Source organism: Arthrobacter sp. B0427-1-12, from assembly GCF_059092905.1.
In genome coordinates this window covers 1-55,876 of the sequence record NZ_JBNHIC010000007.1, presented here as the reverse complement: position 1 = coordinate 55,876, position 55,876 = coordinate 1, and the positions used below count along the sequence as shown (strand labels likewise).

Below are 55,876 nucleotides of genomic sequence, written 5' to 3'. Positions count from 1 at the left end.
CGGGCTGGCCGGCACGCCGGCTTCGGCGCGGGAAGCGGCGATCAGCTGGGCGGTACGCACCGCGGTCCCGGAGGGGGCGTCCACCTTGTTGGGATGGTGCAGTTCCACGATTTCCACGGATTCGAAGTACTTGGCGGCCTTGGCGGCGAAGGCGGACGCCAGGACGGATCCCACCGCGAAATTCGGTGCAATCAACACCCCCACTTCAGGGTGGCCGGCGAGCAGTGCGCGCAGGCTCTCCAGCCGGTCCGCATCCCAGCCGGTGGTGCCCACCACGGCGTGCATCCCGTGTTCGACGGCGAAGCGAACGTTGGTTTCGGTGCTGTCCGGCACGGTCAGATCCACAACAACCTCGGCCCCGGCGTCGACCAGCGTCTGAAGGGAATCCTGCCGGCCCAGCGCCGCCACGAGCTTCAGATCCCCGGCGGCTTCGATGGCCTTGACGGCCTCGGCCCCCATCCGTCCGCCGGCACCCAGTACCGCTACCGCAAGTTGTTGTTCAGTCATGGATTCAAGCCTACCGGCGAACGGACTACTCCCCCGCCCCGACCCACTCCACGCGGCCGTCCGCGAAGAACTGCTCCTTCCAGATCGGCACGCGCGCCTTGACCTCGTCGACCAGCTCCGCGCAGGCCGCGAACGCCTCGCCGCGGTGCGCCGCGGCCGCGGCGGCAACGAGGGCCGCATCACCGATGGCCAGCGGGCCGACGCGGTGGGCCGCCCACAGCCGCACGCCGTCGTGCCTGGCGGCGACCTCCGCTGCCACTTCCTCGATCACCCGCTGCGCGCTCGGATGCGCGCTGTAGGTGAGCGCGTCAACGTCCTTGCCGGCGTCGTGGTTGCGCACGACGCCGCTGAACGTCACCACGGCACCGCAGTCGGCGGATTCGACGGCGGCCATCGCCGCCTTCACGCTCAGCGGTGCCTCGGCGACGGTGGCGTTCAGTACGACGCTAGTGTTCATTGCGTCCCTCCAGTTGTCCGCAGATATGGTCGATGATCGGTTCCAGCACGGCCAGGCCGTCCCGGACTCCGCCGGGCGACCCGGGCAGGTTGACCACGAAGGTGGTGCCGACTGTCCCCGCGACGCCGCGGCTCAGCGCAGCCGCCGGGGTCTTGTCCGCGCCGGCCCGGCGGATGGCTTCCATGATCCCCGGCAGCTGGCGTTCCAGGTACGGTTCGGTCATCTCCGGGGTCCGGTCGTCCTCGCTCAGTCCGGTCCCGCCGCTGGTGATAATGACGCCGGCCCGGGCCGCGATCAGCTCCTTCAGCGCGCGCCGCACGGGTTCCCCGTCCTTGACCACGCGCACCGCCGCGACGTCGAAGCCGCGGCCGCGCAGCCACTGCTCGATCAGCGGTGCGCATTCGTCCAGGTACAGGCCTGCCGCGGCGCGGGTGGAGGCGATAATGATGCCCGCGGTCCTCACTGCGGTTCCTCCGGCAGGCGCCACGCGCCGCTCTTGCCGCCGCTCTTGGCCAGCACCTTGATATCCGTGACCACCGCATGCTTGTCCACGGCCTTGATCATGTCGTACAGGGTCAGTGCGGCCACGGAGGCTGCCGTCAGGGCTTCCATTTCGACGCCGGTGACGGACTTGGTCTTCACGGTGGCGGTGATTGTCACAGACGTTTCGGCCGGTGCAAAGTCCACCGTGATCTTGGTCAGCGGCAGTGGGTGGCACAGCGGAATCAGGGTCGAGGTCTGCTTGGCCGCCATGATGCCTGCCACCCGGGACACTGCGAGCGCGTCGCCCTTGGGCAGGTCCCCGGCCGAGATCAGTCCAATGACTTCCGCGGTGGTGTGGAGCACCGCCTGGGCCGTGGCTTCGCGGGAGGTTTCCGCCTTGGCGGACACATCGACCATGTGGGCGCTGCCGTCCTCGCGCACATGGGTGAGCCGCGGTTCCGGAAGCTGGCCTGGCGGTGGTACGGGATTCGTCATAGCAGCCATATTCTCACCTCGTCGCCCGCACGCAGTTCCGTAACGCCGGCCGGGATGTGGACCAGGGCATTGGATTCGGCGAGCGCGTGGACCAGGTGGGAGCCGGGGCCCCCGACCAAGGCGACAGTGCCGCGGTCGCCCGTGCCGCCGTCGCCAGTGCCGCCGTCGTACGTGCCGCTGCGCTCCGCCGGGTACCGGCCGCGCCGCACCTGGTGCTTGCCCGCCGGGCTGGACATATCCTCCCCAAGCCTGGCTACCACCTCGCAGCGCGGCGCCGGCGTGCCCAGGATCCGGCTCAGGGCCGGCCGCAGGAACATCTCGAAGGACACCAGCGTGCTGACCGGATTGCCCGGGAACCCCAGGAACGGCACGCGCTTCCCGGCGGCACCGATGGTGCCGATCCCCTGCGGTCCGCCCGGCTGCATGGCCACGGAGAGGAACTCGACGTCATGTTCAGCAAGCGCCTGGCGCACGACCTCATACGCGCCCTTGCTGATGCCGCCGGTGCTCAGGACCAGGTCGGGAACCGTCCTCAGTTCGTCGGCCAGGCTAGTGCGGAACCCGTCCACCGAGTCCGCCAGCAGCCGCATCCGCCGCACGTCGACGCCGGCCTCCAGCAGCGCGGCGTGCAGCATAGTGCTGTTCGCGTCGTAGATCTGGCCCGGTGCCAGCGGCGTCCCAGGTTCGGCGACTTCGTCGCCGGTGGTCAGCAGCAGCACCTCGGGCCGGCGCCGCACGGTGACCTCAGTGACGCCGAGGGCGGCCAGCAACCCCAGCTGGGCGGGTCCGAGGACGGTTCCGGCGCGCAAGGCCATGGATCCGGCGGCGATGTCGCTGCCTGCGGTGCGCACGAACTGACCTGCGGGTACGCCCGCGGGCAGGCCCACGGTTGCGTCCGGGGTGCCGGGCGGAAAGAACGACGGCGGTTCGGCCGCCTCGATCGGCACGACCGCATCCGCTCCGGCCGGCATCATCGCCCCGGTCATGATCGGCGCGGCGGTGCCCGGCTTCAGCGGGGGCGGTTCGATACCGGCCGGGATCGGTGCGGCGACTTCGAGGCGGATGTGCCCGCCGGGCGCCCCGGCTGCCGGCGCCGCCGAATCCGTAGCAGCCGGGTCCGGCGCGGCAGGCTTCAGCGCAGCCGAGTGCACTGCGTAACCGTCCATCTGTGAGTTGTCGAAACCGGGCAGGCTGCGCGGCGCGGCGACATCCCGGGCCAGGATCCGCCCGCGTGCCTGCAGCAGCGGAACGGTCCCGGTCCGGGCCGGCGCGGTGCCGTCGCCGGTATCGTCCCGGCCATCGTCGCCGGAGCCGGCCCAGTGGCCGATCAGGTCAATGACCGCCTGCTGGTGCTCCGCCACTGATCTGGACGCTCTTGGCCTGGCCGCTCTTGATTGGGGCGCTCTTGTTTGGGGCACACTCATCCTCACGGTCGGTTCGCTGCCGGGCTGCTGTGTCGGGTAGCTCCCGCTCAGGCAGCCCTCACAGTGATTGTATGCAGCCCGGTGGCGCCGTCGGGTGCCGGCGGCCGGCGTTCCTCCACCTGGGTGCGCCCGGCGGTGTCGATGGCGCGGACGGCTATGGTGTGCGTGCCGGCGGCAAGCTCGATCGGCAGCGACCACTGGCACCAGGTGTCGGCGGAAATCGCGTTGGCCAGCCGCGCATCCTGCCAGCGGCCGTCGTCGAGCCGGACCTGGACGCCACTGATCCCGGTGTGCTGCGCCCAGGCCATCCCGGCGACCGTCAGCGGTCCGGCGGACACGCTGCGTCCCGGACGCGGAACATCGATCCGCGACGACAGCTTGATGGGCCCCCGCTCGGACCAGCCGCGGGTGCTCCAGTAGGCGAGGTCGTCTTCGAACCGGGTGAGCTTGAGCTCGGTGACCCATTTGGTGGCGGACACGTACCCGTACAGTCCCGGCACCACCAGGCGCACCGGGAAGCCGTGTTCCAGCGGGAGCGGTTCGCCGTTCATGCCCACGGCCAGCAGCGCGTCGCGGCCATCGGTGAGCACTTCCAGCGGCGTGCCGGCGGTCCAGCCGTCGGTGCTGGTGGACAGCACCATGTCCGCCTCCGGCCGGACCCCGGCCTCCGCCAGCAGTTCGCGCACCGGCCAGCCCAGCCAGAGGGCATTGTCGATCAGGTCCCCGCCCACCTGGTTGGACACACAGGCCAGGGTCACGTAGGACTCCTGCAGCGACTTGGCCAGCAACTGGTCGAAGGTCAGGGTGACGTCGCGGTCCACCAGGCCGGTCACACGCAGCCGCCAGTCGGCCGGATCGAGCACGGGGACGGCGAGCGCGGTGTCGATCCGGTAGAAGTCGTCATTGGCGGTGACGACCGGCGGCAGTCCGGGGATCCGCAGGTCCGCGCCGGCCGGGAGGGGCGGGGCCGGGCGCGCCGCGGCGGGAAGCCGCACCTGTCCGCGCGCGTCGGTGATGCCGGCCTGGCCCAACCGGGTGGTGGCGGCCAGGCCCCCGCCCACGGCGGCGACGGCCGCCCCGCCGCCGAGCGCCCGCAGGAAATTGCGGCGCTGCAGCGCGGCCGGCGGCTCGCCGGCTGTGCTGCGGGGATCGCCGGTCCCGGTGACCGTCCCGGGGCCGGTGCCCAGCCAGCGCCGCAGCTTTGAAATCAGCGCGCGGAGGATCACCACGGTCAGCAGCGCGGCCAGCACCGGCGCCGCGAAGGCCCGCAGCCCGGAGGACGTTCCGGCGACCGCCGCCAGGCCGACCACCCCGAACAGGATGACGACGGCGGTCCCTGCGTGCCGCTTCCGGCTCTCCAGCACGCCGGCTGCGGCAGCCAGCGCAGCGATGACCAGGCAAATGCCGATGACGAGGACCAGTTTGTCCGCGGTGCCGAAGACGGAAATGACCCATTCGGCCACTGCGGGCGGAACGAGGTCGATCACTGCCGACCCCACGGCGGAAACAGGCGAAACCGAGGGGCTGAGCAGTGCGGCAGTCAGCTCCCCTGCGGCCGTTCCCAGCACGGCGGCGGTGACCCCCGAGGCGGCCGCCCAGCCGGTTCCCTGCTTCATGGCTCCTCCAGCGTCAGGCCCTACTGGTCTAACGCGCGGCCGGTGCACGGGGTTCATCCCGCATCGTCACCTCGGCAGCAGCCGCCCTACCCCGAATCTCGCCATCAGGAGGATGACCAGGTACAGCGCAATAAGGATCAGGCAGATGCCCAGGGCTGCCTCCGGCTGGTTGGAGTTCAGGCTCAGTTCGATCTGCAGCGGCAGGGTACGGGTGCGGCCGGCGACGCTGCCGGCGAAGGTGATCGTTGCGCCGTACTCCCCCAGCGACCGGGCAAAGGCCAGCAGGACACCGACGACGATGCCGGGCATGGCCAGAGGCAGCGTGATGTAGCGCAGGATGGCCGTGGGGCCGGCACCTGAGGTTGCTGCGGCCATTTCCAGTTCCGGCTCCACGGCCTGCAGGCTGCTCAGCGCCGCCACGACGAAGAACGGCAGAGACACGAACACCTGCACCAGGACCACGGCCACCGGCGAGAAGCCGACGCCGAATCCCAGCTGGTCCAGCAGTCCGCCGACCGCGCCTTGCCGGCCCCAGAAATAGAGCAGCGCGATGCCGGAGACCACGGGCGACAGCACCAGCGGAATCAGCAGCACGCCGCGGAGGAACTGCATCCACGGGCCGGTCAGCTTGCTGAACAGCACGGCCAGCGGCAGTCCCAGCAGCACGCAGATGGCGGTGGAAACGAGTGCCGTGGCCAGGGACAGTCCAAGGGAAGTGAGAGCCGCCGGGGTGGTCAGCAGCGAACCGAGGCTGGCATACGGGACATTGGCCAGCAGCGCGGCCACCGGCCCCGCGCACAGCAGCAGCGCCATCGTCGCCGGGATCCACAGCCAGCCGGCAGTGGTGGCATGCACCCATCTGCGCTGGCTCACGGGGTTCCTGTTCCATCGCCGCCGGCACCGCCGAATCCGGCGCCGCGCAGGATCTCGGCCGCCTCCGCTCCTTCCAGCCAGGCGGCAAAACCGCGGGCCGGCGCGCCGGCGTCGCGCGCGGTCAGCAGCGGATAGCGGTTCGGGGCCGTCCCGGGCAGCTCGAGTGCGGTGACCCCCTGGCCGGCAGCCGCCAGCGCGTCCGTGCGGTAGACGAATCCGGCGTCGACCTGGCCGGCGGACACTTTGGTCAGCACCGCACGGACATTGTCCTCTTCGGTGACGGCCGCCAATTCGATACCGGCGCTCGCCAGCACCGCCCGTGCCGAGCGGCCGCACGGCACGCCGGCGGCGCACAGCGCTACCGCCGTGCCGGCCTCCAGATCCTGCAGCGCGGCAATGCCCGCCGGGTTGCCCGGCGCCAGCGCCAGGACCAGGGCGTTGGTGGCCAGGATCCGCGTTTCCGGTTCGAAGAGTTCCCGATCCGCCAAAGAGCCGACCGCCTGTTCATCCGCGGTGATCAGGATGTCGGCCGGCTCCCCTGAATTGATCTGCTGCACCAGCTGGGCGCTGGAGCCGGAATTGAGGGTGAAGCGGGTTCCGGGCCGCTGCGCCGAATAGGCCGCGGTCAGCTCACCCATCACGTCCGTCAGCGAGGACGCGGCAAAAACAACGACGTCGTCCTCCGATCGCAGGGGGGAACAGCCCGTGGTCGCCAGGCCCACGGCAGCCAACGTTGCAATCAGGATCCGGAATCGCCGCATGAATAGAGCCTATGTGCTCGATGCCGTACCTTGGATGCATGAGAACTTCGCTGGGGATGCCTCTGCCGCGCGCCGGCGGGCCCAGTACGGCCGCGCCCAGCACCGTCGCGACAGTTACGGCACCTACCGCCGGCCTATCCGGCGCCGCCGGGCTTGTGGACCGCTATGGCCGCGTCGCCACGGACATGCGGCTCTCCCTGACGGACAAGTGCAACCTGCGCTGCACCTACTGCATGCCCGCCGAGGGACTCGACTGGCTCAGCAAGCAGCAGGTCCTGACCGCCGGCGAAATCGTCCGCCTCGTGGACATCGGCGTGGTCATGCTGGGAATCCGCGAGCTGCGGCTGACCGGCGGCGAACCGCTGGTGCGCGCGGACCTGGTGGACATCATCGCCGCCATCCGGGACCGCCATCCGGACCTGCCGGTCTCCCTGACCACCAATGGCCTGGGCCTGGACAAGAAGGCGCGGGCGCTCAAGGACGCGGGCCTGACCCGGATCAATGTCTCCCTCGATTCACTGCATCCACAGACCTTCGCCCAGCTGACCAGGCGGCCGTTCCTGGACCGGGTGCTGGCCGGGATCGAGGAGGCTGACCGGGTTGGACTCGGACTGGTCAAGCTCAACGCCGTGCTCATGCGCGGCATCAACGACCACGAGGCTCCGTACCTGCTGGACTGGGCGGTGCGCCGCGGATTCGAGCTGCGGTTCATCGAGCAGATGCCGCTGGACGCGGACCATGGCTGGACGCGTGAGGGCATGGTCACCGCTGCTCAGATCCGCGGGCTGCTGGAGGAGGACTTTGTCCTGTCTCCGGATCCGCGGTCGCGCGACGGTGCGCCGGCCCAGCGCTGGGAAGTGCGACGCCGGCTGCCCGGCGGAGCGCCGGAGGACACGGTGGCAGGCACCGTAGGGATCATCGCCTCGGTCACCGAGCCATTCTGTGCCGACTGCCGCCGCACCCGGATCACGGCCGAGGGCAAGGTGCGCAGCTGCCTCTTTTCACACGAGGAAACGGACCTGCGCGATCTGCTCCGCTCCGGTGCGGACGACGACGCCATCGCCCGCCGCTGGCAGGAGGCAATGTGGGCCAAGCCGAAGGCCCACGGCATGGACCATGTGGGGCTGGATGCGCCGGACTTCCGGCAACCGGAACGCACGATGAGCGCGATCGGCGGTTAGCTTGCTGAACAGAGCTGCCGCCGCGAACAGAGGGGATGGGGAATGCTGATCCGCTACTTCGGCGCCGCCAAGGCGGCCGCCGGCGTCGAACAGGAAACGCTGGACTTCGGTAACGGCGCCACGCTGGCCGACGTGATCGGACGCCTCGCCGAGCTGTATCCCGAACCGGCCGTGAGCCACGCGCCGGCGCTGGCCACGGTCATCGGCAAGAGCAGCTTCCTGCGCAACGAAGTGGCGCTGCGGGACTTCCATGTGCCGCTGGAATCCACCGACGTGATCGACATCCTGCCGCCCTTCGCCGGCGGGTAGGCCGGCGACGGGACGGGTATCAGAGGCCGAAGGTTTCGGTTTCCTCGAACGGGCCGACGACGGTGATGGTGCGCGGCGCCGACGCCAGTTCGGCAGCCAGCTCACGGACCTGTTCGGCCGTCACTGCCTTGATCCGCTCCAGCGACTCGTCGAGGTCGAAGAATTCGCCCGACACGAGTTCCGCCCGGCCCAGGCGGGACATCCTGGAACCGGAATCCTCCAGCGCCAGGACGATGCCGCCGGACAGCTGGCCGACGGCGCGGCGCAGTTCGTCCGCGCTGATGCCGTCTGCGGCCAGGCGGTCCAGTTCCGCGCCGAGCAGCTCGATGACCTGTCCGGTCTTGGCCGGCGAGCACCCCGCATACATGCCGAAGTACCCCGCGTCCGCATAGGCCGCGGAGAAGGAATAGGTAGCGTAGGCGAGCCCGCGCTTTTCGCGGATCTCCTGGAACAGCCGTGACGACATGCCGCCGCCGAGCACGGCGTTGAGGACGCTCATGACGAAGCGGCGCTCGTCCGTGGCCGTGAGCGCCGGGCAGCCCATCACGATATTGGCCTGCTCGACGGCGCGCTTGTACACGTGGACGCCGGCAGTGCCGGCGATGACGGCACGGTCGGTGGCGCGGCGGGACACCGGGGCAGCGCCGTCCGCCAGTTCCCAGCCCGCGCTGTGGAGGGCGTCGAGCACCAGCCGGCAGACGGCGTCGTGCTCCAGGCCTCCCGCTGCGGTGACCACCAATTCATCCGGGCGGTAGTAGCGCCGGTAGTGGTCCCACACCGATTCCCGGGAGACGGCCCGGATCGCCTCCGGGAAGCCGCCGATGGGGCGGGCCAGCGGATGGCCGCCCAGCACCGCCTCGACGAACTTCTCGTGGGCGACGTCCGCCGGATCGTCACTGTCCATGGCGATCTCTTCGAGGATGACGTCCCGTTCCTGCTCCAGGTCGTTCGGATCCAGGACAGCGGAGGTGACCATGTCCGAGATGACGTCGATAGCCATCGGCAGGTCGCTGTCCAGGACACGCGCGTAGTAGCAGGTGTTTTCCTTAGCGGTGGCCGCATTGGACTCCCCGCCCACCTCGTCGAAGGCCGAGGCGATTTCCAGCGCCGTACGGCGCTTGGTGCCCTTGAACAGCAGATGCTCAAGGAAATGGGTCGAACCGTGCTGGCCCTCGGCTTCATCCCGGGAGCCAACAGCGATCCAGAACCCGATGCTCGCCGACCGCTGGCCGGGCATGGCCTCGGTCAGCACCCGCACACCGCCGGGCAGGACGGAACGGCGCACCAGGGCGCCGCCCGCCTCCCCGTAGATGATGGTCGGATCGCCCTCAAGCCCGACGGCAGCCGGACCCGCGCCGGCGGTCCCCGCGGTGCGGGGCTCCGCCGGCGTGTGGGCGGTCAGCGGCAAACGAACGACGGCCATGCCTAGCTGGCGTCGCCTTCAGCAGCGGACTCGGCGTGCACCCGGGGAACATCGGCGCCGTTGTCGCCGTTGCCCTCCGCCGGGGACTCCGAGTGCTCGCGGGGAGCGTCCGCCTCGGCGACGACCGGAGCCAGGGACAGCTTGCCGCGGTCGTCGATCTTGGTGATCTCCACCTGGACCCTCTGGCCCACGGAGACGACGTCCTCGACGGTGTCCACGCGCTTGCCGCCGGCCAGCTTGCGCAGCTCGGAGATGTGCAGCAGGCCGTCCTTGCCCGGGGTGAGCGAGACGAAGGCACCGAAGGTGGTGGTCTTCACGACCGTGCCCAGGTAGCGCTCGCCGACCTCGGGGACCTGCGGGTTGGCGATTGCGTTGATCGCCGACCGGGCCGCCTCGGCCGATGAGCCCTCGGTGGCGCCGATCAGCACGGTGCCGTCGTCCTCGATGGAGATGTCCGCGCCGGTGTCCTCCTGGATCTGGTTGATCATCTTGCCCTTCGGGCCGATGACCTCGCCGATCTTGTCCACCGGGATCTTGATGGCGATGATCCGCGGTGCGAATTCGCTCATCTCATCCGGACCCTCGATGGCTGCATTCATGACGCCGAGGATGTGCAGGCGGGCTTCGCGGGCCTGCTTCAGGGCCGCAGCCAGCACGGAGGCCGGGATGCCGTCCAGCTTGGTGTCCAGCTGGATCGCGGTGACGAAGTCGGAGGTGCCGGCCACCTTGAAGTCCATGTCGCCGAAGGCGTCTTCGGCACCCAGGATGTCGGTCAGCGCCGCGTAGCGGGTCTGACCGTCGACCTCGTCGGAGACCAGGCCCATGGCGATGCCCGCCACCGGAGCCTTCAGCGGCACACCGGCGTTGAGCAGGGACAGCGTCGAAGCGCAGACCGAGCCCATCGAGGTGGAACCGTTGGAGCTCAGTGCCTCGGAAACCTGGCGGATGGCGTACGGGAACTCCTCGCGCGAAGGCAGCACCGGAACCAGTGCGCGCTCGGCCAGGGCGCCGTGGCCGATCTCGCGGCGCTTCGGGGAACCGACGCGGCCGGTCTCACCGGTGGAGTACGGCGGGAAGTTGTAATTGTGCATGTAGCGCTTGGTCTTCTCCGGCGACAGGGAGTCGATCTGCTGCTCCATCTTGAGCATGTTCAGCGTGGTGACGCCCATGATCTGGGTTTCCCCGCGCTCGAAGATGGCCGAGCCGTGCACGCGCGGCAGGACCTCGACCTCGGCGGTGAGCGTGCGGATATCCGTCAGACCGCGGCCGTCGATGCGGACCTGGTCGCGCAGGATGCGCTGGCGTACGACCTTCTTGGTGACCGACTGGAACGCTGCGGCGATTTCCTTCTCGCGGCCGGCGAATTCGGCTTCCTCGGATCCGGCCAGCCGGGCGATGACCTCGGCGCGGAATTCGTCAGCGGCGCTGTTGCGCTCCTGCTTGTCCGCGATCGCGAAAATCTCGGTCAGGCGGCTTCCGGCGGCGGATTCGACGGCGGCGAAGACGTCGTCCTCGTAGTCGCGGAAGACCGGGAATTCGATCTCCGGCTTGGCGGCGCGGGACGCCAGGTCGCTCTGGGCCTCGCACAGGGCGCGGATGAACGGCTTGGCAGCCTCCAGACCCTCGGCCACGACCTCCTCGGTGGGAGCGGGGGCGCCGTCTTCCTTGATCAGCTTCCAGGAGTTGTCCGTCGCCTCAGCCTCGACCATCATGATCGCGACGTCGTCGCCTGCGATGCGGCCGGCCACGACCATGTCGAAGACGGCGTTCTCGAGCTGCGAGTGCTTCGGGAAGGCAACCCACTGCGGCTCGCCCTGCTTGTCATCGACCAGGGCAACGCGCACGCCGCCGATCGGGCCGGAGAACGGCAGGCCGGACAGCTGGGTGGACATGGAGGACGCGTTGATGGCAACCACGTCGTACAGCTCGTCCGGGTTGATGGCCAGCACCGTGACGACGACCTGGACCTCGTTGCGCAGGCCCTTGACGAAGGCCGGGCGCAGCGGACGGTCGATCAGGCGGCAGGCCAGGATCGCGTCGGTGGACGGACGGCCTTCGCGGCGGAAGAACGAGCCGGGAATGCGGCCGGCCGCGTACATGCGCTCTTCGACGTCGACGGTCAGCGGGAAGAAGTCGAAGCCCTCGCGCGGGCTCTTGCCGGCGGAGGTGGCGGACAGCAGTGCGGTGTCCTCGTCGATGTAGACCATGGCCGAACCCGCAGCCTGCTGGGCAAGGCGGCCGGTCTCGAAGCGAACGGTGCGTGAACCGAAGCGGCCATTGTCAATGACCGCCTCTGCGAATTGAATCTCGGGACCCTCCATGAGAGTCACCTCCGTTTCTTGTATGCGGAGGCAACCGGCATCAGCCCAGTTCCATTGCGGGACCGGCTGGCGATGCCAGCCCGGCCCGGGACCTGTACGACACCCGGTCTTCGATCGAGACCCACGGGCCCGCCGCTGCTTCAGCGCGGATCCCGGAGATCACTACCGAGGACCGCGAATGCGCGATGCTGGTCGGCTCCTGTTCAGTTGTGGATTATTCAGTTATACAGCTGTAAGGCGGCGCCCCGCGGGAGGGGTGCCGCCTTACAGTCTAGCTATCGGCGCAGGCCGAGGCGCTCAATGAGCGAACGGTAGCGTGCGATATCAGTCTTCTGCAGGTAGGTCAGCATACGGCGACGGCGACCAACCAAGGCCATCAGGCCGCGGCGGGTGTGGTGGTCGTGCTTGTGCATCTTCAGGTGCTCGGTCAGATCGGAGATGCGCCGTGACAGCACAGCGATCTGGACCTCGGGCGAACCGGTGTCACCCTCGGTCAGAGCGTATTCCTTGATGATTTCCTGCTTGATGGCGGCGTCAAGTGCCACGTGTAACTCCTGGAAGATTGTGCCGTGCAGGCCCGGATCAGCACTTCGCTGCCGGGGACACCAGACCCTTCCGGCGCTGGGCCGGGGGATGGCGGGATTCAGCAACCACGGACCGCAGCCAAATCCTTGACAAGTTTACCCGCTGGCGCTCCGGAATGTCGAAAGAGCCGCTCAGCGCCGGCCCGCCGCGTCGGAAACTGCGGTTTCGGCGGACAGCAGATCGTGCGTCTGCTTCACGTCCAGGCGCATCTGGTCGATCAGGGCCTCCGGCCCGGTGTAGGCCACCATGCCGCGCAGCCGCGCGACGAATTCGACGACGACGGTCTGCCCGTACAGGTCAAAATCCTCCAGCGGCTCCTCCGGCCGGTCAATTACATGCGCCTCGACCTGGCGGCTGACGTTGTCGAAGGTCGGGTTGGAGCCCACGGAGATGGCCGCGGGCCAGCGGCGGCCGGCCTCATCGCGCAGCCAACCGGCGTACACACCGTCCGCCGGAATGAACCCGGTGGAGGCAAAAGAGAGATTGGCCGTGGGAAAACCGAGTTCGCGTCCCCGCGCGGCACCGTGCACCACTTCCCCGCGCATCCGGTGGGGCCGGCCCAGGACGACGGCGGCGGTCTCCACGTTCCCTTCACGCAGCGCCTCGCGCACCCAGGTCGACGAGCAGCGGCGCTCATCCGGCTGCTTCAGGTCGGAGGGATGGGTCTCCGTGGGGTGGGAGGTGAAGGAGGCGTACTCGTCTACCACCTGCACGGTGAAACCGAACTTCCTGCCGAGTTCCACCATGGTGTCCACATCCCCGCTGTTGCCGCGGCCGAACCGGGTGTCATGCCCGATCACCACGCCCGTGGCGCTGAGGGTCTCGACGAACACGGTACGGACAAAATCCTCCGCCGTCAGCTGGGCCAGGTCAAGGGTGTAATGCATCACCAGGACCGCATCGAGGCCGGCAGCTCCCATCAGTTCGAGCCGGTCGTCCAGGCCCATGATCAGCTGCGGTGCCTGGTCGGGCCGGTGCACCTGGGCCGGGTGCGGATCGAACGTCACCGCCACGGCCCGGGCGGATTGCTCATGGGCGGCCTGCACCAACCGGCCCAGGACCTGCTGGTGGCCGCGGTGCACGCCGTCGAAATTACCAACGGTCACCACCGATGGACCGAAGCCGGAAGGTACGTCGGCCAGGTCTTTCCAGTAGTACACGAAGGCTCCTCTATGCGTCTCGACAAGCTGGTCCCCGCCGCGCGGCGCCTCCTGTGGCGCGGGCGACTTTTCCATTATGCGCGATCGATGCCCTTATACCGGCACCGGCCACAGTCCCTACACGCGATCGACGCCCGGATACTGGCACGCCAGCGGGACCGCGGCGTCATCCCAGGGCTGCTGCGGTCGACGCGGATCGTGCTTGGCCAGCGTCAGGACCCAGCCGTCGGCGGGGGTCCCACGGTCGTCCAGCAGGCCCCGCACTGTCCCTTCCAGCCGGAACCCCAGTTTCCAGGCCAGTTTCCGGCTGGGCCAATTGGGCACCATGGCTTCCCATGCCACGATCTGCAGATTCAGCTGGTCGAAGGCATAATCCAGCAGCAGCCGGCAGGCTTCCTCCGCCGCACCGGTCCCCCGCGCCCCGGGGCCGATGTTGATCCCCACCTTGGCGGCGCCCGGCCGGATGCCGTGCAGGTCGATGGTGCCGAGCAGCGCATCGGTGCCGGCATCGGCCACGGCGAAGGTCAGGATGCGTCCGTCCGTCCAGCCCTGCGGCACCTGCTCATGGACGAAGGCACGGGCGTCGCGCTCCGAATACTCCCGGGGCACCGTGGTCCAGCGGACAGCTTCCGGATCCCGGCAGTACGCCGCCAGACGGCCGACGTCGCCATCGACCAGCGCGCGCAGCGCCACCGCGTGGCCGCGCAGCACCGGGACGTGGGGTACGACGTCGAGAGGGTCACCTTCGCGGCCGGCCACGGCTTCCCCGGCCTCAGGACGCCCGCGGACGGTTGCGGTACAGCCAGGCCAAACCGACCAGCGGCAGCACCAGCGGCACGTACCCGTAGCCACGGCCGAAACCGGACCACACCGTGTCATCGGGCAGGGCGGCCGGGTCCAGTATCCCCAGCAGGCCAACGGCCAGCACGCCGAGCAGCTCGATGCTTACCGCTGCGACCGAAATCCAGTACCAGCGCAGCCCGGATCTCGCCAGCGCGACGGTGGCCAGGATGTAGACCGCGGCGGCGAAGGCGGAGAGCAGGTAGGCCAGCGGCGCCTCGGCGAATTTGGTGGCGATCTGGAAGCCCGCCCGCGCCGAGGAGGCGGCGGCGAAGATGGCATAGACCGCGACTATCAGGCGGCCCGGGCCCACGGCGCGCGAGGAAGCGGCAGCTGCGGTGCGCGGCGGCGCTGCGCCTGTTGTCGCCGTCGTACGCTTTTCAGTGTTCCTGCTCATTGTGTCCTTTTGTTCCTTCAGTGGGATCCCGGTCGGTGGGATTCCGGTCATGCCGCGACGGGACCATACCAGAGCTGGTTCATCCGGGCCATCATGATGAAGACGACGATTCCCGGCGCCGCGAGCACGTAGTTGCTCCAGAACGACCGCTCCAGCAGGGACCAGTACACCGCGCCAACCGGCAGGATCAGCGCCGTGAGCACGTAGCCCCAGAATTCGATGGCCGGGCCGGCCGGGCCGGCGCCGGTCACCGAGCCGATGATGGAGCCGACCAGGTAGACCAGCAGCACCAGTTCGACGGCGGCCACCGACAGGATGGTGACGTCGTTGGGCCCCAGCCTGCGCACCGCAGCGACGACGCAGATCACGGTCGAGGCCAGGCCGACGATCAGCGACGCGTAGAAGTATCCGTCCAGCGGCATCAGTTCCGACCTGCTTCCGTACCCGGCCCGGATTCCGTACTGGGGGCGAACACCAGCAGCGGCTTGGCCGTCTCCCCCTTGTCCTCCAGCAGCGCCACCAGCCTGCCGTCCGGCGCGAACGCCGCCATGGGACCGTCGGCGGCACTCCCGGGACCGGTGGCCGGGATCCGGCGGCCGAAGGACAGATTGTCCGCCTCCTCGGCGCTCAGGTCGCGGCAGGTGAACAGAGCGCGGGCGGCGTCGTCGAGATCCAGCATCGCGAGATCGGCAGCGAGCTGCTCGAGCGTTCGGGCCTGGCCGATCGTGTAGGGACCGACCTGGGTACGGCGCAGTGCAGTCAGATGGCCGCCGACCCCCAGCGCCTCACCCAGGTCCCGCGCCAGTGCACGGATATACGTGCCGGAGGAGCATTGGACGGTCACATCGACGTCCAGGACCTTGCCGCCGCGGGCGCGGCGGATGCCGTGGATCTCGAAGCGGTGGACCGTCACGGGACGCGCCGCCAGCTTCACTTCCTCACCCGAGCGGACGCGCTTGTAGGAGCGCTCGCCGTTGACCTTGATGGCGGAGACGCTGCTGGGCACCTGCTCGATGGCCCCGGTCAGGCCGGACACCGCGGCGCGGATGGCCTCCTCGGTGACAGCGGCGGCGATCACCTCGCGGGTGACTTCTCCCTCCGCATCATCTGTGATGGTGGACTGGCCCAGGCGGATGGTGGCCGTGTAGGTCTTGGAGGTGCCGACGATGTAGGTCAGCAGCCGGGTTGCCTTGTTGATGCCTACGATCAGCACGCCGGTGGCCATGGGGTCGAGTGTGCCGGCGTGGCCCACCTTCCGTGTGCCGGCCAGGCGCCGCATGCGTCCGACGACGTCGTGGCTGGTCCAGCCCTGCGGTTTGTCAACGATGATCAGTCCGGAACGGACCGGCTGGCTGTCGTTTCCCATCAATGTCAGCGCTTCTCGTCCTCGAAGCCCTCTTCGTCGATCCCGCCGTGGCCGGCGTCGGCGTCGTCCGGCGCGTCCTCATCGATCTCTTCGTCGCGCTTGTACGGATCCGGATCTCCTGCGAACTCGGCACCATGTGCCAGTGCAGCAACCTCGGCGTCCCGCGCCTTCGCCGTGCGCAGCAACTCCTCCAGGTGGCTGGCATTGACCGGGATCTCGTCCGGTACGAATTCCAGGGTGGGGGTCAGGCGTGCGGTGATGTTCCGGCCCACCTCGGAGCGCAGGATGCCCTTGGCCGATTCAAGCGCCTTGCGGGTCCCTTCCTGCTCTTCGGCGGAACCAAACACGGTGTAGTAGACGGTCGCATGCTGCAGATCGTTGGTTACCCGCGCGTCCGTAATGGTCACGAAACCCAGCCGCGGATCCTTCACCCTCCGCTCCAGCGCCCTGGCAATAACAACCTTGATCCGGTCAGCCAACTTCGCAGCCCGTGCTGGATCAGCCATAACCCCTCCTAAAAAACATGGGTCGTACGACGCCGGCAAGCACCGGCGTCGTACTGAAACGTTACGTGCCACCCACTTAAGCGAGTCTACGACGAAAGCCGGGGACCCGACTGCCGTCGAATTGATCGGCGGCCCGGGAGTGGCATCGGGCCTGTCGGAGCGCGACGGCCCAGGACAGAATGTCCTGAGCCGTCGCGTGAAGGGGCGGAGCCGCCGAAAAATCCGGCGGCCCCGCAATGCAAAACCTAGACGCGCGGCTTCTCGCGCATCTCGAAGGTCTCGATCATGTCGCCTTCCTTGATGTCGTTGAACGACCCCAGACCGATACCACACTCGAAGTCCGTCCGGACCTCCGTAGCATCGTCCTTGAAGCGCCGCAGCGACTCGACCGTGAGGTTGTCCCCCACCACCACACCGTCGCGCACCAGGCGTGCCTTGGTGTTACGGCGGATGACGCCCGAGCGGACGATCGAACCGGCAATGTTGCCGAACTTGGAGGAACGGAACACCTCGCGGACCTCGGCCGTGCCCAGCTGGGCTTCCTCGAACTCCGGCTTGAGCATGCCCTTGAGGGCCATCTCGATGTCCTCGATCGCCGCGTAGATGACCGAGTAGAACCGCATGTCCACGCCTTCCTTGTCGGCCAGGTCCGCCACGCGTTCCGCGGGACGAACGTTGAAGCCGATGATGATGGCGTTGTCAACGGTGGCCAGGTTGACGTCGTTCTGCGTGACGGCACCCACACCGCGGTGGATGACGCGCAGCTGGACTTCCTCGCCGACGTCGATCTTGAGCAGCGAGTCCTCCAGGGCTTCAACGGCACCGGACACGTCACCCTTGAGGATGAGGTTGAGGGTGTCGACCTTGCCCTCGGCAACGGCCTTGTCGAAGTCCTCCAGGCTGATGCGCTTGCGGCGCTTGGCCAGGGCTGCGTTGCGGTCGGCTGCCTCGCGCTTCTCGGCGATCTGGCGGGCAGTCCGCTCGTCGTCGGTCACCAGGAAGGTGTCGCCGGCGCGCGGCACCGAAGACAGACCCAGCACCTGGACCGGACGGGACGGGGTTGCGGCCTCGACCGCATCGCCGTTCTCGTCGAACATGGCGCGGACGCGGCCGTGGGCCGTACCGGCCACAATCGTGTCACCGACATGCAGCGTACCGGACTGGACCAGCACGGTAGCCACCGCACCGCGGCCCTTGTCCAGGTTCGCTTCGATGGCAATACCGCGGGCGTCCTTGTTCGGGTTGGCCCGCAGGTCCAACGCAGCGTCGGCGGTCAGCAGGACAGCCGCGAGCAGGTCGTCGATGTGCAGGTTCTGGCGCGCGGAAACGTCCACGAACATGGTGTCGCCGCCGTATTCTTCGGGAACCAGGCCGTATTCGGTCAGCTGGCCGCGGATTTTCTCCGGGTTGGCGCCTTCCTTATCGATCTTGTTCACCGCAACGACGATCGGCACGCCGGCCGCCTGCGCATGGTTGAGTGCTTCCACCGTCTGCGGCATGACGCCGTCATCGGCTGCGACCACCAGGATTGCGATGTCGGTGACCTTCGCACCGCGGGCACGCATGGCGGTAAACGCCTCGTGGCCCGGGGTATCGATGAAGGTGATCCGGCGTTCCCTGTCGTCGTGCTGGAAGCCGATCTGGTAGGCACCGATGTGCTGGGTAATGCCGCCGTGCTCACCCTCAACAACCTTGGTGTTGCGGATGGCGTCGAGCAGGCGGGTCTTACCGTGGTCGACGTGACCCATGACGGTGACGACAGCCGGACGCTTCTCCAGGTCCTCGTCGCCTTCGGCCTCGAGTTCAGCCTCCAGGTCGATGTCGAAGGAGTCGAGCAGCTCGCGCTCCTCGTCCTCCGGCGAAACAACCTGGATCTTGTAGCCAAGCTCGGTGCCGAGAACGTCGAAGGTTTCCTCGTCCAGGGACTGCGTGGCGGTCGCCATTTCACCGAGGTGGAACAGCACCGTGACCAGCGCTGCCGGGTTCGCCTCGATCTTGTCGGCGAAGTCGGTAATGGAGGAACCACGGCGCAGACGGATCACCGTCTCGCCATTGCCGCGGGGTACGCTCACGCCACCCAGCGACGGAGCACTCATCTGCTCCAGTTCCTGCCGCTTTGCCCGCTTCGACTTGCGCTGCTTGCCGCGGCCGGCGCCTCCCTTGCCGAAGGCACCCTGGGTACCGCCACGTCCGCGGCCGCCCTTGCCGAAGCCACCACCGGCGGGTGCACCGCCGCCGGCACCGGGAGCACCGCCCGGAGCACCACCGGGGCGGCCGGGTCCAGCCGGACGTCCGCGGCCGGCACCGGCCGGAGCCGGACGTTCGGTGCGGTTAGGCATCATGCCCGGGGTCGGACGCTGGCCGCCGGGAGCGCCCGGACGGGGCGCACCCGGACGGGGTGCACCGGGGCGCGGGGCACCGGGGCGCGGCGCCCCGGGACGCGGAGCGGCCGGACGGGGACCGCCCTGGCCGGGAGCCGGACGGGGACCGCCCTGACCCGGAGCCGGACGCGGACCTGCGGCACCGCCGTCGCCGCGTCCACCCGGACGGGGCATGCCCTGCGAAGTAGCAAACGGATTGTTGCCCGGACGGGGAGCGCCGGAGCGGTCACCGCGCTCACCGCCGCCGGGGCGACCGCCGGAACGCGGCATGCCCTGGGACGTGGCAAACGGGTTGTTGCCCGGACGCGGAGCGCCGGGACGGGGTGCGCCGCCGGGGCGCGGCGCCGAAGGAGCCGGCTTGGACTCGGCCTGGGCCGAGGAAGCTGCCGCTGCCGGACGCGGTGCAGGCCGGGCGCCGGGCTTGGGCCCTGCGACGTCCTGCTTCGGGCCCGGGGCGGGAGCCGCGGGGGCGGGCTTGAACTGCACTGCCGGGGCGGGAGCCTGGGCAGGTGCCACAGCGGCAGCCGCGGGCTTGGGGGCGCCCTCCTGCTTCGGTGCCGGAGCCGCCGGAGCAGCGGGTGCTGCCGGTGCAGCTGCAGCCGGGGCGGCCGGCCTGGCTGCCCTGGGGGCGGCCTTGGGCGCAGCGTCGGACTTGCCGGCGCCGGCTGCCGGGAAGGCATCCCGCAGCTTCCTGACAACGGGAGCCTCAATCGTCGATGAGGCGGAGCGAACGAACTCGCCCAGTTCCTGCAGCTTTGCTACTGCATCTTTAGAGGTGATACCGAGTTCTTTTGCGAGCTCGTGTACGCGGACCTTGGCCACATTTCTCCTGTCTCGGTCCGCACCGAGCCAGGTACGAACCGTCTATTTCCTACTGCAGCCCCCGGCCGCGAACGCAGCTGAAAGGGCTTTTGCAGAGCACAATGAAGTACTCATCACAAGGCACTCATCGGGTTTCCATCAGTTTTCTGACCCGCTTTCAGGTTGGACGGTATTTTTGGACGCGCTCCGGGCAGGAGCCTGCCCCAGTGCGTGGAACCAGCTTTCCACTGCCTGCGTATCGACCGCCCCTTTGAAGGAACGGTTGAACGCCCGCCGTTTCAAGGCTAACGCCATGCAAGCCGGGCTTCGGTGCATCCAGGCACCGCGGCCGGGCAGTCGGCGGTGTTCATCGACGACAGCGGCACGTACGCCGCCGGCATCGGCAAGCGCCAGCCGCAACAGAACAGCCTGGTCATCCTGACGCCTGCAACCGATGCAGGTCCGTTGCGGCACATGTTTGTGCTGTACAACGTCATGATTTTCAGCGTCGATTGACCCGGCCTCATCCATTCTAGCCCCTACCACCGCCGGACCACGAACCCGGCGCTTACTGCACTCCTGTACCGCTGTTCCGGAGCTAGCCCGCATGGGCGGCATCGGAGGCGATATCGATGCGCCAACCGGTCAGTTTGGCCGCCAGCCGGGCGTTCTGGCCCTCCTTGCCGATGGCCAGCGACAGCTGGTAGTCCGGCACCACGACGCGGGCCGAACGGGTGGCCGCATCCGTGATGGTCACCGAAGAAACGCGCGACGGCGACAGCGCGTTCGCGATGAAAGTCGCAGGATCGTCGCTGTAGTCGACGATGTCGATCTTCTCGTCGTTCAGTTCCGTCATGACGGCGCGGACCCGCGACCCCATTTCACCGATACAGGCTCCCTTGGCGTTGATGCCCGGGGTGTTCGCCTTCACCGCGATCTTGGTCCGGTGCCCGGCTTCACGGGCCAGGGCCACGATCTCGACCGACTTGTCCGCGATTTCGGGGACTTCGAGTTCGAACAGCTTGCGTACCAGCCCGGGGTGGGAGCGGGAAAGCGTAATCGAGGGGCCCTTCATCCCGCGGTGCACATCAAGCACGAACGCGCGCAGGCGCGCCCCATGGGGGTAGGACTCGCCCGGAACCTGCTCCGGCGGCGGCAGCAGGGCTTCGACTGCGCCCAGGTTGACCTGGATCATGTGCGGATTGTTGCCCTGCTGGATCTGGCCGGCGACAAGCTCGCCTTCCTTGCCCTTGAACTCGCCCAGGATGTTGTTGTCCTCGGCGTCACGCAGCCGCTGCAGGATAACCTGGCGGGCCGTGCTGGCGGCGATGCGGCCGAAGCCTGTCGGCGTGTCGTCGAACTCGCCGACCGCGGTGCCGTCGTCGTCCACTTCTGTGGCCCAGATGGTGACGTGCCCGGACTTGCGGTCCAGCTCCGCCCGGGCATGCTGCTGGGCGCCCGGGGTCTTGTGGTAGGCAATCAGCAGGGCCTGCTCGATAGTGGGAATCAGCAGGTCCAGCGGGATGTCCCGCTCACGCTCCAGCAGCCTCAGTGCGCTCATGTCGATGTCCAAGTCAGGCCTCCTCAGCCGTGGTGTTTCTCAGCGGTTCCGACGTCGTCGCCGTCGTCAAAGTCTTCTGCAGGTCCGGGGTCTTCCCCTGGCCGGGCGAACTCGATCTCAACCGTTCCCCGGCGGATCTTCTCGAACGGCAGGTGGACCGGCTCCCCGTGCTTGGGCTTCATGCCCTTCTTCACCGGCAGCTCCGGCCGGACCGTCACGCCGTCCCCGGCCACTTCCAGCAGCCGGCCGGTCACATCATCACCGTGGATGACCTTGATCTTGATCATGCGTCCCAGCGCGCGGCGCCAGTGCCGCGGTTCGGTCAGCGGCCGGGTGGCCCCGGGCGATGACACTTCAAGGTCGTACGGATGCCGATACTCATACGGGTCCGCATCGAGTACGGCGGAAAGGTCGCGGGACACTTCGGAAATCAGGTCCAGCCCCACGCCGCCGGTCTCCGTTTCCGGCAGGTCCACGACGACGTGGACGGTCCGGTGGCTGCCGTGGACACGGATATCGACATCTTCGAGGTACAGGTTGTGGCGGATGACGGTCGGTTCGAGAAGTCCACGGATGCGTCCGGCTTCGGCATGGTTTGCCGGATTGGCTGCGGTTTTGGCTGTCGTTCTGCCTGATGCCTTTTTCGGGGATTCGTTATCTGGCCGAACCGCCATGGCTGCCTCCCACTTGATGATGTTGTAGGCACTAGCGTAGCGACTTTCCAGACGACTCGGTGCATCGGCCGCCGGGAAGGGGCGCCGGACATGGCATCATCAACTGTTGTGAAAGATTCGGCCGGAAAGAACGACGGCGGCCCGCGGCAGGGCAGCTCGGCCTCCGTTGGCAGGGTCGCGGGCAGGGGCCTCCTCCTCCTGCTCATCGCCTGCATCGTGGTCGGCCTGGGGACAATGGTGATGGGCGAACCCTCCGAGCCGGAGCCGCCCAGCGCCACCGAAGTTGCCAGACTGGAAGCGGAGCGCGGCGCGCTCGAACTGGCGCAGGACGCTGCAGCACTTGGTGCTGCCGCGGCAGCTGCTCCCGCCGGGGGCGCCCTGCTGGAATCGGCGGAGCTGCTGCGCCGGCAGGCGGCGGCCCTGAGCCTTGATGGATCGGGCCTTGATGGAACGGGCCCGGCCCTAACTTCAGCCAAAACCACAGCCCCAACGGCCTCCGGGACAGCGTCAGCTTCCCGCGGAACGGATGCACCGCCGTCGTTCCCCGGACTGGTCGACGCCCTGGCCGAATCCTCCCGCACCAACCTTGCCCGGGCCGCGGAGGTCGAGCCCGGGATGGCGCGGCTGTTGGCCTCCGTTGGAACCGGCCAGTGGCTGCAGGCGGTCCGGCTGGCGGAAGCTACCGGACTGCCGGCTCCCGCACCGGTCCCCGATCCAGGGGCTCCCGCTCCCGGGGCCGCCGATCCCGGAGCAACCGCGGCCGCTTCCGCTTCCCCGGGCACCTCTGCTTCACCTGCCCCATCGGCTTCGCCGACATCATGCCCCAGCGGTTCCGCGACCGCGGCCCAAGCCGCAGACCAAGCCTCAGACCAGGGCGCAAATCCGGCCGCCGGGGACGGCACTGATAGCCTGGCCGCGGCCCTGGAGGCCGAGCGCCGCACAGTCTATGCCTACGAGGTCGCCGCCGCCCGTCTCCCCGCCCCCGGGGCCGGCGCGGCGGCAGCCCTTTTGGAGGCCCACCGGGCGGCTGCCGGCGAGGCCGCGCAGCTGGCGGAAGATTCCTGCCGGACGCTGCCCGGGCCGGAGCCGGGCTACCGGCTTCCGGCCGACTTCATGGCGGCACCGGCCGCAGGGTTGGCTGCGGTCGAAGATGACCTCGCAAGCCTCTATGCGGACCTCGTTGGATTGAGCGGCGGCGATGACCGGAGGTGGGCCATCGGACGGCTGCTGGAAACGTCGGCCCAGCGGCTCGCCTGGACGGAGGATCCTGAGCCGCTGCCTGGAATGGACCTGCCGGAAACAGAGGTACCGGGCACCGGCCCGGCACCGCAAACCTCCGTCACGGACGCCGGGGCGTGATGGCCTACAGGGATGTGGCAGGCGCCAGATTCTCCACCCACACGTCGTAACCGAGCTTGACGATCAGCGCAGCCACGACCGCCAGGAACACGATCCGGATGAATCCGCTGCCCTGTTTGACGGCCATCCGGGCGCCCAGATAGCCGCCGGCCATATTGGCCAGCCCCAGCACCAGTCCCAGGCCCCAGAGCACAGAGCCGTGCGGCAGGAAAAACAGCAGGGCGCCCAGGTTGGTGGCCATGTTGACGATCTTGGCCTTCGCGCTGGCGGCCAGGAAGTTATAGCCCAGCAGCGCCACCAGCGCGATGATCAGGAAGGACCCTGTACCCGGTCCGATCAGCCCGTCGTAGAAGCCGATGACAGCGCCGACGACGGCTGCGGTGCCGTAATGCCGCGCACCCCGGTAGCGCAGCGCGGTGAGCGTGCCGACCGTCGGCCGCAGCGCGGTGAAGACCGCAACCGCGATCAGGGCCGCCACGATAATCGGCTTGAAGACCGACGCCGGCAGCGACGCCGCCAGCACCGCTCCGCCGAAACTGCCGGCCAGGGAGACCGCGGCCATGGGCAGGGCAGTCTTCAGGTCCGGATGCGCCCGCCGGAAATACGTGACGGCGCTGGTGGTGGTGCCGAAGATGGACCCCATCTTGTTGGTCGCCAGGGCCTGTACCGGGCTGATGCCGGGGACCAGCAGCAGCGCCGGCAGCTGGATCAGGCCCCCACCGCCGACGACGGCGTCAACCCAGCCGGCGGCGAAACCAGCCGCCACCACCAGCAGGATGGTGGCGAGCTGGACCTCCTCCAGGCCGGAAACCACGGCAGGACGCGCTCAGCCAACCAGATTCCGGAGATACGCGACGGCGTCCGCCAGCGCGACATTCTCCGCTACGCCGGTGGCCCGGTCCTTGATTTCGACGACGCCGTCCGCCAGGCCGCGGCCGACCACCAGGATGGTGGGGACCCCGATAAGCTCGGCATCGCCGAACTTCACGCCCGGGGACACTTTGGGGCGGTCGTCGTAAATGACCTCCAAGTCGGCCGCTTCCAGGTCCGCGGCCAGCTTTTCCGCTGCTTCGAATACCTCGGCGCCCTTGCCGGTGGCCACGATGTGCACGTCCGCCGGGGCCACCTGGCGCGGCCAGACCAGGCCCTTGGCGTCGTGGTTGGACTCCGCCAGGGCAGCCACGGCCCGGGTCACGCCGACACCGTAGGAGCCCATGGTCACCGTGGTGAGCTTGCCGTTCTGGTCCAGCACCTGCAGGCCCAGCGCCTGGGCGTATTTGCGGCCCAGCTGGAAGATGTGCCCCATCTCGATGCCGCGGGCCGCTTCCAGCGGACCGGAACCGTCCGGCGCTTCGTCGCCCTCGCGGACCTCGACGGCCTCGATCGTCCCGTCCCAGCCGAAGTCCCGGCCGGCAACCAGGTCGTAGACGTGCTTGCCGGGCTCGTTTGCACCGGTGATCCAGCGGGTGCCCGGGACGATGCGCGGATCGACCAGGTAGAGCAGCTTAGTGGAGCCTTCCAGGCCCAGCACCGGAGCGTCCGTGCTCAGGCCCGGACCGATGTAGCCCTTGACCAGGCCCGGGTTCTTCTTCAGGTCCTCATCGGAGGCGGCTTCGACCGCCAGTTCACCGCCGATGGGCAGGTGGGCGCCGATGTTGGCCTCCACCCGTTTCAGGTCCACGGCGCGGTCGCCGGGAACGCCGATGACCACGATCTGCCGTTCGCCGGTCGGCAGGGAAACGGCGAGCACGACGTTCTTCAGCGTGTCGGCGGCGGTCCACTTGCCGCCGTCGAGCGGGAACAGTTCATTGGAAACGTCCACCAGAGTCTCGATGGTAGGCGTATCGGGGGTGTCCTCGACGTGGGCGGCGGGAGCGTCGGTGTAGTCGATCTCCGCCGGCACTACGGTGGTCACGGCCTCGACGTTCGCCGCGTAGCCGCCCGGGGACCGGACGTAGGTGTCCTCGCCGACCTCGGTGGGGTGCAGGAATTCCTCACTCTTCGAGCCTCCCATGGCACCGGAGACGGCGGATACGGCCACAACTTCCAGGCCCAGCCGTTCGAAGATGCGCACGTAGGCACGTCGGTGCGCCTGGTAGCTCTCCTCCAGTCCGGCGTCGTCGATGTCGAAGGAGTAGGAGTCCTTCATGATGAACTCGCGGCCACGCAGCAGGCCGGCCCGCGGGCGGGCCTCATCGCGGTACTTGTTCTGGATCTGGTACAAGCTGACCGGCAGGTCCTTGTAGGAACTGTAGAGATCCTTGACCAGCAGCGTGAACATTTCCTCGTGCGTGGGGGCCAGCAGGTAGTCCGCGTCCTTGCGGTCCTTCAGCCGGAACAGGTTTTCGCCGTATTCAGTCCACCGGTTGGTGGCTTCGTACGGCTCGCGCGGCAGCAGCGCCGGGAAGTGGACTTCCTGGGCGCCGATAGCGGCCATCTCCTCGCGGATGATCTGCTCCACCTTGCCCAGCACCCGCAGGCCCAGGGGCAGCCAGCTGTAGATGCCGGGAGCCGCGCGGCGGATGTACCCGGCGCGGACCAGCAGCCGGTGGCTGGCGACCTCGGCGTCGGCAGGGTCTTCGCGCAGAGTGCGCAGGAACAGGGTGGAAAGGCGAAGGACCACGCTTGAAAATCCGTTTCTTAAGACAGGCGGCAGGGCCGCAGCCGCGACCCGGATAAACACTGTCTACTAATCTAGCGGTTCCGCGCCCCGGTTCGTGAACGGCGCCGGCCCTGCCGCCTGCGTGCCGCCGCTGCGGGCCCGTCAGTCGGTGTTGCGGTTTCCGGAGTCCCCGTCTGTCCGCCGCCGGTTTCGGCCTCATCCTTGGCGAATACCTCATCCACCAGGTCCTCGAGCCCCTGCTGTTCCTGGTCCCCCAGCTCCGCTCCGGTCTTCGTGGCCACGACCAGCAAAGACCCCTGCGCGGCCGAAACCTGCATCAGCATCTGCGTATTGTCGCCGTCGCGGGTGCTGACGGTAGCGAACGTTTCGTCGCCCTCGGTCTGGGCCTGTAGCTCCTCGCCGCTCACGTTGTACCGCTGTCCTGCCACCTCGAGGGTGCAGGAGACCATCAGCACACTTAGTTTCTGCGGATACTCCGGCAACTGATGCGGGTACAGGGAACCTCCGCTAAAACAGGACCGTCGCGAAGGTGCCGATCTGTTCGAACCCGACGGCCCTATAGGTGGCCAGGGCGCGGGCGTTGTAGTCGTTGACATAGAGGCTGGTTACCGGTGCCACCTGGCGGGCAGCGTTTACCATGGACGCCATGTAGCCGGCGCTCAGCCCCTGGCCGCGGTACGCCGGATTCATCCAGACGCCCTGAATCTGCGTGGCGCTGCTGGATACGGTTCCCAGTTCGGCCTTGAAAATGACCTGTCCCGCCGCATCCACGTCGATGAACGAGTGCCGGCGCTGGATGAAGCCGCGCACGCGGTGGCGGTAGTAGTTGTCGCCGCCGGAGGTCGGGGAATAGCCGACTTCCTCTTCGAACATCGCCACACAGGCCGGAAGCAGGATGTCCAGCTCGCTGGCCTGGGTGGTCCGCAGGCCGGCGTTGGCGGCGACTTTCGGCGCGGTACGGATTTCCAGCAACGGCTGGTTCGGCCGAACATCGAAAGGCCGCGGGGTGGCCCACTGGAGGCGGGACCAGATCGCCAGCACGCCTTCCGCCGGCCCGAAAATCGAGGAGAACCGGCGGCCGGATTCGCCCAGGTACTGCCCGAAAGCCGGTCCGGTTTCCGCCGTGACAGCTACCGGAACCACATTGACACCGGCCCAGCAGGCACTGACCATTGTGCCGGCGTCGAAATAGCCCAGCATCCGCGCTCCGGTGGACGTGGAGGCGGCGGTGCCGGACACTTCAAGATGCGAGGCCACGAAAATGTTCGCCACCGGGTCCTGGTTGACCAGGGTCCATAGGACGTCCGTGTCCCCGTCGTCAAGGACACGGACCTCCCCGTCCGGACACGGACCCTCAAGGGAGGATTGCCCGGGAACTTCGAGGGGGCGTCCCTCAGCTCCCGTGGTCAGCACATCCGAGGGCGGGAGCTGCGGAGAATCAGCTGACCGTAACCACGGGGCCACCCGGGACAGCATCCTCGCCATCGCTTCCACCCATCTCTTCGGCAATTCTCATCGCTTCATCAATGAGTGTCTCAACAATCTGGTCCTCAGGAACAGTCTTGATGACCTCACCCTTCACGAAAATCTGGCCTTTTCCGTTGCCGGAGGCCACGCCAAGGTCGGCTTCGCGCGCTTCGCCCGGACCGTTGACCACACAGCCCATGACGGCGACCCGCAGCGGAACCTCCATTCCCTCCAGTCCTGCGGTGACCTGGTCCGCGAGGGTGTAGACGTCCACCTGGGCGCGGCCGCAGGAGGGGCAGGAGACAATTTCCAGCTTGCGCGGCCGCAGGTTCAGGGACTGCAGGATCTGGTTGCCGACCTTGATTTCCTCGACCGGCGGTGCGGAGAGGGAGACGCGGATTGTATCCCCGATGCCCTTGGACAGCAGGGCGCCGAAGGCGGTGGCGGACTTGATGGTGCCCTGGAACGCCGGCCCGGCCTCTGTCACGCCCAGGTGCAGCGGCCAGTCGCCGCGTTCGGCCAGGAGCTCGTAGGCCCGGACCATGACCACGGGGTCGTTGTGCTTGACGGAAATCTTGAAGTCGTGGAAGTCATGTTCTTCGAACAGGGAGGCTTCCCAGATGGCGGATTCGACCAGTGCTTCGGGGGTTGCCTTCCCGTATTTCTGCAGCAGCCGGGGGTCCAGCGAACCCGCATTCACGCCGATGCGCAGGGAGGTGCCGGCGTCCTTGGCAGCCTGGGCGATTTCCTTGACCTGGTCGTCGAACTTGCGGATGTTGCCGGGGTTGACGCGCACCCCGGCGCAGCCGGCGTCGATCGCGGCAAAGACATATTTGGGCTGGAAATGAATGTCCGCGATAACCGGAATCTGGGACTTCTTCGCGATGATCGGCAGCGCCGCGGCGTCGTCCGCGCTGGGGCAGGCCACACGCACAATGTCGCAGCCCGCGGCGGTGAGTTCGGCGATCTGCTGCAGCGTCGCGTTGATGTCCGTCGTGGGGGTGGTCGTCATGGACTGGACGCTGATGGGCGATTCGGATCCGACTCCCACGGCGCCGACCTTGATCTGCCGTGTCTTGCGACGGGGTGCAAGTACGGGCGGTGGTGCAGCGGGCATTCCGAGATTGACCGAGGTCAAGGGTCCTCCATTGTGCCTGGATGGCAGTTAACGATTACGCCGGGCCGGCGTCTTACTAATTATGCGCTCTGAAGCTGACAATGCTGGCTAGGCAGCGGTTCAGCCCTGGTTGGCAAGCAGGCCGATGACCGGATTCCACTCGGTGGTCTTCATGCCGGAAATCACGCCGACGGAAGCGAACGGATCCTGCTTCAGGGTCTCGTTGAGTTCGTCCTCATCGGCTGCGGTGAAGATGAGCAGGGCGCCGCTGCCGTCAACGAAGGGACCCGAGGTCAGCAGGCGCCCGGCTTGCAGCAGCTCGGCAAGCCAGGCGCGGTGGGCGGGGCGGTGCTCCGTGATCAGGTCGGTCGCTTCAGCGTCATAAACGTATTCCACAGCAAAAACACTCATGGGCAAAAGCCTACCTGCCGAGGGCCCGCGTGGCGCGACAGGCTTCGCGGGCGGCAGGTGACCGCTCCCCTGCTCCGGGTAGGTGGCGGCCGAGGTCAGCCGAACAGGTTGACCGGCTTGACGATGTCCGCGTAGATCAGCAGCGCTCCCATGCCCATGAGCAGCGCGGCGACAACGTAGGTCAGCGGGAGCAGTTTGGCGATATCGAACGGACCCGGATCGGGACGCTTGAACAAGCGGGCAGCTCCCCGCTTCAGCCCTTCCCACAGCGCACCGGCGACATGGCCGCCGTCGAGCGGCAGCAGCGGCACCAGGTTGAAGACGAACAAGGCCAGATTGACGCCGCCGAGCAGTCCGATCAGAGTGGCGACGCGAGACTGGAGCGGCACTTCCTCCATGGCGGAGATTTCGCCGGCGATGCGCCCCACGCCGACGACGCTGATCGGCCCGTTCGGATCCCGGGGTTCGCTGGAAAACGCCGCCTCCGCGACGTCGGCCACCCGCTGCGGCAGGTTGAGCACGACGCCGGTGACGTTGGCGATGTTCTCGCCGACGGCCGGCAGCACCTCGGTGGCCGGCTGAGGCACCAGTTCGGTACGCGAACCGACGCCGATGAACCCGACTTCCTCCATGACCGGCTGGTTGTCCGGCCCCATCAGCGGGCGGCCATCGATATCCGGAACCGGACGCTCGGTGAGCAGCGGGGTGATGGTCGACTCCACTTCCTGCCCGTCATGCAGGTAGCTGATCGGCACTTCCCGGCCGGCAGCGTCCCGGATCCAGGAAGACATTTCCTCCCAGCTGGTCACGGCCCTGCCGTCAAACTCGGTGATGGTGTCCCCCGGCTGCAGGCCGGCCGCGAACGCCGGAGCCACCGGATCCGTGTCCGTGCAGTCGGTCTGCCCGGTCGCCGCCTGCTGGCTCGCGGGGACGACGCACCGGTAGACGTCGCTGACGGTCGTTGTTGCCTGCGGCGAGCCGAAGCCCATGATCAGGACGGCAAACAGGACCACGCCGATGACCAGGTTCATGGCCGGTCCGCCGAGCATGATGATGATGCGCTTCCAGATCGGCAGCTTGTAGAAAACGCGGTTCTCGTCCCCGGGCCCTATCTGCTCCGCTGCGACCTGGCGGGCGTCGGCCGCCAGCTGCTGGAACATTCCGGTGCTGGACTTGCGGACGGATTGGCCGTCGTCGCCCTTGGCTGGCGGAAACATACCGATCATCGACACATAGCCGCCCAACGGAACGGCCTTGACGCCGTACTCGGTTTCACCTCTCCGGCGGGACCAGAGCGTGGGGCCGAAACCGATCATGTACTGCGTTACACGGACCTTGAACAGCTTGGCTGGCACCAGGTGGCCGACCTCATGGAGTGCGATCGAAACGGCGATGCCCACCGCCACGAACAACACACCAAGGATGAAAAGAAGAACGGTCAACGGATTTCCTTCGGGTATTCCTTCACGTGCGGTCGGCTGGATGCAGGGTCGTCACAGCGGCGCCCCCAACCCTAAACGTTCGCGGGCCCTGAAGCGTGCCCAGCTTTCGGCCGCCAGCACGGATTCCAGGCTCAGCTCCGAGGATCCCTCATGCTCTGCCACGACGGCAGCGACTGTATCCACGATGTCCAGGAACCCGATCCGGCCGTCATGGAAGGCGTTGACGGCTTCCTCATTGGCCGCGTTGAAGACAGCCATGCAGGTACTGCCCTCCGCGGCCGCTTCCTTGGCCAGCCGGACCGCGGCGAATGCTTCTTCATCGAGCGGTTCGAAGGTCCAGGTTGCCGCCTTGGTCCAGTCGCACGCCGGCGCCGCTCCCGGCACCCGGGCCGGCCAACCCAGGCCCAAGGCGATCGGAAGCCGCATGTCCGGCGGGGAGCATTGGGCGATGGTGGAACCGTCCGTGAACTGGACCATCGAATGCACCACGGACTGCGGGTGGACCACCACGTCGATGCGGTCCAGCGGGATATCGAACAGCAGGTGGGCTTCGATCACCTCAAGGGCCTTGTTGACCAGGGTCGCCGAATTCGTCGTCACCATCCGGCCCATGTCCCAGGTGGGATGGGCCAGCGCCTCCTGCGGGGTCACGCCGGCCAGTTCGGCGCGCTTCCGCCCCCGGAATGGGCCGCCAGATGCCGTCACGACCAGCCGGTCGATCTCCGCGCCGGTCCCGGAACGCAGCGCCTGGGCCAGGGCCGAATGTTCCGAATCCACTGGCACAATCTGTCCGGGTCCCGCAGCATTCCGCACCAATTCGCCGCCGACGATCAGCGATTCCTTATTAGCGAGCGCCAGGAGGTGGCCGGCCCGGAGCGCGGCGAGTGTCGGGGCGAGGCCGATGGAACCGGTAATGCCGTTAAGTACGACGTCGGCCGCCGGCCAGGCGGCGATGGTTGCCGCTGCGTCCGGGCCGGCGAACAGCTGCGGCTCATAGCCGGACCGGCCTGCCGCACGGGCCGCCGCCTCGATCGCTTCCTTCAGCCGGCCCGCGTCGCCGTCGGCAATGCCGACGGCTTCAGCCTGGGTGTGGACGGCCTGGCGCGCGATCAGGCCGAGGTTGTTCCCGCCGGCCGCGAGCGCGACGACCCGGAAACGGTCCGGGGCGGCGTCCACAACGTCGATGGCCTGGGTTCCGATGGACCCCGTCGAGCCGAGGAGGACCACATTGCGCCGCGGCGGAACTTTCCCGTCCGCCGGGAACGTAAATCCGTTTCCGGCGGACGGCGGCAGGGACAGGCTCGGCTGGCGGGGAAGGTCCATGCCTTCCAGTATCCCGCACAGTCAACGGGAGCCTATTCCTGCATGGCCCGGGCACGGCGAACAGTCTGCCGGGCGTGCCGAAGCACAGGCTCATCCACCATCCTGCCGGCGAAGCGGAAGACACCGCGCTCGTGCCGGGCCGCTTCGAGCAATGCCACGGCTGCCTCCACTTCCTCCGCGGAAGGGCGGTAGGCCGAGCGGATCACCGGCACCTGGCCGGGATGGATGCAGGCCTTGGCGGTGAACCCGCTGGCGACCGCGTCGGCGGCTTCGGCCTCCAGCCCGGCCAGGTCGGCGATGTCCAGGTAGACCGAGTCGACCGCGGACTTGCCGTTGGCTCCGGCGGCCAGCAGGACGCTGGAGCGGGCATGCAGTGCGACCTCGCGGTAGCTGCCGTCGGCGGTCCGGCTGGAGGTTCCGCCCAGGGAAGCCAGCAGGTCCTCCGCGCCCCACATCAGGCCGAGGACGTCAGGCGCGGCGGCGATGGCGGGAGCGTTCACGATCCCTGCCGCGGTTTCGCACAGCGCGACGACCCGGAATCCGGCAACGGCAGCCAGCTGTTCGGCACTGGACGCCTTGGGCACCATGACAGTCCGGTAATCGGTCCGGGCGAGGGCGTCAAGGTCGAGCGGGAAGTCTTCTGTCCCGATGGCGTTGACCCTGACCATCGTCTGCTCCGGATCAAGTCCGCTGTCGACCAGCGCGGCGCGGGCGGCTGTCTTGTCCGCAGCCGCCACGGCGTCCTCGAGGTCCAGGATCACGGTATCGGACCGCTGGGCGGCCTTGGCGAAGCGCTCGGGCCGGTCGGCCGGGCAGAAGAGCAGGGCCGGGCCCATCGCGAACGGGTCCATGAACGGTTCCTCCTGTCCGCCGCGTCTTGGCTGCGCCGTCAGTCCGCAGTGCTGCCGGCCTGCTGGAGCTGGGACTTGCGGTGGGCTTCCTCGGTCCACATCAGCACGGCCCGGGTAGCAACGGCGACGACGACGCCGTCCTGGTTCCGGGCCGTATGTTCCATCGTCACGATTCCCTGCCCGGGCCGCGATGACGACAGCCGCTTGTCCGTCACGACGGTTTCCGAGTAGATCGTGTCCCCGTGGTAGAGCGGGTGCGGAAATTTCGCGTCCGTCAGGCCCAGGTTGGCCACGATGGTTCCCTGGGTCAGCTGTGCCACGGAGGAGCCGACCAGTGTCGAGAGGGTGAACATGGAATTGACCAGCCGCTGCCCGAAAGGCTGCTTTTGCGCCCAAGCTGCGTCCAGGTGCAGGGACTGGGTGTTCATGGTCAGGGTGGTGAAAAGGACGTTGTCCGCCTCGGTCACCGTGCGTCCCGGCCGGTGGGCATAGGTGACACCGGTCTCGAACTCCTCGAAGTACAGGCCGCGCTGTTCGATGACCCGGTTCATACCGACAGCTCTTGTTCTTCCTCCAGCAGCTCCGCGCCGGTGGCAGCCACGACGTCCTCGACCGACACTCCGGGCGCCAGTTCGCGCAGCACCAGGCCTTGTCCGGTCACGTCGATGACGGCCAGATCGGTGATGATGCGGTCCACGCAGCCCTTGCCGGTCAGCGGCAGGGTACAGCGCTCCAGGATCTTGGGGTTCCCGTTCTTGTCCACGTGCTCCATCATCACGATCAGCTGCTTGGCACCGAAGACCAGGTCCATGGCGCCGCCCATGCCCTTGACCATCTTGCCGGGGATCATCCAGTTGGCCAGGTCTCCGTTGGCGGCCACTTCCATCGCACCCAGGACGGCCACGTCGACGTGTCCGCCGCGGACCATGCCGAAGGAGGTTGACGAATCGAAGAACGCTGCCCCGGGATTGACCGTGACCGTTTCCTTGCCTGCATTAATCAGGTCCGGATCCAGCTGGTCCTCGGCCGGGTACGGCCCCACGCCCAGGATCCCGTTCTCCGAATGAAGGACAACCTCCACGCCCTCGGGAATGTAGTTCGGAATCAGCGTCGGCATGCCGATACCCAGATTCACGTACTGCCCGTTCTTCAGCTCCTTGGCCACCCGGGCCGCCAGGTCGTTCCTGGTCCAGCCCTTCGTGCCCGGATGCGTGTTGTCAGCGTGCGCTATTTCGTGCCGCACAACTTCGGGCCGCGGAGGCGGCCCTGAAGCTGCATCGAAAGTCCGCAGGCCCGTATTGTCCGCCGGTTCCATGTCCGTCCTCCTGGCTCAGTAGATTGTTCGTTCAGTCGGATTGTTCGCCGGTGCCCGGTTCCTCGTGCGGCAGCCCCACCCCGAGCGAGGTTCCCGCAATGGGCGCCGACCCCGGAGTGACGGCTTCCTCCGAGGCGTAGGGGCGGGCAGCGTGGGCTTTCAGCGATACCGTCCGCTTCTCGATCCGCTTTTCGACGCCGGGCGCCGGTACCACCCGCTGGACGAAGATCCCCGGGGTATGGACATGCTCCGGATCCAGCTCGCCGGGCTCCACCAGCTCCTCGACCTCGGCAATGGTGATCCGGCCGGCCATGGCGCAGAGCGGATTGAAGTTCATCGCGGCGGCGTGGAAGACGAGATTGCCGTGCCGGTCCCCGCGGAGCGCATGGACCAGCGCGTAGTCCGGCCGCAGCGACTCCTCCAGGACGTAATCCTGGCCGCCGAAGCTGCGCACCTCCTTGGGCGAGGATGCCTGCGCAACCCCGCCCTCGCCGTCGTACTTCTGGGGCAGGCCGCCTTCGCTGATCTGCGTGCCGACGCCGGCCGAGGTGTAGAAGGCGGGGATGCCGGCTCCGCCGGCCCGCAGCTTTTCGGCCAGTGTGCCCTGCGGCGTGAGGATGACCTCCAGCTCACCGGCCAGGAACTGGCGCGCGAATTCCTTGTTTTCCCCCACATAGGAGCTGACGGTGCGCCGGATCCGGTGGTCCGCCAGCAGGATGCCCAGGCCCCAGTCGTCGACACCGCAGTTGTTGCTGATGGTCTCGAGGCCGGAGGTGCCCTGCGCATGCAGTGCGTCGATGAGCGCGACCGGAATCCCGCAGAGTCCGAAACCGCCGACGGCGAGGGACGCCCCGTCCGGGATGTCCGCCACCGCCTGGGCGGCGCTGGCTACTACCTTGTCGATCACAGTTCTCCTCCTTGAGTCCGCCATGGAGCCTGGACAGGTGCGCCGCTGCCGCGGCTACAGCCCCAGTTCCCTGGCAATCAGCATCAGCTGGACTTCCGTGGTTCCTTCGCCGACTTCCAGTATTTTTGAATCCCGGTAGTGGCGGGCCACCGTGAACTCGTTGATGAACCCGTACCCGCCGAAGATCTGCGTGGCATCCCTGGCGTTGTCCATGGCTGCCTCTCCAGCTACCAACTTAGCGATGGATGCCTCGGTCTTGAAGGGTTTGCCGGCCAGCATCCGTGCTGCGGCATCGTAATAGGCCAGCCGCGCGGTATGCGTGCGCGCCTTCATCCGCGCGATCTTGAACGCGATCGACTGGTTAGCGCCGATGTGCGTGCCAAAGGCGCGGCGGTGCTTCGCGTACCGCACCGACTCGTCCACGCATCCCTGGGCGGCACCGACGGCCAGGGCGGCGATGGCGATGCGGCCTTCATCGAGGATCTGCACGAAGTTGGCGTAGCCGCGCCCCCGCTCCCCCAGCAGATTCGCTTCCGGAACGCGGACGTCCCGCAGCGTCAGCGGGTGGGTATCCGATGCCCTCCAGCCGACCTTGTCGTAGGCTTTCTCCGCCGTGAAGCCCGGGGTGTCCGTCGGGACCAGGATGGTCGAGATTTCCTTCTGCGCCGATCCGTCCGCACGCGTTGCCGTTCCCGTAACGGCCGTGACCGTGACCAGCCGGGTGATCTCCGTACCGGAGTTCGTGATGAACTCCTTGCTGCCGTTGATCACCCAGTGCCCGTCCGCCAGCTCGGCATGGGTCCTGGTGCCGGAGGCATCCGATCCGGCCTCGGATTCGGTCAGCCCGAAGGCGGCGAGCGCCCGGCCGCCGGCCAACGGCGGCAGCCATTCCTGCTTCTGCTCCTCGGTGCCGAACCGGTAGATGGGCATGGCTCCGAGGGAGACCCCGGCTTCGAGCGTGATGGCTACGGACTGGTCCACCCGTCCGAGCTGCTCGAGGGCCAGGCACAGGGCAAAATAGTCGCCGCCCATGCCGCCGTATTCCTCCGGGAACGGCAGCCCGAACAGGCCCAGGTCCGCCATTTTCGCCACGACTTCATAGGGAAAGCTGTGTTCCTCATCGTGCCGGGCGGAAACCGGGGCCACGACTTCCTCGGCGAACTCGCGGACCGTGTCCGCCAGATCCTGGTATTCCTCGCTGAGCTCAAAGTCGGGCATGGTCAGGCTCCTTCATCTTCCGGTTCTGCTTCCGGGCGGATGCTCGCCACCACCTGGTCCGCCTTGACCAGGTCCCCGGCCCGGACGTTGACGGTGACGGTTCCGGCCACCGCCGCGGCCAACTGGTGTTCCATCTTCATGGCCTCCACGGTCAGGATCGTCCGGCCGGCCTCCACCCGTGCGCCGGACTCGACAGCCACTGCGACGACGGTTCCCGGCATGGGCGAGCGAACGTCGGGATGGGCGGCGCTGTCCGCCCGCGCTACCGCAGCCAGCTGCTCCTGGAGACGGCGGCGCCGGCCGCGCAGCTGAACTTCGACGGTCCAGCCCGCCTCGCCCAGCCACAGCGTTGTGCCGTGTTCTTCCAGGTCAGCCGGTTCCGCAGCCGGCGGCTCCTGGGCCAGCCACAGCTGGCTGGTGATGCCCTCGAGGGTGAGGCTGGCCCGGCCGGAATCCAATAGCTGCAGGCTCGCGGGCCGCCGGGGACCGTCTCCGACGGCCACTGCCCCGCAGTGCCACACCAGAACATCGACGGCGTCAGCCGCCGGGACCTGAAGGCTGACCCGGACCGGACGGGGTTCCCCTATCCGCCAGCCGACGGCCGAGGTCCACGGCGACGTCCCTCCGGCAGCCGTGAACCGGCGGGCGTACAGGTACAGTGCGGCAGCGGTGAGTTCCCGCTCCCCGGGGTGGCGGAAGGCGAATCCCGGCAGCGTGCGTTCGATCAGCCCGGTGTCCAGGTGGCCGGCGACCACCTGCGGGTCGTTGACCAGCATCCGCAGGTACTCGATGTTGGTTTCCACGCCCAGCACCGTGGTGCCGGCGAGCGCCGTGTCCAGCCGCCGCAGCGCCTGGCCGCGGTCGGCGCCCCAGGCGATGACCTTGGACAGCAGCGGATCATAGCTGGACCCGATCTCCAGTCCCGGGACCAGCGAACTGTCCACCCGGACGTGCTCGCCGGAGGCTTCCTGAAGCGCCAGCACCGTGCCGGCGGACGGCAGGAAGCCGCGTTCCGGGCTCTCCGCGTAGACACGGGCCTCGACGGCATGGCCGGTCAACACCACATCGTCCTGGGCCAGGGCCAGCGGCTGGCCGGCGGCAATCCGGAGCTGCCACTCCACCAGGTCCAGCCCGGTCACCAGTTCCGTGACCGGATGCTCCACCTGCAGGCGCGTGTTCATTTCCATGAAAAAGAATTCGTCCGGCGCCGCGTCGGAGACCAGGAACTCCACTGTCCCGGCGCCGCGGTAGTCCACGCTGCGCGCCGCGTCGCAGGCCGCCTGGCCGATGCGGGCGCGGGTGGCGGCGTCCAGCAGCGGCGACGGGGCCTCCTCGATGACCTTCTGGTGGCGGCGCTGCAGCGAGCATTCGCGCTCGCCCAGGTGGATCACCTGGCCGTGGTTGTCCGCCAGGACCTGGACTTCGATGTGCCGGGGGGTGGCGATCAGCCGCTCCAGGAAGAGCGTGTCATCACCGAAGGCGGCCGCCGCGACCCGGCGCGCGGCGCCCAGGGCCTCCGGCAGCTCTTCGGGCCGCTCCACCACATGCATCCCCTTGCCCCCGCCGCCGGCGGAGGGCTTGATGAGCAGGGGGAAGCCGATCCGCTGCGCCGCCTCCGCCAGCTGCGCATCGGTGAGGCCCGGCTCCGCCAGGCCCGGGACAACCGGAACCCCGTGTGCAGCGACGTGGTTCTTGGCCCGGATCTTGTCCCCCATGACGTTCAGCGCCCCGACTCCGGGGCCGATGAACACGATGTCTGCTTCGCCGCACGCGCGGGCGAAGGCCTGGTTCTCGCTGAGGAAGCCGTAGCCGGGATGGATGGCCTCCGCTCCGGTGGCCTTGGCGGCCTCAAGGATGGCATCGGTCCTCAAGTAGCTTTCCGCCGCCGCCGCCGGACCGATGCGCACGGCGACGTCGGCGTCCCGCACGTGGCGGGCACCGGCGTCGGCGTCGCTGTGGACGGCAACGGAGCGGATCGCCAGCCGCCGCAGCGTTGAGATCACGCGGCAGGCGATCTCGCCGCGGTTGGCCACCAGGACGGTGCCGAAGAGATACCCTCCGTTGCTCACCGGGTTCATCGCGGTCACATCCGGAACAGACCGAAGGAGGTATCCGGCAGGGGCGCGCGCGAGCAGACGTCAAGGGCTAGCCCCAGGACGGTGCGGGTGTCCGCAGGGTCGATTACGCCGTCGTCCCACAGCCGGGCGGTGGAATAGTACGGGCTGCCCTGCGCCTCGTACTGCCCGCGGATCGGTGCTTTGAAGGCCTCCTCGTCCGCCGCGGTCCATTCCTCGCCGCGGGCCTCCAGCTGCTCCCGCCGGACCGTGGCGAGTACCGAGGACGCCTGGGCGCCACCCATCACGGAAATCCGGCTGGCCGGCCACATCCACAGGAACCGCGGCGAATAGGCCCGCCCGCACATCGAATAGTTGCCGGCGCCGAAGGAGCCGCCGACGATCACCGTCAGCTTCGGCACCCGGCAGGTGGCGACGGCGGTGACCATCTTCGCCCCGTGCTTGGCGATCCCGCCGGCCTCGTAGTCCCGGCCCACCATGAAGCCGGAGATGTTCTGCAGGAAAACCAGCGGGATGCCCCGCTGGTCGCACAGCTCGATGAAGTGCGCGCCCTTGAGCGCCGATTCGCTGAACAGCACCCCGTTGTTGGCCACAATTCCAACCGGGTGGCCGTGCAGCCGGGCGAAGCCGGTGACCAGGGTGGACCCGTATTCCTGCTTGAATTCGTGGAATTCGCTGCCGTCGGCCAGCCGGGCGAGGATCTCGTACACGTTGTAGGGTGCCTGCACGTCCACCGGCACCGCGCCGTACAGTTCGGCAGGTTCGACGGCGGGCGGCCGGCTGGGCGCGATCTCCCAGGCAGGTGCCGCCGGGGCGGGCAGCGTGGAAACGATCCGGCGGACAATCTCCAGCGCATGCCGGTCGTCCTCGGCCAGATGGTCCGTCACCCCGGACACCCGGGAATGGAGGTCCCCGCCGCCCAGTTCCTCGGCTGTGACAATTTCACCGATGGCGGCTTTCACCAGCGGTGGACCCCCCAGGAAAATGGTGCCTTGGTTCCGGACAATCACTGTTTCGTCGCTCATCGCGGGCACGTACGCGCCGCCGGCGGTGCAGGAGCCCAGTACAGCCGCAATCTGCGGGATCTTCGCGGCCGAAAGCCGGGCTTGGTTGTAGAAAATCCGACCGAAATGGTCCCGGTCCGGAAACACCTCGTCCTGCCGGGGCAGGAAAGCGCCGCCGGAATCGACCAGGTAGATGCACGGCAGCCGGTTCTCCAGCGCCACCTCCTGGGCCCGCAGGTGCTTCTTCACGGTGATGGGGTAATACGTGCCGCCCTTGACCGTGGCGTCGTTGGAGATGACGAGGACGTGGCGTCCGTGGACCAGGCCGATGCCGGCGATGATCCCCGCCCCGGGGGACTCGTCGTCGTACATTCCCGTGGCGGCCAGCGGCGAAAGTTCCAGGAAGGGGCTGCCTTCGTCCAGCAGTTGGTCGATGCGTTCGCGCGGCAGCAGCTTTCCGCGGGCCAGGTGCCGTTCGCGGGACCGTTCCGGGCCGCCGAGCGCGGCGGCGGCCAGCCGTTCGCGCAGGTCGGCGGCCAGCGCACGCTGCGCGGCATCGTTCCCGCGGAAATCAGGGGCCGCGGTGTCCATCCGGGAGGCCAGAGTCTCCATCGACGTCCTTCTGCTCGGCCGCGTTCCCGGCCGCATGCCGCTGCCGGCGGTAGCCAGGAAACGCGATTCCGGTTAGTCTTTACTAACTGAATTCAGGTTAGTGCCTGGCCCTCCGGTTGTCCATGAAACAGTTGTCCATGCACCGGTTGGCGATGAACCAGCGAACGGGGGTTCCCCTTGGCCGCCGAACCGGCTCCCGCGGAGCGGAGCACCGAACGCAGCCTCGCCAAGGCCTCCCGCCGGGCCGCACTGCTGAAGGCAGCGGCGCAGCTTTTTGCCGAGCGCGGCTACAACGGAGTTTCCATGGAGGACCTGGGCGCCGCCGTCGGCGTGAGCGGCCCGGCCGTCTACCGGCATTTCAGCAGCAAGCAGGCCGTGCTGGCCGCCCTGCTCGTGGACGCCAGTGCCGGCCTCCTGGCCGGCGGCCGCGAGGTCGTGGCGGCGGCCGCGGACCCGGAGGCCGCACTGCGCCGGCTGGTCCGGTTCCATGTGGATTTTGCCCTGCTGAACGCCGCCGTCATCCGCGTCCAGGACCGGGACCTGGACAGCCTTTCCGAGGACGACCGCCGCACCGTCCGTGTCCTGCAGCGCCGGTACGTTGAAGTATGGGTGGACACCCTGGCCCGGCTCCGGCCCCAGGATGAGGCCGTCGCCCTCCGGAACCGGGCGCATGCCGTCTTCGGCCTGATCAATTCCACCCCGCATACCGCCGCTGCCGGTGCCCGCAAGGACGTCCGGCAGCCGGCGCCGCGGTCCGCCCAGCCCACTGCCAGGGAAACGGCTGGGTTACGCACGCTTTTGGAACGAATGGCTTGGGCCGCTTTGAATGCCTAGTACCCTGAAGGGAATACCTGCTAATGAAAGTTCTGCCGTGATACAGCTTCGCAACTTTGAGCCGTCCGACCTGGACGAATTCTTTGCCCACCAGCTGGACCCCAGCGCCAACCACATGGCCGCCTTCGGGGCCAAGGATCCTTCTGACCGAGGAGTGTTCAACCACCACTGGCAGAACATCCTCAACGATCCGTCCATCACCGTCCGCACCATCACCGCCGATGGGGACGTCGTGGGCAGCATCCTGGCCTACGTCAGCGAGGGCACGCCGGAGATCAGTTACTGGATCGACAAGAAGCGCTGGGGCCAGGGCATCACGTCCGCTGCCGTCGGCCTCTTCCTCGACGAATACACCGAGCGTCCGATCCGGGCCCGTGCCGTCAAGGACAATGTGGCGTCCATCAAGATCCTGGAAAAATACGGCTTCAAGCCGGTCGGTGAGGTCAAGAGCTTCGCCCAGGCCCGGGGCGCGGTTGTCGACGAACTGGTCCTCGAACTGAACTAGCGGCGGCTTGCGCCGGCACCCTCAGACCATTGTCAGGACCGTGCCCGGATCGGACAGCATGGCGCCGATATCGGCCAGGAATCGGCCGGCCTGGGCGCCGTCCACCAGCCGGTGGTCGAAGGACAGGCTCAGGGTCATGACCTGGCGCAGGGCGATGTCGCCGCGGTGCTCCCAGGGAATCCGCCGGATGGCCCCCATGGCCAGGATCGCAGCTTCACCGGGATTGATGATCGGTGTCCCGGCGTCGATGCCGAAGACCCCGACATTCGTGATCGTGATGGTGCCGCCTTGCAGCTGCGCCAGCTCCGTCCTGCCCGCCCGCGCCGCTTCGGCGAGTTCCTCCAGCGCCAGCGCCAGCTGCGCCAGGCTCTTGGCCTCCGCGTCCTTGATGTTCGGCACCAGCAGTCCGCGCGGCGTCGCCGCGGCGATGCCGAGGTTGACATAGTTCTGCAGCACGATCTCCGCGTTGGCCTCATCCCAGCGGGAATTCAGTTCGGGACTGCGTCCGACGGCGATGCACAGGGCTTTCGCGACAAGCGCCAGGGGCGTGATCCGGATATTGGCAAAGGCCCGGCTGGTCCGCAGCCGCTCGAGCAGCTCCATGGACGGCGTGACGTCCAAGGTCAGGAACTCCGTGGCATGCGGGGCCGTGAAGGCACTGGCCACCATGGCTTCGGCGGTCAGTTTGCGGACGCCGTGGATGGGGATGCGCACCTCGCGTTCGGCGCGGTTCCAGTGCCGGTGTGCGGGATGGACGGCGGGCGGCTCCGGTTGCCTGCGCTCTGCCGCTTCCTGGATGTCTTCCCTGGTGATGAGCCCCAGCGGGCCGCTTCCGGACACCTGCTCCAGGTCGAGGCCGAGTTCCCGGGCCAGCTTCCGGACCGGTGGGGTGGAACGCGGCCGCTGGGTCCCGGCCGGCACACCCCTGCCTCCAGCAGCATCCCTGCCTCCAGCCGGCCGGGAAGCCGTGCCGGCAAGGCCCGGGCGGGGCCGCCGCACCGGACGACCGGTCCGGTCCGCTTCCGCGCCGTAACCCACCAGGATCGGCTGGCGGCCGCCCGCCGCAGCCTCGCCGCCCGCCGCAGCCTCACCGCCTGCCGTTGTCTCGCCCTCGGCCGCTGTCCCGGCACCGACCCCAGCCTCCGGCGCAGGAGCCGGCGCACCGGCGTCGTCCTCCACTTCGAAGGACACAATCGGCTCCCCCACCTTCACCACCGTGCCGGGCTGTTCGCGCAGCTCCTTGACCACACCCGTGTACGGCGACGGCAGCTCGACCACGGCCTTGGCCGTTTCCACTTCGGCGATGATCTGGTTGAGCTGCACCGCATCGCCCACGGCAACCTTCCAGCTCACGATCTCCGACTCGGTCAGTCCCTCGCCCAGGTCCGGCAGCCTGAAGTCCCTGATCATCCCGCTCACCTGCCTTCCCCGCTGAGCGAGTTGGGGCGGCCCAGGACTCGGTCGACGCCGTCAAGGATCCGGTCCAGGTCCGGGACATGGTGCTTTTCCAGCTTCGCCCGCGGATACGGAATATCGAAGCCGGTGATCCGCACGGGCGGAGCCTCCAGATGGTAGAAGCAGCGTTCGGTGATGCCGGCGGCGATTTCCGCGCCGATGCCCCCGGACTGGGGGGCCTCATGCGTGATGACCAGCCGGCCCGTTCGACGGACCGAGGCCTCCACCGTGGCATAGTCCACGGGCGCGAGCGAGCGCAGGTCGATCACCTCGATCGAAACGCTTTCGTCGGAGGCCGCCAGTGCGGCATCGACCGCCGTCGACACCAACGGGCCATAGCAGACCAGCGTGACGTCACTGCCTGCCGCCACGACCCGGGCCGCCTCCATGGACAGCGCATCCGCACCGGCGGCCTCCGCGACCTCGCCCTTCGTGTGGTAGCGGCGCTTGGGCTCGAAGAACAGCACCGGATCGTCGGAGGCGATGGCCTGGCGGATCATCGTGTATGCGTCCTGCGGGTTGGAGACCGCGACCACCCGCAGGCCGGGCGTGTGGGCGAAATACGCCTCCGGCGACTCCGAGTGGTGCTCCGCCGCGCCGATGCCGCCGCCGAACGGAACCCGGATGGTGATGGGCATCCTGACCTGGCCCTGCGTCCGGTAGTGCAGTTTGGCTACCTGGGAGACGATCTGGTCGAAGGCGGGATAGATGAAACCATCGAACTGGATCTCGCACACCGGGCGGTAGCCGCGGAAGGCCAGTCCGACGGCGGTCCCCAGGATTCCTGCCTCCGCCAGCGGAGTGTCCATCACCCGGTGCGGCCCGAAGTCCTTCTGCAGGCCGTCGGTGATCCGGAAGACACCACCCAGCTTGCCGATGTCCTCGCCCAGCAGGACCACTTTCGGGTCCTCCTCCATCGCCGCCCGAAGCCCTGCGTTGAGGGCCCGGGCCATGGTCATCGTCGACATCAGTGCTCCCCTTCTTCGGCCTCTTCCCCGAACTGGGCTAGGTACCGCGCGTACTGGCCGCGCTGCCGCTCCAGGACGCTGTTCGGCGCGGTATAGACGTGGTCGAAGATGTCCGTCGGCTTCGGCTCCGGCAGGTTGATGCAGCTGGTGCGCAGTTGGGCGGCCATCCGGTCCGCGGACGCCTGGACCCCGGCTTCGAACTCTTCGCTGAGGGCGTCCCGGCTCCGGAGCAGCTGCGCCACGCGCCGGATCGGGTCCCGGATGCCCCAGTCCTCGAGCTCCAGGGCATCGCGGTAGCGGGTGGGATCGTCCGCCGTCGTATGCGGTCCCATCCGGTAGGTGACGGCCTCGATGAAGGTGGGGCCGCCGCCGGTGCGCGCCCGGTCGAGCGCCTCGCGGGTGACCGCCATGCAGGCCAGCACGTCATTGCCGTCCACACGGACGCTGGGAATGCCGAAGCCCGGCGCGCGCCGGACCACGGGGACATGGGCCTGCAGATCCACCGGTTCGGAGATGGCCCACTGGTTGTTCTGGCAGAAGAAGACCACGGGGGCCTGGAAGCTGGCGGCAAAGACCATCGCCTCGTTGGTATCGCCCTGGCTCGTGGCACCGTCGCCGAAGTAGGCCACCGCCACCGAGTCGACGCCGTCGTTCATGCAGCCGATCGCATAACCGGTGGCATGCAGCGTCTGCGAACCGATGATGATCTGCAGCGGTGCCATATTAATTTCGTAGGGATCCCAGCCGGCCCCGGCGTTCCCGCGCCACACCCGGATGATGTCCTCCGGCTGCGCACCGCGGCAGTAGGCAACGGCGTTCTCGCGGTAGCTGGAGAAGACGAAGTCGTCCCGGCGCAGCGCCCGCCCGGATCCGATCTGGGCGGCCTCCTGGCCGATCAGCGGCGGCCAGAGACCGATCTCGCCCTGGCGCTGCAGGGCGGTAGCCTCCGTATCGATCCGGCGGACGACAACCATGTCCCGGTACAGCTCCCGGAGGCTGCCGTCGTCGATGTCCGCCACCCAACGGTCGAAGCGGGCGTCGGGCAGGCGTGCCCCGCTGGAAGTGATGAGCTGGACGAGATCGTCATCCGCGGCGGGCCTCATGTCACTGGTCGACATAGTTCACGCAACCTTCACTGGCGGTTCCCCCGGGTTTCGGCGGATGCCGGACAATGTCCGGGCCCCCTTGCCCAGACCTTAAAGTGACGATACTCACATGATTCAAAGAGTACAACCAGCCGGAAAATCATCGAGCAAAATGCTCTGTTTGCCAAAGGCTGTCCGTGCTAACCTTGCGCATTATGCACCCGCTGGATGGCACCGACACCCGCCTGCTGCTCGCCCTGGCGGCGGATCCGCGAAGCACTGTGGTGGCGCTGGCGCAGAAGCTCGGGCTGTCCCGCAACACGGTCCAGGCCCGGATGGCGCAACTGGAGAAGCGCAACGTCTTCCTCGGCTTTGGCCGCCGCATCAATCCGGCCGCCCTCGGCTATACGCTGGCCGCCTTCATCCACGTCCATGTGCAGCAGCAGAAACTCGCCGGCATCACCGAGGAACTGTCAGCGGTTCCGGAGGTGCTGGAGGCCTACGGCCTGACCGGAACGGCGGACATCCTGGTCCGCGTGGTTTCCGCCGACGCCGAGGACCTGTTCCGCATCAACGGCAAGATCCTGGCCATCGACGGCGTGGAGCGGACGGATACCTCGCTGGCCATGCACGAACTGGTCCCGTACCGGATCGAGCCGCTGCTGGAGCGGGGCCCGCGCGGGCGGCCGGATTAGTCTGCCGGATTAGACAGCCGGACTAAACGGCCGGCTTAACGGCTGAAGCCCCGCGGATCACGCGGGGCTCCTGCCGTCCGTTAGTAATGTTGTTTGTTATTGCTAGTGGTCCACCGCCTTCTCGGCGCCGACGCCGGTGAGGGACCGCACTTCCATCTCCGCCTGCTTGGCCGGATCCTCGCCCCGCTTATCCAGCACGGTGCCCAGCCAGCCCAGGAAGAAGGCCAGCGGGATGGAGATGATGCCGGGATTCTTCAGCGGGAAGACCGCGAAGTCCGCAGCCGGAATCATCGCCGTCTCGTTCCCGGAAACCACCGGGGAAAAGGCGATGAGCACGATCGCGGAGATCAGGCCACCGTACATGCTCCAGACGGCGCCCTGGGTGCTGAACCGCTTCCAGAACAGCGAGTAGAGGATCGTCGGCAGGTTTGCGGAGGCTGCGACGGCGAAGGCGAGCGCCACCAGGAAGGCGACGTTCTGGCCCTGCGCACCGATGCCGCCGGCGATCGAGAGGATACCGATGACGACGACGGTCCGCCGCGCCACCTTGACCTCGCCGTCCGGGTCCACCTTGCCCTTGCGGACGACGTTGGCGTAGATATCGTGGGCAAAGGATGCCGCCGCGGTGATGGTCAGGCCGGCCACGACCGCCAGGATGGTGGCGAAGGCGACGGCGGAGATCAGGCCGAGCAGCAGCGAGCCGCCCAGTTCGAAGGCCAGCAGCGGCGCGGCCGAGTTCACTCCTCCCGGAGCGGCCTTGATGGCATCCGGGCCGATCAGGGCGCCGGCGCCGTAGCCGAGGACCAGGGTGAAGAGGTAGAACAGGCCAATCAGCCAGATCGCCCACACCACGGACCGGCGGGCTTCCTTGGCCGTCGGAACGGTGTAGAAGCGCATCAGCACGTGGGGCAGGGCCGCGGTGCCCAGGACCAGGGCCAGGGCCAGGGAAATGAAGTCGAACTTGGAGGTTTCGGACACTCCGTACTGGAGGCCCGGGTTGATGATGTCCGGATTGCCCGTAGCCTCGATGGCCCCGCCCAGCAGGGCTGACAGGTTGAAGCCATACATGGCGAGCACCCAGACGGTCATCACCGCGGCGCCGGCGATCAGCAGGCAGGCCTTGATGATCTGGACCCAGGTGGTGCCCTTCATTCCGCCGATCAGGACGTACAGGATCATGAGCGCGCCGACCACGGTGATCACCAGCGACTGGCCGAGCTTGTCATTGATGCCCAGCAGCAGGGACACCAAGCCGCCCGCACCTGCCATTTGCGCGAGCAGGTAGAAGAAGCAGACTGCCAGCGTGGTCGTCGCCGCGGCGATCCGGACCGGGCGCTGCTTGAGGCGGAAGGAGAGTACGTCCGCCATAGTGAACTTTCCGGTGTTGCGCAGCAGTTCCGCAACGAGCAGCAGGGCCACCAGCCAGGCGACCAGGAAGCCAATGGAGTACAGAAAGCCGTCGTAGCCATTAATGGCGATGGCTCCAACGATGCCCAGGAAGGATGCCGCGGACAGGTAGTCTCCGGCGATGGCGGTGCCGTTCTGGGGCCCGGTAAAAGCGCGGCCGCCGGCGTAATAGTCCGCGGCTGTCTTGTTGTTCTTGCTGGCGCGCAGGACGATGACCAGGGTCACGGCCACGAAGATGCCGAAAATGGCCATGTTCAGCCAGGGCGTTCCGACGGTCATTTCTTTGCCTCAACTTCCTGCTCAAGCTCTTCCCGGATGTCCTTGGCGATGGGATCAAGGCGCTTGTTGGCGTAGCTGACGTACCACATGGTGATCCCGAAGGTGCTGACGAACTGGAGCAGGCCAAGGATCAGCCCGATGTTGATGTTGCCGATGACCTTGATGGACATGAAGCCGACGGCGTAGTCAGCCAGCAGCACGTAGGCGAAGTACCATAGCAGGAACGCTATGGCCATCGGAAAGACAAAACTGCGGTGGCGCTTGCGCAGTTTCCTGAACTGCGGCGCCTGCTGGACTTCTTCGAAGTCCACGGCTGCCTCGAGTTCGGCCTCCGTTGCGGACGGATCGTGGCCCATGATTCCTCCTCAGGTGGAGCACAGTGCATCTGTGACATTCATCACTGTGACCTGCGGCGCGCCCGTGTTCCAAGGGTCCGGGGCAGGACGTTCGCCCGGCGGTCGTCCCGCTGCGCTGAACGGCAGTTGAACGCGCCGAACGGCACCCCTTCCGCGGCGCACCGAAGACTAAGGTGGGTGCCAAACCTAAGGTAGGTGCCATGCCCAGCTCAGTGGTCGACGTCGTCGTCATCGCCGCCGTCGTCATCGTCACCATGGCGGCCATCGCCGCCGTCGGCTACCGCCTTGCGCGCTCCCACCGGGACCTGGGCACGGATGCCGACCGCGCCACCTACGCCACCCTGCACACCGCGGCCCTGGCCTCGCAGCATCTGCGCTCCGGTCTGTCACCTGACGGCGCGGCCAAGGCAGCCAGGCACCTGCGCGGCCTGCTCGGTTCCGAGGCCCTGGTGATGACGGACGAGTCGGCGGTGCTCGCGTGGGAAGGGCCGGGCGAAGCGCATGCGGCCGCGGCGATGGCCGCGGCCAGGCGCGTGCTGGACAGCGGAAGGACGCAGGTTTTCCGGCAGGCCCAGCTGGCTGCGCTGGAGGCTGCCGGTCGGCAGGGCGACGGCGGCCCCCTCCTCGAGGCGGTCGTCTCCCCCGTCAGCGTCGAGGGGCGGGTGGTCGGCACCGTCGGTGCCTACGCCCCCTCCGTCGGCGCCGGATTGGTCAGGGCCACCAACGAAGTTGCCGACTGGGTCGCCACCCAGGTGGAACTGGCAGAACTGGATGCCTCCCGCACCCTGCTCATGGAGGCCGAGGTGCGGGCGCTGCGCGCCCAGATCAGCCCGCATTTCATCTACAACTCCCTGAACGCGATCGCGTCCTACATCCTCACCGACCCTGAGCGGGCGCGGGAGCTGGTGGTGGAGTTCGCGGACTTCACCCGCTATTCGTTCCGCCGGCACGGCGACTTCACCACGGTGGCCGAGGAGCTGAAATCGATCGACCGCTACCTGCTGCTGGAACGTGCCCGCTTCGGCGAACGGTTGACGGTCAACCTGCAGATCGGCCCGGAGGTGCTCAGCACGGTCATCCCGTTCCTGAGTCTGCAGCCGCTGGTGGAGAACGCGGTCCGCCACGGCATCGAGGCCAAGGAAGGTCCCGGGCGGATCTCCATCACGGCCCAGGATGCCGGGGCCTTCGCGGAGATCACCATTGAGGACGACGGCGTCGGCATCGATCCGGAGCACCTGCGTTCCGTGCTGGCCGGGCACAACAAGGGCGACCATGTGGGGCTGCGCAATGTCGACTCCCGCCTGCGCCAGGTCTACGGCGACGACCATGGCCTGGTCATCGACACTGCGCCCGGTGCGGGCATGCTGATCACGATGCGCATTCCGAAATTCCAGCCCAGGCACCGGGTGGACTGACAGCGCTTACGCTTAGGCCGCCCGCGGCATAGCCAGTCCCCCAACGTCGTAGGGTTAGGCCGCCTGCGGCATAGTCAGTCCCCCAACGTCGTAGGGTTAACAGCATGGTGAATGTTGTCATCGCCGACGACGAGCTGCCTGCAGTGGAGGAACTGGCCTACCTGTTGTCCAAGGATCCTCGGATCGGCGAAATCTACCGCGCTTCCAGCGGTGCTGAGGCACTGCGTGCGCTGGAAAGCCACGACGTCGACGCCCTCTTCCTGGACATCCACATGCCTGCGCTCTCCGGCCTGGATATCGCCCGGGTGATTTCGCGCTTCAGCCGGCCTCCCGCCGTCGTCTTTGTCACGGCCGATGATGACAAGGCGCTGGACGCCTTCGACCTGGCCGCCGTCGACTATCTGCTCAAGCCGGTCCGGAAGGACCGGCTGGCCGAGTCGGTGCGACGTGTCTGCGACCTCATGGAGGACAGCGCCGCGAAGCCGGAAGTGATCACGGTGGACCAGGGCGGCATTACCAAGATCATCCGCCGGGACGAGATCCGCTACGTCCAGGCCCAGGGCGACTATGCCCGCCTGCACACGGCCGATTCGAGCTACCTGGTCCGGGTGCCGCTCAATGATCTGGAACGGCAGTGGGCGGATGCCGGCTTCCTGCGCATCCACCGCTCCTATCTGGTGGCCACGGACCAGATCAGCCGGGTAAAAATGAGCGGCGGGCGGGCCAGCATCCTGATCGGCGAGGCCGAGCTGCCGGTCAGCCGCCGGCACCTGCCGTCGGTGCGGGACAAGCTGGAGGCGACCCGGGTCCGGCCGCAGCCATGACCGGGGTACCGGAGGCCGGGGGCGCTAATTCCGAAGGCACCAATTCGGGGGGTGCCAGTTCCGGGGAAACCCACGACGCCGGTGCCCCGCGCCGCGTGCGGGTTACCGCGCCGCGCTCCGGCGCACCGGTGGCCCGCGGCAGCTACCCCGTCTCCCGCGAGCTGGACGAGCAGTCCGAAGTCGGTGAGCTGTTCGTCCGGTCCCTCATCCGTTCGCAGCTGCGGCTCGCGCTCGTCGTGGCGGCCGGCTTCCTGCTGATCCTGCTGGGTGTTCCGGTGCTGCTCACGGTCTTTCCCGTCATCGCCAGTCTCGAGGTGCTGACCGTTCCGGTCCCGTGGCTGCTGCTGGGACTGGGCATCTACCCGCTGGTGCTGGTCTGCGCGCTGCTGTATGTGCGCGGGGCCGCCCGCAACGAGGCCCGGTTCAAAGACCTCGTGGATGAGAAGTAGCCTGCGATGGATGCGGTCATGAATCCCCTGCCAGGCTACCTTGCGCTGCTGCTGGTCGCCGTCGCCACCGTGCTGATCGGCATCTATGGCCTGAAGATCTCCCGGACCACCGGCGACTTCTACGTTGCCTCCCGGACCGTGCCGCCTTGGTGGAACGCCTCGGCGATCGGCGGGGAATATCTGTCCGCCGCCAGCTTCCTGGGCGTCGCCGGCCTCATCCTCATCTCCGGCGTGGAGGCCCTGTGGTTCCCGATCGGCTATACCGCCGGGTACCTGATGCTGCTGCTGTTCGTCGCCGCGCCGCTGCGGCGCTCGGGCGCCTACACCGTCGCGGACTTCGCGGAAACCCGGCTGGTGTCTCTGTCCGCGCGGCGGGTCACCAGCGTCCTGGTGGTCCTCATCGGCTGGCTCTACATTGTGCCGCAGCTGCACGGGGCCGCCCTGACCGTCCGCATCACCACCGGTCTGCCCGCCTGGGTGGGCTCGGTCGCGGTCGTGGCGGTGGTCTGCCTCAACGTCATCGCCGGGGGCATGCGCTCGATCACGTTCGTGCAGGCCTTCCAGTTCTGGCTCAAACTCACGGCTCTGGCCGTGCCGGTCATCTTCGTGCTGCTCTATCTGGGCGGCAGTGGACAGCCGTTGACCGGCGGCGGCGCGGCCTTCGCCGGTCAGCTCGATACCGCCGCGGACACTTCGCCCTATGCCACCATCTCGCTGATGGTCGCGCTGCTGTTCGGGACGCTCGGCCTGCCCCACGTCCTGGTGCGCTTCTACACGAATCCGGACGGACCCTCCGCGCGGCGCACCACGCTGATCGTGCTGGGACTGCTGTCCGTCTTCTACCTGTTTCCCACGGTCTACGGCGTCCTGGGCCGGCTCTACGTTCCGGAGCTGGCTGCCACCGGGATGGCGGATGCGACGGTGCTGACCCTGCCGGGGCGGATCGTGGGCGGGGCGGCCGGCGACCTGCTGACCGCCTTCGTGACCGCCGGTGCCTTCGCCGCGTTCCTTTCCACCAGCAGCGGCCTGGTGGTGTCACTGGCGGGTGTGGTCAGCCAGGACCTGTTACAGGGCAGCGTCCGTGGTTTCCGGCTGGCGGCGGTGCTCTCCGCCGTCGTTCCCCTGGCGGTGGCGCTCATGACGGATTCGCTGGCCCTGGCCGGAAGCGTCGGCATGGTCTTCGCCTTCACCGCCTCGACACTGTGCCCGCTGCTGCTGCTGGGCATCTGGTGGCGCGGCCTGACGGCTGCCGGGGCGGTCTGCGGCATGCTGACCGGCGCGGTGCTGTGCGGCGGGGCGATGCTGGCATCCGCGGTGTTGGGACCGGAGATCGGCCTGGAACTCGGTGCCGGCACCGGTGCGGCGCCGGCCGGCCAGGCCGTGCTGGCCGACTGGCTGGCCCAGCCGGCGGCGTGGACCGTTCCGGCCGCGTTCCTGGTGACCATCCTCGTCTCCAAGGCCACCGCCAAGCAACGGCCCGCCTCAGTGGCACGGATCCTGGCCCGGCTGCATACTCCGGAGCGACACCAGGCATAATCGGCCCGGCTGCTGCAGCCAGCCGCCGCCGGTGGCCCTAATCGATTGAGGCCATCAGCTCCACGACGCGGTCCAGGAACGCATCCACCTGGGTTTCCTCGTAGCCGTCCTGCCCCATGGCCTCGCTGAAGACGGCGCGCCGCACCACATCCACGCTGAGCGGCCGGTTGTTTTCGAAGTATTCCAGCAGCTCGTCGCACAATGCGTCGACCTCGTCGATGTTGTAGCTGCGGGCCTTCTTTTTCGAGGGCCGGCGGAAACGCTCGCCCGCGGGGCGGTGCAGGCGGCCGCGAAGCACCGCGGAGATCCGCCCGATCTGGATAAGCCAGGCCTCTTCGCCCTTGTCCGCGATCAGCTTGTCCCGTTCACGCTGGGCAAAGACGTCCTCAAGCCGGTCCAGGGCCGCATCCACCGCCTGCGCGTCGTAGCCGCCCTTGGCCGGGTCGAAGGCCATGGCACGGACCTGATGGCTGGTGATGGGCTCCGCATCCGGGTTGCGCAAATCGTAGTACTCCCGGGCGGTCGTGAGGAACTGGTCCACCTGGCGGGTGTTGTAGCCGTACTCGTTGCGGCCAACGCGTTCAAACGGGGCGCTCCCCCGGCGCACGTCTTCCATCGTCACAGTCGATCCCTCTACGCTCTGGTCAGATAACCGGGGCCGCTTGGCTGCCCGGCGGCGCCCGGCGCGCCGTGCATCATCTTACGCTTCGGCGTCGGCGTGCCGCGGCTACGCCGCGGTCTGCTGCAACAGGACTGACAGGGTGTAGGCAACCGGCGCCGCAAAGAGGATGGAATCCAGGCGGTCCATGATGCCCCCGTGGCCGGGCAGCGAATTGCCCATGTCCTTGATCCCCAGCTCCCGTTTGACCATGGATTCGGCCAGGTCCCCGGTAGTGGCAGCGGCGACGGTCGCCACCGCGAGGACCAGCCCGAACCACCAGGGAGCGTCCAGCAGGAAGATGCTGGCCAGCACGCCGATGACGACGGCGCCGCCCACCGATCCGGCGAAACCCTCCCAGGACTTCTTGGGACTGATCTTCGGTGCCATGGGGTGCTTGCCAAGGAACGCACCGACCAGGTAGCCGAACGTGTCATTGGCGACGACCAGCAGCAGCATCGAGGCGACCATGAGGTCCCCGCCGTCGCCCCGGAAGAGCAGCAACGCAAAACTCAGGAAGAAAGGCACCCACAGCGTGACGAAGACCCCGGCCATGATGCTGCGGACCGCGTCTTCGGTACTGTCCAGGCAGCGCCACAGCAGGATGGCCGTCACGGTCACCACCAGGGCGAACGCCAGGCTCTCGCCTCCGCCATAGTAGGCGGCAAAGGGCATGGCTGCGCTTCCGATGGCGGCCGGCAGCAGAGGGATCCTGATCCTGCGCACTTCCAGCGCGCGGGCGACCTCCCAGACTCCGGCTACGGCGAAAACGGCCACCAGGGCGGCAAATGCCCACGGGAAGACCAGCAGGCCAAGCAGGACGACGGCCAGCAGGCCCAGTCCCACTCCGATGGCCGCAGGCAGGTCGCGCCCGGCACGGGAGGGTTTCCTCGGGGCAGGTTCGGGCACCGGAACTTCCGGCCCGGCAGGGTTGGACCCGGCCGCATCGCGAGCGGGCGGACCGGCCTTGCCAAGAGGCTGGTCGCTGTTCATCAGACCTCGAGGAGTTCGGCTTCCTTGCGCTTGAGCAGTTCGTCGATGTTGTCCACGTGGGACTTGGTCTGGGCGTCGAGTTCCTTTTCCGCCCGCGCGCCTTCGTCCTCGCCGGCCTCGCCGTCCTTGACGATCTTGTCGAGTTCGTCCTTGGCCCGGCGGCGGATGTTGCGGACGGAGACCTTTGCGTCCTCCGCCTTGGTGCGGGCGATCTTGACGTATTCCTTGCGGCGTTCCTGCGTCAGTTCCGGCATCACGACGCGGATGACATTGCCGTCATTGGCGGGATTCGCGCCCAGGTCGGAGTCACGCAGGGCCTTCTCGATCGCCGTCATGGCCGCCTTGTCGTAAGGAGTAATGAGCAGGGTGCGGGCTTCCGGCGTCTGGAAGGACGCCAGCTGCTGCAGCGGCGTCGGCGTGCCATAGTAGTCCACCGTCAGCTTGGAAAAGAGCGCCGGGTTGGCGCGGCCCGTGCGGAGCGTCGAGAAGTCTTCCTTGGCTACTTCAACGGCCTTGTCCATCTTCTCTGCGGCCTCAAGCAAGGTATCTTCGATCACGGCATCTCCTTAGACAACTGGGCATAAACAACGGGGGCTTAAGCCTCTGGGCCCGCCACCCGGGCGGCTGATACTGCTTCAATCCTAGGGCATTGACCCGTCCCGGCCGTCCGGCACGCCCAGCCGGCCGGGACGGGGCTGCGGCAATCCAGCCGGCGCTAGCTAGCGCCTGCCGCCCTCCCACCACTCACTGCGCTTGCGGCGGGCCCCTCGGGCGCTAGGCTGTGACGAGGGTACCGATGTTCTCCCCAAGGATCGCGCGGGTGACGTTTCCCTCGCCTTCCATGCCGAAGACCACCATGGCCAGCTTGTTATCACGGCAGAGGCTGAATGCCGTCTGGTCCATGACCCGGATGTTCCGGAGCATGGCTTCGTCGTACGTCAGAGATTCCAGCTTGACCGCGGAGGCGTCCTTCTTCGGATCCGCCGTGTACACGCCGTCGACGCCGTTCTTGGCCATCAGCACCACGTCCGCGTGAACTTCCAGCGCCCGCTGCGCGGCCACCGTGTCCGTGGAGAAGTACGGCATGCCGGCGCCGGCGCCAAAGATGACAACGCGGTCCTTCTCCATGTGCCGGATGGCGCGGCGCGGGATGTAGGCCTCGGCCACCTGGCCCATAGTGATGGCGCTCTGCACCCGGGTTTCGACGCCGGCCTGCTCCAGGAAGTCCTGCAGCGCCAAGCAGTTCATGACGGTGCCGAGCATGCCCATATAGTCGGCACGGGACCGGTCCATGCCGCCCTGGGAGAGCTCGGCTCCGCGGAAGAAGTTGCCGCCACCGACGACGATGGCGACTTCAACCTCGCCGACGGTGGCCGCGATCTGCTTGGCGATCCCGCGGACGGTGTCCGGGTCGACCCCCAGCTTGCCGCCGCCGAAGACCTCGCCGGAGAGCTTCAGCAGTACGCGGCGGCGCCGCGCTGTGTTGGTCTGGGTGATGTCCGCGTTGTCCATGGTGCCTCCCGGGCGATCGTTAATGGATGGAATGCGTGGGCCGAGCTCTGAAAGATGCAGCCAATTCAAGGATATTGGGCCGGGGCCCGGCATGGGAAAGGGGCGGCCACCACAGTGACCACCCCCTCCATGCGTGCTTTGTGTGATTTATCCGGACGCCGAACTGCTAGGCGCCGACGCGGAAGCGTGCAAAGCCGGAAGCCTTGACGCCCGCTGCATCCAGGACCTTGCCGACGGTCGTCTTCGGGTCCTTGGCGAACGGCTGGTCCAGCAGGACGATTTCCTTGAAGAAGCCGGTCAGGCGGCCTTCGACGATCTTCGGCAGCGCGGCCTCGGGCTTGCCCTCGGCGCGTGCGGTCTCGTCGGCGATGCGGCGCTCGTTCTCCACGGTTTCGGCCGGAACCTCGTCGCGGGTCAGGTAGGTCGGAGCGTAGGCTGCGGTGTGCACGGCGACATCGTGGGCGGCTTCGGCAGCGGCAGGTCCTTCGCCGTCGACGGCGAACAGGACGCCGACCTGAGCCGGCAGGTCCTTGGAGGTCTTGTGCAGGTACGCGTCAACGGTCTTGCCTTCGACACGTGCCACGCGGCGGACTACGATCTTCTCGCCCAGTACGGCGCCCTCTTCGACAACGACGTCGGACAGTGCCTTGCCGTTGACGTCGGTGGCCAGCAGGGTCTCCAGGTCGGCGGCGCCGGACTCGGTGGCAACGGCCAGGACCTTGTCGGCCAGTTCGATGAACTTGGCGGACTTTGCCACAAAGTCGGTTTCGCAGTTGACCTCGACCATGACGCCGACGCCGCCGTTGACCGATGCGGCCACCAGGCCCTCGGCGGTGGAACGGCCTTCGCGCTTCGTGGCGCCCTTGAGGCCCTTGATGCGGATGATTTCAATGGCCTTCTCGGCGTCGCCGTTGGCCTCGTCCAGAGCCTTTTTGACATCCATCATGCCCGCGCCGGTGCGCTCGCGCAGGGCCTTGATATCGGCAGCAGTGTAGTTCGCCATGTTTGAACTCCTATGTGTAGTTTTCGTACCGGCAGGCCGGCTCGACGGTGTCCAGCC

At 67.9% G+C, this 55,876-nt stretch carries 57 protein-coding genes (1 of these 57 cut by a window edge); 11 read left to right on the top strand and 46 right to left on the bottom strand.

The features are described from left to right. The 8 genes from dapB to modA all read right to left on the bottom strand — a co-directional run. On the bottom strand, nucleotides 1-507 hold the 5' portion of the coding sequence (gene dapB / locus AC5RWU_RS07070) for a 4-hydroxy-tetrahydrodipicolinate reductase (protein ID WP_494028755.1). Its footprint begins 255 nt before the window's first position; only the first 507 of its 762 coding nucleotides appear in the window; the start codon lies at nucleotides 505-507; its stop codon lies beyond the left edge, outside the window. A gap of 25 nt (nucleotides 508-532) precedes the next feature. After that, nucleotides 533-964: a molybdenum cofactor biosynthesis protein MoaE gene (locus tag AC5RWU_RS07065; RefSeq protein ID WP_494028756.1), complete on the bottom strand. Its 432-nt coding sequence runs from the start codon at nucleotides 962-964 to the stop codon at nucleotides 533-535. Continuing rightward, on the bottom strand, nucleotides 954-1,427 hold the full coding sequence (locus AC5RWU_RS07060) for a MogA/MoaB family molybdenum cofactor biosynthesis protein (RefSeq protein ID WP_494028757.1): 474 nt from the start codon (nucleotides 1,425-1,427) through the stop codon (nucleotides 954-956). The genes AC5RWU_RS07065 and AC5RWU_RS07060 overlap by 11 nt, the downstream gene beginning before the upstream one ends. Then, a complete protein-coding gene (gene moaC / locus AC5RWU_RS07055) occupies nucleotides 1,424-1,942 on the bottom strand; it encodes a cyclic pyranopterin monophosphate synthase MoaC (protein WP_494028758.1) in 519 nt (172 codons plus the stop codon). The genes AC5RWU_RS07060 and moaC overlap by 4 nt, the downstream gene beginning before the upstream one ends. Continuing rightward, nucleotides 1,939-3,366, bottom strand: a complete 1,428-nt coding sequence (locus AC5RWU_RS07050) for a molybdopterin molybdotransferase MoeA (protein WP_494028759.1) — start codon at nucleotides 3,364-3,366, stop codon at nucleotides 1,939-1,941. Before AC5RWU_RS07050 ends, moaC begins: the two co-directional genes overlap by 4 nt. A 47-nt stretch (nucleotides 3,367-3,413) precedes the next feature. Then, a complete protein-coding gene (locus AC5RWU_RS07045; protein ID WP_494028760.1) occupies nucleotides 3,414-4,982 on the bottom strand; it encodes a molybdopterin-dependent oxidoreductase in 1,569 nt (522 codons plus the stop codon). Between the two features lie 66 nt (nucleotides 4,983-5,048). Then, nucleotides 5,049-5,855, bottom strand: coding sequence for a molybdate ABC transporter permease subunit (locus AC5RWU_RS07040; RefSeq protein WP_494028761.1), 807 nt, complete (start codon nucleotides 5,853-5,855; stop codon nucleotides 5,049-5,051). After that, entirely contained in the window at nucleotides 5,852-6,616 is a 765-nt protein-coding gene (gene modA, locus AC5RWU_RS07035; protein ID WP_494028762.1) for a molybdate ABC transporter substrate-binding protein, read from the bottom strand. The genes AC5RWU_RS07040 and modA overlap by 4 nt, the downstream gene beginning before the upstream one ends. 38 nt (nucleotides 6,617-6,654) lie before the next feature. On the opposite strand from modA, the gene moaA reads away from it, so the two are divergent. After that, nucleotides 6,655-7,797, top strand: a complete 1,143-nt coding sequence (moaA, locus tag AC5RWU_RS07030) for a GTP 3',8-cyclase MoaA (protein WP_494028763.1) — start codon at nucleotides 6,655-6,657, stop codon at nucleotides 7,795-7,797. Nucleotides 7,798-7,839: 42 nt separating this feature from the next. Further along, on the top strand, nucleotides 7,840-8,106 hold the full coding sequence (locus AC5RWU_RS07025; RefSeq protein WP_494028764.1) for a MoaD/ThiS family protein: 267 nt from the start codon (nucleotides 7,840-7,842) through the stop codon (nucleotides 8,104-8,106). Nucleotides 8,107-8,125: 19 nt separating this feature from the next. Here AC5RWU_RS07025 and AC5RWU_RS07020 read toward each other — a convergent pair whose 3' ends face one another. The 11 genes from AC5RWU_RS07020 to AC5RWU_RS06970 all read right to left on the bottom strand — a co-directional run bounded on the left by AC5RWU_RS07020 (nucleotide 8,126) and on the right by AC5RWU_RS06970 (nucleotide 20,306). Then, complete coding sequence (locus AC5RWU_RS07020; protein ID WP_494028765.1) at nucleotides 8,126-9,529, bottom strand: M16 family metallopeptidase; 1,404 nt, start codon at nucleotides 9,527-9,529, stop codon at nucleotides 8,126-8,128. 2 nt (nucleotides 9,530-9,531) lie between these two features. Beyond that, complete coding sequence (locus AC5RWU_RS07015) at nucleotides 9,532-11,850, bottom strand: polyribonucleotide nucleotidyltransferase (RefSeq protein ID WP_494028898.1); 2,319 nt, start codon at nucleotides 11,848-11,850, stop codon at nucleotides 9,532-9,534. Nucleotides 11,851-12,125: 275 nt separating this feature from the next. Then, entirely contained in the window at nucleotides 12,126-12,395 is a 270-nt protein-coding gene (gene rpsO / locus AC5RWU_RS07010; protein WP_494028766.1) for a 30S ribosomal protein S15, read from the bottom strand. 171 nt (nucleotides 12,396-12,566) lie between these two features. After that, nucleotides 12,567-13,595 carry a bifunctional riboflavin kinase/FAD synthetase gene (locus AC5RWU_RS07005; protein ID WP_494028767.1) on the bottom strand — a complete coding sequence of 343 codons (1,029 nt, stop codon included), beginning with the start codon at nucleotides 13,593-13,595 and terminating at the stop codon, nucleotides 12,567-12,569. 117 nt (nucleotides 13,596-13,712) lie between these two features. Next, nucleotides 13,713-14,354 (bottom strand): GNAT family N-acetyltransferase, encoded by a 642-nt coding sequence (locus AC5RWU_RS07000; protein ID WP_494028768.1) that lies wholly within the window; start codon nucleotides 14,352-14,354, stop codon nucleotides 13,713-13,715. Nucleotides 14,355-14,367: 13 nt separating this feature from the next. Next, complete coding sequence (locus AC5RWU_RS06995; protein WP_494028769.1) at nucleotides 14,368-14,832, bottom strand: hypothetical protein; 465 nt, start codon at nucleotides 14,830-14,832, stop codon at nucleotides 14,368-14,370. Nucleotides 14,833-14,879: 47 nt separating this feature from the next. After that, entirely contained in the window at nucleotides 14,880-15,248 is a 369-nt protein-coding gene (locus tag AC5RWU_RS06990; RefSeq protein WP_494028899.1) for a hypothetical protein, read from the bottom strand. Between the two features lie 5 nt (nucleotides 15,249-15,253). Next, complete coding sequence (gene truB, locus AC5RWU_RS06985; protein WP_494028770.1) at nucleotides 15,254-16,198, bottom strand: tRNA pseudouridine(55) synthase TruB; 945 nt, start codon at nucleotides 16,196-16,198, stop codon at nucleotides 15,254-15,256. Between the two features lie 5 nt (nucleotides 16,199-16,203). Then, nucleotides 16,204-16,704, bottom strand: coding sequence for a 30S ribosome-binding factor RbfA (gene rbfA, locus AC5RWU_RS06980; RefSeq protein WP_494028771.1), 501 nt, complete (start codon nucleotides 16,702-16,704; stop codon nucleotides 16,204-16,206). 245 nt (nucleotides 16,705-16,949) lie between these two features. Then, complete coding sequence (gene infB, locus AC5RWU_RS06975) at nucleotides 16,950-19,907, bottom strand: translation initiation factor IF-2 (protein ID WP_494028772.1); 2,958 nt, start codon at nucleotides 19,905-19,907, stop codon at nucleotides 16,950-16,952. 138 nt (nucleotides 19,908-20,045) lie between these two features. Further along, on the bottom strand, nucleotides 20,046-20,306 hold the full coding sequence (locus AC5RWU_RS06970) for a YlxR family protein (protein WP_494028900.1): 261 nt from the start codon (nucleotides 20,304-20,306) through the stop codon (nucleotides 20,046-20,048). Here AC5RWU_RS06970 and AC5RWU_RS06965 point away from each other — a divergent pair. Beyond that, a complete protein-coding gene (locus AC5RWU_RS06965) occupies nucleotides 20,250-20,402 on the top strand; it encodes a hypothetical protein (protein WP_494028913.1) in 153 nt (50 codons plus the stop codon). The genes AC5RWU_RS06970 and AC5RWU_RS06965 overlap by 57 nt on opposite strands. A gap of 82 nt (nucleotides 20,403-20,484) precedes the next feature. Here AC5RWU_RS06965 and nusA read toward each other — a convergent pair whose 3' ends face one another. Continuing rightward, a complete protein-coding gene (gene nusA / locus AC5RWU_RS06960; protein WP_494028773.1) occupies nucleotides 20,485-21,459 on the bottom strand; it encodes a transcription termination factor NusA in 975 nt (324 codons plus the stop codon). An 11-nt stretch (nucleotides 21,460-21,470) separates the two neighbouring features. Next, nucleotides 21,471-22,121, bottom strand: a complete 651-nt coding sequence (rimP, locus tag AC5RWU_RS06955; protein ID WP_494028774.1) for a ribosome maturation factor RimP — start codon at nucleotides 22,119-22,121, stop codon at nucleotides 21,471-21,473. Nucleotides 22,122-22,211: 90 nt separating this feature from the next. Here rimP and AC5RWU_RS06950 point away from each other — a divergent pair, with 90 nt between their 5' ends. Then, nucleotides 22,212-23,480 (top strand): DUF4439 domain-containing protein, encoded by a 1,269-nt coding sequence (locus tag AC5RWU_RS06950; RefSeq protein WP_494028775.1) that lies wholly within the window; start codon nucleotides 22,212-22,214, stop codon nucleotides 23,478-23,480. Between the two features lie 4 nt (nucleotides 23,481-23,484). Here the strand turns inward: AC5RWU_RS06950 and AC5RWU_RS06945 are convergent, their stop codons facing one another. The 15 genes from AC5RWU_RS06945 to AC5RWU_RS06875 form a co-directional block, all read right to left on the bottom strand. Beyond that, the gene (locus tag AC5RWU_RS06945; RefSeq protein ID WP_494028776.1) at nucleotides 23,485-24,294 is read right to left on the bottom strand and encodes a sulfite exporter TauE/SafE family protein; all 810 of its coding nucleotides are present in this window, start codon (nucleotides 24,292-24,294) and stop codon (nucleotides 23,485-23,487) included. 12 nt (nucleotides 24,295-24,306) lie between these two features. After that, a complete protein-coding gene (locus AC5RWU_RS06940) occupies nucleotides 24,307-26,103 on the bottom strand; it encodes a proline--tRNA ligase (RefSeq protein ID WP_494028777.1) in 1,797 nt (598 codons plus the stop codon). A 71-nt stretch (nucleotides 26,104-26,174) separates the two neighbouring features. Then, entirely contained in the window at nucleotides 26,175-26,558 is a 384-nt protein-coding gene (locus tag AC5RWU_RS06935; protein ID WP_494028778.1) for a hypothetical protein, read from the bottom strand. 52 nt (nucleotides 26,559-26,610) lie between these two features. Next, nucleotides 26,611-27,516, bottom strand: a complete 906-nt coding sequence (locus AC5RWU_RS06930; protein ID WP_494028779.1) for a GNAT family N-acetyltransferase — start codon at nucleotides 27,514-27,516, stop codon at nucleotides 26,611-26,613. A 25-nt stretch (nucleotides 27,517-27,541) separates the two neighbouring features. Beyond that, on the bottom strand, nucleotides 27,542-28,708 hold the full coding sequence (ispG, locus tag AC5RWU_RS06925; RefSeq protein WP_494028780.1) for a flavodoxin-dependent (E)-4-hydroxy-3-methylbut-2-enyl-diphosphate synthase: 1,167 nt from the start codon (nucleotides 28,706-28,708) through the stop codon (nucleotides 27,542-27,544). Nucleotides 28,709-28,807: 99 nt separating this feature from the next. Next, nucleotides 28,808-29,098, bottom strand: coding sequence for a YciI family protein (locus AC5RWU_RS06920; RefSeq protein WP_494028781.1), 291 nt, complete (start codon nucleotides 29,096-29,098; stop codon nucleotides 28,808-28,810). Between the two features lie 95 nt (nucleotides 29,099-29,193). Beyond that, a complete protein-coding gene (locus tag AC5RWU_RS06915; protein ID WP_494028782.1) occupies nucleotides 29,194-30,540 on the bottom strand; it encodes a M50 family metallopeptidase in 1,347 nt (448 codons plus the stop codon). A 51-nt stretch (nucleotides 30,541-30,591) separates the two neighbouring features. Beyond that, nucleotides 30,592-31,863 (bottom strand): 1-deoxy-D-xylulose-5-phosphate reductoisomerase, encoded by a 1,272-nt coding sequence (gene dxr / locus AC5RWU_RS06910; protein WP_494028783.1) that lies wholly within the window; start codon nucleotides 31,861-31,863, stop codon nucleotides 30,592-30,594. Between the two features lie 32 nt (nucleotides 31,864-31,895). Next, complete coding sequence (locus tag AC5RWU_RS06905; protein WP_494028784.1) at nucleotides 31,896-32,714, bottom strand: HpcH/HpaI aldolase/citrate lyase family protein; 819 nt, start codon at nucleotides 32,712-32,714, stop codon at nucleotides 31,896-31,898. A 38-nt stretch (nucleotides 32,715-32,752) separates the two neighbouring features. Continuing rightward, a complete protein-coding gene (locus tag AC5RWU_RS06900) occupies nucleotides 32,753-33,265 on the bottom strand; it encodes a MaoC family dehydratase (RefSeq protein WP_494028785.1) in 513 nt (170 codons plus the stop codon). Continuing rightward, nucleotides 33,262-34,029 carry a CoA transferase subunit B gene (locus tag AC5RWU_RS06895; protein WP_494028786.1) on the bottom strand — a complete coding sequence of 256 codons (768 nt, stop codon included), beginning with the start codon at nucleotides 34,027-34,029 and terminating at the stop codon, nucleotides 33,262-33,264. Before AC5RWU_RS06895 ends, AC5RWU_RS06900 begins: the two co-directional genes overlap by 4 nt. Before the next feature lie 31 nt (nucleotides 34,030-34,060). Next, entirely contained in the window at nucleotides 34,061-34,936 is an 876-nt protein-coding gene (locus AC5RWU_RS06890) for a CoA transferase subunit A (RefSeq protein WP_494028787.1), read from the bottom strand. 54 nt (nucleotides 34,937-34,990) lie between these two features. Continuing rightward, the gene (locus AC5RWU_RS06885; protein ID WP_494028788.1) at nucleotides 34,991-36,154 is read right to left on the bottom strand and encodes an acyl-CoA dehydrogenase family protein; all 1,164 of its coding nucleotides are present in this window, start codon (nucleotides 36,152-36,154) and stop codon (nucleotides 34,991-34,993) included. Between the two features lie 2 nt (nucleotides 36,155-36,156). Then, a complete protein-coding gene (locus AC5RWU_RS06880; protein WP_494028901.1) occupies nucleotides 36,157-38,232 on the bottom strand; it encodes an acetyl/propionyl/methylcrotonyl-CoA carboxylase subunit alpha in 2,076 nt (691 codons plus the stop codon). 5 nt (nucleotides 38,233-38,237) lie between these two features. Then, nucleotides 38,238-39,845 (bottom strand): carboxyl transferase domain-containing protein, encoded by a 1,608-nt coding sequence (locus tag AC5RWU_RS06875; protein ID WP_494028789.1) that lies wholly within the window; start codon nucleotides 39,843-39,845, stop codon nucleotides 38,238-38,240. Between the two features lie 177 nt (nucleotides 39,846-40,022). On the opposite strand from AC5RWU_RS06875, the gene AC5RWU_RS06870 reads away from it, so the two are divergent. Further along, the gene (locus AC5RWU_RS06870) at nucleotides 40,023-40,679 is read left to right on the top strand and encodes a TetR/AcrR family transcriptional regulator (RefSeq protein WP_494028790.1); all 657 of its coding nucleotides are present in this window, start codon (nucleotides 40,023-40,025) and stop codon (nucleotides 40,677-40,679) included. A gap of 37 nt (nucleotides 40,680-40,716) precedes the next feature. Further along, nucleotides 40,717-41,184: a GNAT family N-acetyltransferase gene (locus AC5RWU_RS06865; RefSeq protein WP_494028791.1), complete on the top strand. Its 468-nt coding sequence runs from the start codon at nucleotides 40,717-40,719 to the stop codon at nucleotides 41,182-41,184. A gap of 21 nt (nucleotides 41,185-41,205) precedes the next feature. Here the strand turns inward: AC5RWU_RS06865 and AC5RWU_RS06860 are convergent, their stop codons facing one another. From AC5RWU_RS06860 to pdhA, 3 genes are read right to left on the bottom strand one after another with little or no spacing between them, the layout of a single operon-like run. Beyond that, entirely contained in the window at nucleotides 41,206-42,594 is a 1,389-nt protein-coding gene (locus AC5RWU_RS06860; protein ID WP_494028902.1) for a dihydrolipoamide acetyltransferase family protein, read from the bottom strand. Between the two features lie 5 nt (nucleotides 42,595-42,599). Further along, a complete protein-coding gene (locus tag AC5RWU_RS06855; RefSeq protein WP_494028792.1) occupies nucleotides 42,600-43,607 on the bottom strand; it encodes an alpha-ketoacid dehydrogenase subunit beta in 1,008 nt (335 codons plus the stop codon). Continuing rightward, nucleotides 43,607-44,725, bottom strand: coding sequence for a pyruvate dehydrogenase (acetyl-transferring) E1 component subunit alpha (gene pdhA, locus AC5RWU_RS06850; RefSeq protein WP_494028793.1), 1,119 nt, complete (start codon nucleotides 44,723-44,725; stop codon nucleotides 43,607-43,609). The genes AC5RWU_RS06855 and pdhA overlap by 1 nt, the downstream gene beginning before the upstream one ends. A 182-nt stretch (nucleotides 44,726-44,907) precedes the next feature. On the opposite strand from pdhA, the gene AC5RWU_RS06845 reads away from it, so the two are divergent. Then, nucleotides 44,908-45,387: an Lrp/AsnC family transcriptional regulator gene (locus AC5RWU_RS06845; RefSeq protein ID WP_494028794.1), complete on the top strand. Its 480-nt coding sequence runs from the start codon at nucleotides 44,908-44,910 to the stop codon at nucleotides 45,385-45,387. A 102-nt stretch (nucleotides 45,388-45,489) separates the two neighbouring features. Here the strand turns inward: AC5RWU_RS06845 and AC5RWU_RS06840 are convergent, their stop codons facing one another. Beyond that, complete coding sequence (locus AC5RWU_RS06840) at nucleotides 45,490-47,073, bottom strand: monocarboxylic acid transporter (RefSeq protein WP_494028795.1); 1,584 nt, start codon at nucleotides 47,071-47,073, stop codon at nucleotides 45,490-45,492. Next, a complete protein-coding gene (locus AC5RWU_RS06835) occupies nucleotides 47,070-47,429 on the bottom strand; it encodes a DUF485 domain-containing protein (protein ID WP_494028796.1) in 360 nt (119 codons plus the stop codon). The genes AC5RWU_RS06840 and AC5RWU_RS06835 overlap by 4 nt, the downstream gene beginning before the upstream one ends. A 200-nt stretch (nucleotides 47,430-47,629) precedes the next feature. Here AC5RWU_RS06835 and AC5RWU_RS06830 point away from each other — a divergent pair, with 200 nt between their 5' ends. The 4 genes from AC5RWU_RS06830 to AC5RWU_RS06815 all read left to right on the top strand — a co-directional run bounded on the left by AC5RWU_RS06830 (nucleotide 47,630) and on the right by AC5RWU_RS06815 (nucleotide 51,653). Continuing rightward, nucleotides 47,630-48,844 (top strand): sensor histidine kinase, encoded by a 1,215-nt coding sequence (locus AC5RWU_RS06830; protein WP_494028797.1) that lies wholly within the window; start codon nucleotides 47,630-47,632, stop codon nucleotides 48,842-48,844. 104 nt (nucleotides 48,845-48,948) lie between these two features. Then, nucleotides 48,949-49,668, top strand: coding sequence for a LytR/AlgR family response regulator transcription factor (locus AC5RWU_RS06825; RefSeq protein ID WP_494028798.1), 720 nt, complete (start codon nucleotides 48,949-48,951; stop codon nucleotides 49,666-49,668). Further along, nucleotides 49,665-50,117: a DUF485 domain-containing protein gene (locus AC5RWU_RS06820; RefSeq protein WP_494028799.1), complete on the top strand. Its 453-nt coding sequence runs from the start codon at nucleotides 49,665-49,667 to the stop codon at nucleotides 50,115-50,117. Before AC5RWU_RS06825 ends, AC5RWU_RS06820 begins: the two co-directional genes overlap by 4 nt. An 18-nt stretch (nucleotides 50,118-50,135) precedes the next feature. Continuing rightward, a complete protein-coding gene (locus AC5RWU_RS06815; RefSeq protein WP_494028800.1) occupies nucleotides 50,136-51,653 on the top strand; it encodes a sodium/solute symporter in 1,518 nt (505 codons plus the stop codon). 37 nt (nucleotides 51,654-51,690) lie between these two features. On the opposite strand, the gene AC5RWU_RS06810 is transcribed toward AC5RWU_RS06815, so the two are convergent. The 5 genes from AC5RWU_RS06810 to tsf form a co-directional block, all read right to left on the bottom strand. Then, on the bottom strand, nucleotides 51,691-52,269 hold the full coding sequence (locus AC5RWU_RS06810) for a DivIVA domain-containing protein (RefSeq protein WP_494028903.1): 579 nt from the start codon (nucleotides 52,267-52,269) through the stop codon (nucleotides 51,691-51,693). A 111-nt stretch (nucleotides 52,270-52,380) separates the two neighbouring features. Then, nucleotides 52,381-53,304 carry a phosphatidate cytidylyltransferase gene (locus AC5RWU_RS06805; RefSeq protein WP_494028801.1) on the bottom strand — a complete coding sequence of 308 codons (924 nt, stop codon included), beginning with the start codon at nucleotides 53,302-53,304 and terminating at the stop codon, nucleotides 52,381-52,383. Next, nucleotides 53,304-53,861, bottom strand: coding sequence for a ribosome recycling factor (gene frr / locus AC5RWU_RS06800; RefSeq protein ID WP_494028802.1), 558 nt, complete (start codon nucleotides 53,859-53,861; stop codon nucleotides 53,304-53,306). The genes AC5RWU_RS06805 and frr overlap by 1 nt, the downstream gene beginning before the upstream one ends. Nucleotides 53,862-54,078: 217 nt before the next feature. Continuing rightward, on the bottom strand, nucleotides 54,079-54,816 hold the full coding sequence (gene pyrH, locus AC5RWU_RS06795) for a UMP kinase (protein ID WP_494028803.1): 738 nt from the start codon (nucleotides 54,814-54,816) through the stop codon (nucleotides 54,079-54,081). Nucleotides 54,817-54,982: 166 nt separating this feature from the next. Beyond that, nucleotides 54,983-55,819 carry a translation elongation factor Ts gene (tsf, locus tag AC5RWU_RS06790; protein ID WP_494028804.1) on the bottom strand — a complete coding sequence of 279 codons (837 nt, stop codon included), beginning with the start codon at nucleotides 55,817-55,819 and terminating at the stop codon, nucleotides 54,983-54,985. Nucleotides 55,820-55,876: the final 57 nt, after the last annotated feature.

Excerpts from the sequence above, each read along its gene's own strand:
- AC5RWU_RS07065 (WP_494028756.1), bottom strand. The coding sequence starts at position 964 with ATGAACACTAGCGTCGTACTGAACGCCACCGTCGCCGAGGCACCGCTG.
- moaC (WP_494028758.1), bottom strand. The coding sequence starts at position 1,942 with ATGACGAATCCCGTACCACCGCCAGGCCAGCTTCCGGAACCGCGGCTC.
- AC5RWU_RS07050 (WP_494028759.1), bottom strand. The coding sequence starts at position 3,366 with ATGAGTGTGCCCCAAACAAGAGCGCCCCAATCAAGAGCGGCCAGGCCA.
- AC5RWU_RS07045 (WP_494028760.1), bottom strand. The coding sequence starts at position 4,982 with ATGAAGCAGGGAACCGGCTGGGCGGCCGCCTCGGGGGTCACCGCCGCC.
- modA (WP_494028762.1), bottom strand. The coding sequence starts at position 6,616 with ATGCGGCGATTCCGGATCCTGATTGCAACGTTGGCTGCCGTGGGCCTG.
- moaA (WP_494028763.1), top strand. The coding sequence starts at position 6,655 with ATGAGAACTTCGCTGGGGATGCCTCTGCCGCGCGCCGGCGGGCCCAGT.
- AC5RWU_RS07025 (WP_494028764.1), top strand. The coding sequence starts at position 7,840 with ATGCTGATCCGCTACTTCGGCGCCGCCAAGGCGGCCGCCGGCGTCGAA.
- AC5RWU_RS07020 (WP_494028765.1), bottom strand. The coding sequence starts at position 9,529 with ATGGCCGTCGTTCGTTTGCCGCTGACCGCCCACACGCCGGCGGAGCCC.
- AC5RWU_RS07015 (WP_494028898.1), bottom strand. The coding sequence starts at position 11,850 with ATGGAGGGTCCCGAGATTCAATTCGCAGAGGCGGTCATTGACAATGGC.
- AC5RWU_RS06995 (WP_494028769.1), bottom strand. The coding sequence starts at position 14,832 with ATGAGCAGGAACACTGAAAAGCGTACGACGGCGACAACAGGCGCAGCG.
- truB (WP_494028770.1), bottom strand. The coding sequence starts at position 16,198 with ATGGGAAACGACAGCCAGCCGGTCCGTTCCGGACTGATCATCGTTGAC.
- rbfA (WP_494028771.1), bottom strand. The coding sequence starts at position 16,704 with ATGGCTGATCCAGCACGGGCTGCGAAGTTGGCTGACCGGATCAAGGTT.
- rimP (WP_494028774.1), bottom strand. The coding sequence starts at position 22,121 with ATGGCGGTTCGGCCAGATAACGAATCCCCGAAAAAGGCATCAGGCAGA.
- AC5RWU_RS06950 (WP_494028775.1), top strand. The coding sequence starts at position 22,212 with ATGGCATCATCAACTGTTGTGAAAGATTCGGCCGGAAAGAACGACGGC.
- AC5RWU_RS06920 (WP_494028781.1), bottom strand. The coding sequence starts at position 29,098 with ATGAGTGTTTTTGCTGTGGAATACGTTTATGACGCTGAAGCGACCGAC.
- dxr (WP_494028783.1), bottom strand. The coding sequence starts at position 31,863 with ATGGACCTTCCCCGCCAGCCGAGCCTGTCCCTGCCGCCGTCCGCCGGA.
- AC5RWU_RS06905 (WP_494028784.1), bottom strand. The coding sequence starts at position 32,714 with ATGGACCCGTTCGCGATGGGCCCGGCCCTGCTCTTCTGCCCGGCCGAC.
- AC5RWU_RS06900 (WP_494028785.1), bottom strand. The coding sequence starts at position 33,265 with ATGAACCGGGTCATCGAACAGCGCGGCCTGTACTTCGAGGAGTTCGAG.
- AC5RWU_RS06895 (WP_494028786.1), bottom strand. The coding sequence starts at position 34,029 with ATGGAACCGGCGGACAATACGGGCCTGCGGACTTTCGATGCAGCTTCA.
- AC5RWU_RS06885 (WP_494028788.1), bottom strand. The coding sequence starts at position 36,154 with ATGCCCGACTTTGAGCTCAGCGAGGAATACCAGGATCTGGCGGACACG.
- AC5RWU_RS06880 (WP_494028901.1), bottom strand. The coding sequence starts at position 38,232 with ATGAACCCGGTGAGCAACGGAGGGTATCTCTTCGGCACCGTCCTGGTG.
- AC5RWU_RS06875 (WP_494028789.1), bottom strand. The coding sequence starts at position 39,845 with ATGGAGACTCTGGCCTCCCGGATGGACACCGCGGCCCCTGATTTCCGC.
- AC5RWU_RS06860 (WP_494028902.1), bottom strand. The coding sequence starts at position 42,594 with ATGATCAGGGACTTCAGGCTGCCGGACCTGGGCGAGGGACTGACCGAG.
- AC5RWU_RS06855 (WP_494028792.1), bottom strand. The coding sequence starts at position 43,607 with ATGTCGACGATGACCATGGCCCGGGCCCTCAACGCAGGGCTTCGGGCG.
- pdhA (WP_494028793.1), bottom strand. The coding sequence starts at position 44,725 with ATGTCGACCAGTGACATGAGGCCCGCCGCGGATGACGATCTCGTCCAG.
- AC5RWU_RS06845 (WP_494028794.1), top strand. The coding sequence starts at position 44,908 with ATGCACCCGCTGGATGGCACCGACACCCGCCTGCTGCTCGCCCTGGCG.
- AC5RWU_RS06840 (WP_494028795.1), bottom strand. The coding sequence starts at position 47,073 with ATGACCGTCGGAACGCCCTGGCTGAACATGGCCATTTTCGGCATCTTC.
- AC5RWU_RS06835 (WP_494028796.1), bottom strand. The coding sequence starts at position 47,429 with ATGGGCCACGATCCGTCCGCAACGGAGGCCGAACTCGAGGCAGCCGTG.
- AC5RWU_RS06830 (WP_494028797.1), top strand. The coding sequence starts at position 47,630 with ATGCCCAGCTCAGTGGTCGACGTCGTCGTCATCGCCGCCGTCGTCATC.
- AC5RWU_RS06825 (WP_494028798.1), top strand. The coding sequence starts at position 48,949 with ATGGTGAATGTTGTCATCGCCGACGACGAGCTGCCTGCAGTGGAGGAA.
- AC5RWU_RS06820 (WP_494028799.1), top strand. The coding sequence starts at position 49,665 with ATGACCGGGGTACCGGAGGCCGGGGGCGCTAATTCCGAAGGCACCAAT.
- AC5RWU_RS06815 (WP_494028800.1), top strand. The coding sequence starts at position 50,136 with ATGAATCCCCTGCCAGGCTACCTTGCGCTGCTGCTGGTCGCCGTCGCC.
- AC5RWU_RS06810 (WP_494028903.1), bottom strand. The coding sequence starts at position 52,269 with ATGGAAGACGTGCGCCGGGGGAGCGCCCCGTTTGAACGCGTTGGCCGC.
- AC5RWU_RS06805 (WP_494028801.1), bottom strand. The coding sequence starts at position 53,304 with ATGAACAGCGACCAGCCTCTTGGCAAGGCCGGTCCGCCCGCTCGCGAT.
- pyrH (WP_494028803.1), bottom strand. The coding sequence starts at position 54,816 with ATGGACAACGCGGACATCACCCAGACCAACACAGCGCGGCGCCGCCGC.
- tsf (WP_494028804.1), bottom strand. The coding sequence starts at position 55,819 with ATGGCGAACTACACTGCTGCCGATATCAAGGCCCTGCGCGAGCGCACC.